The sequence below is a fragment of the Sulfuricurvum sp. RIFCSPLOWO2_12_FULL_43_24 genome, assembly GCF_001829605.1.
In the GTDB taxonomy this organism is placed as follows: domain Bacteria; phylum Campylobacterota; class Campylobacteria; order Campylobacterales; family Sulfurimonadaceae; genus Sulfuricurvum.
Window position 1 is genome coordinate 1 of the sequence record NZ_MIBT01000034.1, and the last position, 52,250, is coordinate 52,250.

Sequence of the window (52,250 nt, forward strand, 5' to 3'; positions counted from 1 at the left end):
TAAACCGAACAAAAAATATTATGACCCTCGTAAATGGCTTCGCGACGGGCAAAAAACATTGGTTAATCGTGTGAAAGCAGCGTTTGAAGATTTGAACGCAATAGACAGAAATTAATTCGGTTCCCATCTCGTCATCCCGTACTTGATACGGGATCCATCTTTTGTATTTAATCAGTGCAACCTAAAAAGTGAAGATTGAATACCTGACCCCCATTTACTCCTTTTTTTTACTCACTCTATTTCATCGCACACATTCCATATTCCACATCTACCACATACTCCTCCATCCCCCAGTCGTTATGGGTGACGATTTTGATCTCCTCATCTCCTTTTGATGCTTTGTGGATAAAAAGCGGCGGTGGCCAACCATTGCCTGAATATTCTGTGTAGATTTTCTCTACCTCATAACCTCTTTCTGTAAAGCTATCGACTAGCTTTTGGCAATCTTCATCATCGGTAAATTCATATCTTTTTGAGTGGTCAAATTTTTTATTGATAAAAAGGGTATTAAGATGGCTGACCAACTCATCGCCATAAGCAAAAAATCTCTCCTTATCCTCTTTATCCATCAAATTAAAATGTTCTCTAGTCAAAATCGTAAATCCACCACTCCAAAATCCTACACCACTAATAAAAAAACACTCCTCATTTTCTCTAAACGCTATGGGTTCATCTTTTTTTGCATGATAGACTTCTACCCAATTTGGGCTATGTAGCCTTGAAATCTCCCCATTTTCCCTTATTGTGTCAGTCTCTTTAGTCGTATAAATATATTTATCATCAAAACTTGAGCTTAGGACTAGATTTTCCTTATCAAGTGATTTGGAGATAAAGACTCCACTTAACTCATTAGAAGTGATACTTAAACCAACTCGCACTCCATCGCTATCAGGCTCAAAGCTTAATCTATAATTTTTGAGTTTGCCATCTTTAGTATGGGCTGATATGGTGATCTCTTGACACTGTGCATCTGGCTCGTAGTGATAGAGTAGATTATAACTTGTATCGTGGATATAGGCTATCTCATCTAGTAGTGCATGAGGCTCTTTTGTGTAGATAGTTTCAGTGCTATCATAAATCAAATCCTGTGCATCAAATATCGTTTGCGGAAGTTCCACATCTGCAAATCTAAAAGAACACTCCCTAATCGTCAAATCCGAGTTTGGATATGAACAAGTTGTGAGTGTGAGATATTGGGTAGTGCCATTTTTGAGATATTTTATCTCTGTATAACCAGCTAGAGTCGATATAATTAGCACTTTTGATGTTGTGAGGCGATTTAGTAATTCGCTATAAAGCCCTTTGCTTATTAGTTTATCCATGGCTTTTTAAAGCTCCATTATCGTTTTTTTCAGGCATTTTGAAATCAGGTAAAGCATTTAAATCTCTAATAATTTGTTCCCGCTCTCCTGAGAAGGAGCACTTCTTCTGTCACTCTATCCGTACGAGTACTTGTATGCGTTCCCACTCGGAGAGTGGGAACGAGGGATAATTATTTTGTATTTTTTAACATGATATAAGGATTATAGCAAGATGAGGTTTGATTTACAAATCTTTTGTTATCTGCCGTGATTAGTATTTTAGCAGTGGGTAAAAGGTGAATAGGAAGATGGATTCCGTGTCAAGCACGGAATGACGGGAAAATAGAAATATGAAGATTATTTTGTGTAGGTGATTTTCGCTTTTTCGCGAAGTGAAGACATTTTTTTCTCCATCGTCGCTTTAAACTTATCCATTTTCAAACGCTGCTCAATGAAGTTTTTCACATCATCAAACCCGAGTTTTTTCGCCGCTTTTTTATCTTCGACATAAATAACATGATAGCCAAACTGACTTTGTACCGGAGTAGAAGAGATTGTCCCCTCTTTCATCGCGAAAGCTGCATCGTTAAATGACGGTACCATTTGCCCGCGTGGGAAGTAACCGAGGTCACCCCCTTTTGCCGCACTCGGTCCGGTTGATTTGGATTTTGCTTGAGTGATGAACTCAGTTTTGAGTTTCTCCCCACTGAGGGCTTTCATACTTTTGATAATCGATTGTGCTTCCGCTTCGCTTTTCACCAAAATATGACGAGCACGGATTTTTTCTTTGTCCACAAATTCTTCCGGGTTTGCATCAAAATAGGCTTTTACCTCTTTGGCATCCACTTTAATTGCTTCAAACTGCTGTTGTTCCCATACTTTTGCTGCGAGCTGAATTTTTAGACGATCAACCAGTTTTTCCAATTCTTGTTTGTACTCTTTCGAATCCAATACTCCGGTTCGTTTTGCATCATCGTAGACAAGTTCTTGTGCAATCATTCCTTCGATAATTCGTTGGCGCAATTCATTTTGTTTATCGGCAGGCAAAGAATCAAAACGACCCTGAGTCCCCTCCATCAATACTTTATTCACTTCTTCAGAGGTAATTTCATCTCCGTTAACGGTTGCTAAAACAGCGGCTGATACACTCGTCGCGCTCAACAATAAACCCAAAATCCAAGCGGCATAATATCGCTTCATTGCTATCCTTGTGTTTTCCCTATTTTTCAAAGGGATTTGATTTCGGCATTATAATACATTTGCAAGTATAGTACGCAAAAAATAATCAATATTAAACGATGTTGCTTTGTCGTTTTTGTTGAGCAATTTTTAAATAACGGTCTATGGTCTGTAAAAGAAAATGTTTATCGATCGGTTTGGCTAAGTGGGCATCCAATCCTGCCGCAACAATCCGTTCACGATCACCGAACAATGCATGGGCGGTTAAGGCGATAACCGGCACAAACCCTCGGGAATCTCGTTTATCAATCTCTTTGATAAGACGGTTTGCCATCAACCCGTCCATAACCGGCATATCGATATCCATCAATACCAGATCAAAATGTTCTTTGAGATAACTATCAACCGCTTTCTGTCCATTATCTACCGCAACCACACGGAAATGTTCTTGAAGCAAAATAGTTTCAAGCAATTTAAGGTTGATAAGATTATCCTCTGCCACTAAGATTTTAATATTTTCGGCTTTCGGGACACTTTGCGCCTCAGGCGAGCGGGAAATATACTCTTTTGGCATCCGGTTCCAGATAACGGCTAACGTTTTATGCAACGAACTCGGAAGTATCGGTAAGGTGACGATGGAAGAGACCGAATCGATTAATGTATCCGCATGCTCTCCGTAATCAAGTTTCATGATCGGCACAACCCCTAACGTCGGATAGGTTGCATTGATCGCATCGATTTGCGATTTCGAAATATGCGAAACATCCATAAAGAGGACATCACTCTCATTCAAGGTTGTGGTAATAAGATCGTGGATCACTTTGGTCCGAACATCGAACAATTCAAGATATTTCAGTAACAATGCACCTTGCGTAGAGACTTGGAGGCCTTCAGTATAGATACACGCACGTGTTCCTGTCACAAAATCGAATGTCCCCTCTTCGTTGAGCTGATGGGTTACCCGAAATGAGAATCGTGAACCCTTGCCGCTTTGCGATGCGAGCATCAAATGCGAATCCATCATATCCACGTATTTATGACTCAAGCTCAAACCGATCCCAAGTCCGTCTTTACCGCGACGCTGATTATCCCAAGCCGAAGCAAACGGGCGAAGAAGCGTTTTCATTTTCTCTTGTTCAATACCGCACCCCGTATCACTTACCGCGTATTCAACTTCAACGAAATTCCCTTCCTCTTTAACAATGAGGATTTCAACAAGGACACGTCCCCCATCAGCGGTAAATTTAATACCGTTTTGGATGAGATTACGCATAATGGAGAGGATCTTATCCTGATCCCCGATCATTGTTTTTGGCAAATGGGGATCAATCAAGAACATCAATCCGATCTCTTTGGATAAGGCAAGATCGCAAAATTGTTGTGAAAAGCTCTCGTACACTTCAAGAGGGTTGAATAATGCCAGATTGGTATGAACGCTTCCACTCTCTACTTGCATCATCTCCAAAAGATTTTCAATATTGCGCATCATCGATTGAGCACTTCGGCTTGTCATGTCCACATACTCTTGCTGCCATGAGCTTAAGGGAGAGTTTTTCAAAAGATCGCTAAAGCCGATAATAGCATTCATCGGGGTACGAAATTCATGTGAGATATTGGTCAAAAATTTCTTTTTGAACTGTTCAAAATAACGCTCAGCCGCACGAGCCCGTTCAATAATCGATATATCTCGAAAAACCACTCCGACAATCGAAATATTTTCCAGTAAAAGCACCTCTGATTTTACCGAAACATCATAACTGATGTCACCGACACCAATTTTTCCTCGATAATCTCCCGATTTTGAGAGAAGATAGGAGAGGTCCACCCCCTGAGGATCAAACCATGTTGATATAGGGGCAATATCTTCCAATGCTTTGACATTAAGCAGTTCTATCAATAACTCATTGGAACCGAGCAGACTCCCAGAGAGATCGGTATAAACCATCGGATCAGAATGTAAATGGGAACATGACGTGAGCAACCCTATCAGATGGGCATTTTCTTGTTCAAAACCTTGGATATAGACCATAGTATCTGCTCCTTATACTTTAACGTGCAAATATTTGTGAAGAACATATTCGAGTTTTTCTCGGGTAAGAGGTTTAGAAAGATAATCATCCAATCCTCGTCCTAAAATATACTCTCGATCCCCTTCCATCGCCAATGCCGTCAACGCAATAATCGGCATACGTCCAACCCGTGCAGGGCCCTCTTCGGCTTTAATCTCTTGGGTTGCCAAGATACCGTCTTTAATCGGCATATCAATATCCATAAAGACAATATCGAATGTATGCTCGCGACATGTTTCAACCGCTTCATCTCCATTGGAAACGGCAATAACGTTAATACCGTACTCTTTGAGCAACAATTTTATCAAACGTTGATTAATCAGATTGTCTTCAACAACCAAAGCACTAACCCCTCGTTGAATCTGCGGAGCCATTACCGGTGCTTCTTTCGTAATACCAAAAACGTTAATCAAATGATCCAACAAAGAGGTAGGCAGAAGCGGTTTGGAGAGCGGGATATCGATAACATGGAGCATTTTTGCCTGAAACCGTTCATGCTCATCTAAAAGAAGAACGGTTTTACACTCCCGCTTCATTCTTGATAGACTCATTGTCCAATCACTTTTTTCCTGAGACGCAATCAAATAGACAACTTCCGCATTTTCAAAAATCGTTTCATCGATCATTTGCGTTTTCGTAACACTTACGCCGAAACTGCGTAAATAGTTCGTGAGATGGTTGGCGTCATCAAGCCGCTTTTCATCGATCAATGCAACCTTAACACTGTGGGCATTGATCATCTGCATTGCATGATCGGATGAGCCTTCCAACGTCAGAGCAAAGCTAAACGAAGAACCTTTCCCCTCATCACTGGTAATTTTAAGTTCTCCCCCCATCAAGGATATCAATCCATGGGAAAGACTTAACCCAACCCCTAAACGGTTGTCGGCATGATCCCCCGATACAAAGGGGCGAGTAATATTGTTCATCTCTGCTTTACTGATCCCCTTACCGGTGTCTTTGACACTAAATCCGATATTACAGGTCCCTGTCGTATTACGTTTGAGCAATTTTACCTCAACCGTAATACGTCCGCCGATTTGGGTGAATTTCAATGCATTATTAAAGAGATTATTGATAACTTGTTTGATTTTACGGATGTCACCGGTAACGTAGGTAGGTAGTTTAGGATCAATAAAACATAAAATTCCGACCCCTTTGTCGCCTCCCATTGAAACGGCTCCGCGAGCGAGTTCTTCCATCTCAGCCACAATGTTAAATTCAGATTTACTCACATTTAATCGGCCGTTTTGCATTTGGGCCAAATCGAGAAGATTTTCGATATTGGACATCAGATTACGCGCCGATCCTTGAACCGAATGGATGTATTCGAGCTGAGTATCGCTAGGAGACGTTTTTGAAAGGAGTTCGACAAAACCTAAAATACCGTTCATCGGGGTCCGAAATTCATGTCCGATATTGGCGAGAAATTTACTTTTAAGCTGTTCAACCTTAACCACTTCGGCTTTTAGGTCTACAAGATTGCTTTGATCTTCCAACCGAAGCAGATAGAGATCGGTTCCCCCCTCTTGTATCAAAGTCGAGGTTGCCGACATCGCATGCATTTTTCCTGCCGTATCGACAATCCCCAACCCGTATCCTTTCGGGAAATGGGTACGCAGATAATCCAACCAGCTTTTATCGTATTCGGTAAAAACTTCTTCATCTTCATGGTCGAAAAGCTCGCGGATACTCTCATGATTATGCCGCAATTCCTCGATATTATGAACCGGTACTAAATCAAAAAAAGCTTTATTTGCTCCGATCCACCCGCTCTCTTTCGTAAAAAAAAGCAATGGATCCGTATCCGTATCCAGTACTTTGTAAAAAAGCTCTTTGTTAATATTTTGCTCTGCGTCTTGGGCAAAGCGGTTCTCATCTTTACTAAAAAGTTTTTGAATCATACTGAACAATCCCAAAATCATCTCCTGCATTAATTTTGATTGAAATCGTTTATTGTAACACAAAAACTTCACACTCCTGTTTTTTTTTCACCTCATGTTACAATACGCTCAAAAAACGGACTGAACGGGATGAAGAAAGCGACCAAAAAAGAGATTGAAGCGATTAAAGAGGCTTTTTTAGAACGTTATTCTGATGCCGTCACGGAACTCAGTTACTCCAATGTGTATGAATTGGTCATTGCGGTTGCCCTCTCCGCTCAATGCACCGATAAACGGGTTAATCTCATTACTCCCGCTTTATTTGAAACCTACCCGACACCTGAGGCACTTGCTAATGCCGATGTTGAGAATGTAAAACGTATCATTCAAAGCTGCTCATTTTTTAACAACAAGGCAATCAATCTCATCGCAATGGCCAAAAGAGTCGTCGACGTGTACGGAGGGAAAATTCCACTGGATGAAAAAGAGCTGGTAACTCTCGCCGGTGTGGGACAAAAAACGGCGCACGTTGTCCTCATCGAGTATACACAAGCCAACCTTATGGCAGTCGATACCCATGTTTTTCGTGTCAGCCACCGGTTGGGATTAAGCGATGATCTAAGTGCCATCGCTACCGAAGAGACCTTGGTAAAAAAGTTTAAAACCAATCTCCATCAACTTCATCAAGGGCTGGTACTCTTTGGCCGTTACATCTGTACCGCCAAAAACCCCAAATGTGAAAGTGAGTGTTTTTTGTCAGAGTTTTGCAAAAGCAAGGATGGATTTAAACCCCGATGAGATACAATAACCCCATGAAAAAACACTATGTATTGCTTTTATTGCCGATGATGTTCGCAGGATGTTTTAATGATCGCGGTATCAGTCTGCGCTATTACAACGACTGCGAAGAGTATTATGATGCCCAAGGGTACTATCATAAACAATGCGATAAAAATCTCGTCGATTATAAAGAGGTCCAAGAGGCACTTCAACCGGCGCAAAAGCCAACCGGCGGTAGCGTAAGATAGAAGTTATTTAATCGCGATAAACGTTGCGAAATTTGCCCATCTGAAAAGAACTTCACAGGTTTTAAAACCGTTATTCTTCGCCATCTGAATATTTTCATTCATCGTATAAGGGATGAGAACGTTTTCGAGCGCTTCACGCTTTTGTACAATCTCATACTCACTGTATCCTTGCACTTTTTTAAAATCATAATAGCAATCGATCAGCTCTTTGTTTAATTTCGGATCTTCACTCACTACTTTTTCACTGAAAATAAAAACACCGCCCTCGTTCAATGTATCACTGATGGTACGCACCAATGAGTCTCGAACCATCGGCCGGATAAACTGCAATGTGTAATTGCTGATGATAACTTGGGCTTTTTCATAAGGAAATTGGAGAATATCGCCCTCATAAAGTTCGACTGACGAACCGTATACTTCGATTTTTTTACGGGCATGGGTAATCATCGCAGCAGAATTATCAATTCCGACAAGGCGAATATCTTCCCTTTTCCCGATAGAGCGTTCAATCTCCAGTAACAAGGATGCAGTGGAACACCCCAAATCATAGACAATCCCCCCTGAAGCAAGAGCATTCATGGCAAAATGACGGGTTAGTGCCTGTGACTCTTTATAAAAAGGGACAGATCGAAGAAGCATATCATCAAATACGGCTGCCACTTCAGCATCAAATTCAAACTGTTTTGAGATGGGTTTGGTAAATACGGTATCGGTTTTCATAAAGGGTATTGTAGCGTAAAGGGGGAGTGTTTTGAGGGGCAACTGGTGTGACGAAACAAACGCTTAGGCCCCTCATACGATAAAAAGCAATTTTTAGTCCATTATTTTCGTATGAACCTAAAAACTAAAACAAGGTAGAGATTCTACTCTCCTCACTTTTTTTGCTTTTGATCGGGTGCGACTTCGTCTCTCCGAAAAAAGTAATCTCATTTTCACGTAAAATTCGGATAATATTGGTTGTCCCCGGCGTTCCTATCGGATATCCTGCCGTAAAAATATAGGTTTGGCTTTTATCGATGATACTCCGGTTCAAACCGCTTTGAATAATATCGCTCAACATCTCTTCAATACGCCCTTTTTTGATGAGATACGCAGGCACGACACCCCATACAATCGTCAGTAAACGGGCAACTCTCTCTTCATGTGTTGCAGCATAAATCGTCATTCGAGGGCGGTAGCGGGAGAGTTTTTTCGCCGATGAACCCGATGTTGTCATCGCGATGATCCCCTCTGCGCTCAGCGAATCACCCAAGCGCACCGCCGATTCATTGACCACATCCATCGAATCATCATACCCAAAGTCAAATTTTCCGAACGGATAAATCTCCTCAATCGCTTGAATCGTATTGACCATCGTTTCGACGACCAAAACCGGATTATGTCCGATTGCACTCTCCTCAGAGAGCATCACGGCATCCGTTCCATCGAGCACCGCATTGGCGACATCACTGATCTCTGCCCGCGTCGCTATATCTTTTTCGGTCATCGATAACAACATCTGTGTTGCGGTAATAACCGGTTTAGAGTGTTCATTCGCTTTATCGATCAGCATTTTTTGAATGGTAGGGACACGGTAATAGGGAACCTCAATCCCCAAATCTCCCCGCGCGACCATTATTCCATCCGCCTGACGCAAAATTTCATCGATATTTTCAACCGCATCGAATTTTTCGATTTTTGCAAAAAGCTGAACCTCTCCGCCGCAAGAGCGGACAACTTCACGCGCCTTGATCATATCTTCGGCATTTTGAACAAACGAAATGGCCATAAAATCGACGTTATTAGCCACCCCCCATGCTATATCCGCTTTGTCTTTTTCAGTCAAAATTTCGATACCGAGTCGTGTATTGGGAAAATTAAGCCCTTTGTTGGAAGAAAGTTTCCCTTTGTTTTCGATTTTAGTCTGAACGCATTCGCCGTTTATCCCGACGATACGGGCACGAATGTTCCCATCGTGCAAATATACGGCATCATCCACATTGAGCATACGGAGAATATCGCTCTTGTTAATGGAAAGGCGGTAATGATGTGCTCCAACTTTCATCCCCGTACAAGGTTCATACTGAAAATCGAGCCGATCGCCGCTCTCAAAATAAAAATCTTCATTGAGCATACCGACACGGATCTTCGGCCCGCTGATATCTTGCAGCACCCCGACAAGCAAACCGGTTTCACGCATTGCGGTGCGAATATTGCTGAGTACTTTTGAATGATATTCATGGGTTCCATGCGAAAAATTGAGACGAAAAACGTTCACACCCGCTTTAATTAAAGCGGTGAGAGTTTCAACACTATCCGAAGCCGGTCCGACTGTTGCTAAAATTTTGGTCCGTTTTTGCATGAAAATCGCCTCATTTTATTTTCGGCAATCTTAACACATTTTCAAACCATTCTAACAACTCAAAGGGTGATGTTTTGAGCAATCTTTAGGAAATTTAGACTACAATGAGATTATCTAAGCACGATGGATTAACTATGAATAAAAGAGCGATCGATACCGATATTGTCCTTATCGATATTATTGATTTCTCTCGCCTCTCGATGGATGAGCAGCTCGAAATCATCTCCTATCTCTCTCTTACCTATAAAAAGATGATTGAAAAAATGGTCAAAATCTCCGGTATCCCTATGGAGAAGATGCTGCAAGGGATCATCCCCACCGGAGACGGTTTTTACTGCATTCTACACCCGAGGCTCAAAGGATTCGGTCCGATTTTAGGACTCTCTTTTATCCATTTTTCCGATTTTATCGCGAAAGAGTACCCGTATTTCAAAGGGATTCGTGTGGCGGTTCACACCGGTAAAGTACACCGTTTTGAAGACATTTTAGGGCATGAAAATTTTGTGGGGGATGGGTTGAATGAGTGTTCCCGCTACATTGAAATTAAAAATCTGATCATCAGTACCGTCATCATCTCCGATCGCGCTTATGAAATATTGCAAGAGTTTTTGCATCTTCATAATGATTTTCGCAAACTTTTGGAAACATGCGAATTTCGCCACAGTTCGCTCCATACCTTTCAAGACAAACACAATATTACCCGCAACGGCTATCTGATTTGGATGCGTAAAGGGGCAATCATACCGCCGCCTCAAATCAACTTGGCTCCTCCTGCGAAAAAACGGTAATCCTCTGCAATGATTTTTTTGGTAAGATAATACAATCAATAAAGGACTAATCTCCCGCATCGCGAACGATGCGGGTAGCTTTAGGGGGTTGTAGGGAGATTTGTCCCTGCCACTTTATGGGCTATGCCCAGAAAGTGCTTAACATCAAAAAAGGAATATGTGTGCGTTTTACGATTGATGAATATGCCAAGACATTCAAAATGTCCAAAGAGATGATCCAAAATAAACTCCGAACCAAACGGCTCAACTATATCATTGAGGGAGGAGTGACCTACATCATCGTCCCCCGAAGTTCACTGGATGAGGAGAAGCGTCAAGAAATCGCCCAAAGTACAAAGCCATCACCGGCACCGGCTCCCCAAAAAACAACGGTGGGGATGATTATCGCCCTCTATCAAAAAGAGAATCAACAGCTCAAACTCAAAATTAAAGAGCTTGAAGCCAAAGTTGATCGCTTAGTGAATGATAAAGAGCAAATGCTGATCGCTGAGCGCGAACGGATTGAAGAGATCTATACGGCAAAAGATGAACAACTGAAAAACCTTTTGGAAGTGATCAACACCAAACTGCTCCTTTCCCACAGCAATGCCGTCCATGATGTTGATATCAGTACCCCCTCACCTGCATCCCCGACACTTCCTAACGGGCTAATCGAACTCAAACGCTACCTCAAATTTATCGGTATGGGCTCGGAAGAGCGCAAAGCAGTCAAACGCCGATTTGAACTTGCTTTCGGCTCAGACATACGCATTATTCAAAAAGAGGGAGAATTTTACGTCGATCTCTCCAAATACGATTACACCGATTTCCTTTAATCCTGATGTTATACGCTTTCTGGGCATAGCCCATAAAGTGGCAGGGACAAATCTCCCTAAAACCCCCTAAAGCCACCCACATCTTCCGGATGTGGGAGAATTCAATACCTTCCATGCACTTTTTCTCCCGATCAACCTTTTTTTAAATACTAGCTCATTCTCGTATCCCATTTGTTCACATCCATTTTTCATGATTTTCGATCGATATTTTATACGGTTTTTCGTATATATAATACATTTTTATAGATTTTAAAACTGGAATACTAAATGCTATGTAAGCTTATATGTTACTTATATACATATTAACTAATCTTTAGTAATTTTTAACGAATACTATATACGGTTTAATGTTTATTTTAAGAAAAGAATACTACAATGGAGTGATGGAAATGAGCGACCTCTTTAATCTTCTGCACAATGCCATTGAGGCGCAACACAACGGTAAGAAGATTTCCCAAAAAGAGATGGCTTCAACGCTCGGTATTTCCATGCGGACCTATCAGGACTGGAGATTGGGTAATGCCAAACCCCAAGCGGCCAAAGCCGTCTTGAACATGCTGGGAATGCTCGAGGATGATGAGATCATCCGAGTAGTTCGAAAAATAAATAAGTTAGGGGATAAATCATGAGCAGTTTGAGTGAACAAGAACGTATCGGGTTGGAAGATGTCTTTTTATCCATCTCTTCTTCCCAAAATATTATGCAAAGATGGTCCATTTGGGGCAAAAATCTCTCGATCCAATTCGATGCAAAAAAGCTTGCTTCCCCTCTGCTCTTTACCCAGAATCCGAAAACTTGGATAAAAAACGGCCTAAAAAACCACAAAATCACTAAACTATTCAACAAAATACAAAAAAGAAGAAAAATTTAAGCTAAGAGATATTAAAGTATTCGCGGCTAAAACACTTATCCCACACATACCTCGTGTGTATGGGAGGTTTGAGTGTTATTCGCATATCTAAATCAAGGGCAATAAATGAATAAAGCGCAATTCGTAGAGTTGGTTCAAAAAAGCGGTGGTTACAAAACAAAAGTTGAAGCTGAAACAGCTATTAAAGCTTTCACAGAAGCGGTAACTGCAGCTCTTGTTGCGAAAGACGAAGTTTCATTGGTAGGATTCGGAAGTTTCGCATCTTCTCTTCAAAAAGGGAAAAGCGGTAAAGTTCCAGGAACTAGCAAAACGTACAGCACTGCTGATAAAATGGTTCCTAAATTCAAACCAGGCAAAAGTCTTAAAGACAGCGTAGCAGCAGGAAAATAATTCCCTCTCTCGTTTTCGAGGGATTTTTCCCTCACACTTCTCTTCCCCCTCCTCTATCTCATTTACATTGTATCATTGAAAATTCGTTATAATCGTTAGGATAAAAAAACTCTAATAACGATCTTCAGATTATACGAAAAGGTATCCTAAGTGTTCTTCTCTTTTTTAACACGCATTTTTTCGTCAAAACCTAAAGAGCCTATTCTCAATGATCCTGAAGATAATATTCCCCTAAAAATTTTTGTTATTAAAGAAGGGGGGAAATTCTTTCATGACTTTCAACTTTTTCATCAAAACAGCATCACCTCAATCGATACTCTTATTTTTCTCCCCCATTATGGTATCTTTTTTGGCAAAACACTTGAATGGAAGGCCTCTGAACTTGAAAATGCAACCGTAGAGCGCTCTTCAAAGCAGAGCAAACGCACTACCGCAACAAATTTAGAAGGGGTAGAGGCGAAAATACGCTCAAAGCTCGAAGATGTCCTCTCGTTTAATTTTACCCCGGTAGAGCGTTTCATTTGGATGAAACATCTTTCTGAAATAGAATTTGATGCACTGGACCCCTCTTTTCATGAATTGTTACCCAAAGAGCGCATTTTCTTCACGAATGAAACAGTCGAGTCGATTAGAACCAAACTCGATTCCATAGGTGAATATCATTCATCCCCCCTCTCAAGTGTTCAAATTATCGGTGCTTTAGCAACCCATACCTTTATTTTGCCAACCCCTGATTACCCTGCCGGTTCCATTCTATCTCCTCAGCAAAACCATTTTTTGATTTTGCCGCTTCAGGGGACGACAACATTGTACGGAGATTATGGAAGCGGAAAAAGCCTCCTCCTTATCCGTAAAGCGATCCTCATGCTCTTAACCAATCCCGAAGAGAAAATTGTCCTTCTGGCCCCGACGCTTTTGGCATCTGAATTATTGCGTGATGGATTCGTATCTTTGATGTACTACGGTGCGTTAAATATCGATTTGAATCGGATTATTTTTTCTCATCTCCCTGAAGAGTTTGATAACCTAAAAATGTACCAAGATGCCACTGCCATTTTTTGTGATGACAGCTATTTGATGGATGGCCGATTTATCAATGCTCTGAAACAAAAAATGGTTAATAAGATACTCCTCTTTTCATCCATAGCCGAAAATCCAGATTCCCAAACCAATATTCACTTGACCTATGGCTATCGCAACAAACCTTCTCACACAACCCTTACTTGTACCGAGAAAGGGGTTCTTCCGGCCCTCTTATCTGAACTGCGCAAATATAGGGCGAATAAAGGAAAAGGGGTTATTCTCATACTTTCCGATGCTGCCTTTATCCCGCTTTACAAAGAACCGATTGATGAATATTTAGGGATTAATTCTCGTAGTTTAACCGTAAACTTTAGTCTTCAGTACCAAGATATGGAGGGTCTCATCATTACAACGGCCGACTGTCTGAGCGGGGTATCCGGTTCACATGTACTCCTTCTAACTTCGGAAGTTTCTGAAGATTACACCTATCCGCTAAGCCGTGCATCAGAAACAGCGACTATAATCACTTATTCAAATTCCTAACGGAGAATTTTCGATGTCAAAGATTATTAAAAGTGACGAAGAGTGGCGTGCCCTCCTCTCAAACGAAGCCTATCAGGTTGCACGGCAGCATGGAACAGAACGAGCTTTTAGCGGAGAGTATGCTGCGTTCAAAGGGGATGGTATCTATACCTGTGTGTGCTGCGGCACACCTTTATTTGATTCTACCGCTAAATTTGACTCAGGTACAGGATGGCCGAGTTATGACCGTCCTATTACCCCTAATGCCCTCGAAGAAAAACGTGACTCCAGCCATGGTATGGTCCGTGTCGAAGTGCTATGCGCAACATGCGATGCTCATTTGGGGCACGTTTTCCCTGACGGTCCGAGCACTACGGGCTTACGCTATTGTATCAATTCCGTTTGTCTCAACTTTATCCCACGTTCACAGGAGTCTTAATGCGATTACTACTTACCTTATTGTTGGCAGCAACTCTCTCTTTTGCCGCTTCCCACCCGAAAGTTTTACTTCAAACCACACAAGGTGATCTCACCTTGGAACTTTATGAAGACGTAGCCCCAATGGCGGTTGAGAACTTTACAACGCACGTTAAAAACGGCTATTACAACGGTCTCATCTTCCACCGTATCATCAAAAATTTTATGGTTCAAGGGGGCGATCCGACCGGTACCGGTATGGGTGGCGAGTCTGTTTGGAAAAAACCCTTTAAAGACGAATTTAAATCGGGTGTCGTATTTGATAACGCCGGTATTTTAGCGATGGCAAATTCCGGTCCACGCACCAATGGAAGTCAGTTTTTTATCACGACTGCTCCGACACCATGGCTCAACGGATACCACACCATCTTCGGACGTGTCGTATCCGGAATGGATACGCTAGGAAAACTCAATAACGTTCAGACCAACGGTCAACGCAGCGGTGACAAACCGCTCCAACCTCAAAAAATCATTAAAGCTACTTTGCTTCCGTAAAAAACACGCTTCTCACTCAATCTTCAACTTGGCCTCTTTTGAGGCAAAGTCAACCTTCTTAGCAATACATAAAGTGTTCTCAAAGAGACCGGCAGGCATAATGCTGTAATCATTTCGTAATCTTTTGGTAACGGTTTTGTAATAAATTCCTCCCTTGGTTTACAATTTTAATGAATGGAGTATTCATGTTCTCTCGTGACAACCTCTTTTTCGGCGGTGTTTTTGTCCTTATGACCGCTGTTTTTATGGTTTGGGGATTTAATTATCTCGAAAACAACCATACCCTTTTCATCCTTGCTACCCTTTTTGGGATTTTTATGGCATTTAACATTGGCGGAAATGACGTTGCCAACTCGTTTGGTACCAGCGTCGGAGCTAAAACGCTCACCGTCAAACAAGCGTTGATGATTGCAGCCATCTTCGAACTCGGCGGAGCAATGCTCGCCGGTGCCGAAGTTACCAATACGATCCGAAAAGGAATCGTGGATATCTCAGCAATGGATTTCGATCCGATGCTACTCGTTTTTGTCATGATGGGTTCACTCCTCTCAGCGGGAACATGGCTTCTTTACGCAACGTTTAAAGGCTATCCGGTCTCTACAACTCATGCAATTATCGGAGGGATTCTAGGGGGTTCTATCGCTCTTGGATACGCGACTATGGAAGTGGGAGAATCGGTTTTCGGTCTCGTTCACTGGGATCAAGTCACCAAAATTGCTATCAGCTGGGTCGTTTCTCCGATTCTTGGAGGGATAGCTTCGTACGGGATCTATTGGTATCTGAAAAAAAATATCCTTGATTACAATGATAATGTTCAAGCTCATATCGACGATATTAAAGGACAAATTAGCGCATTGAATGCCTCTCACAATGAAGCAACTGCTACTCCGGAAGAGAAAGCGCGTTATGAAGAACAGGTGCATGAGCTGAATCGTCTTAAGAAAAAACAAAACGCATTTTATGCCCTTCGTACCCATGCTCCGATTGTTGCCGCATTCGGTACGGCGATGATTGCGGGAATGCTTCTCTTTAAAGGACTCAAAAATGCCAATTTGGGTCTCAATGATGCCCAAATCTATATGTTATTGGCAGTTCTTTCAACGCTCATGTACGGTGTTGTTTATGCTATCATCAAAGTAATGCACAAAGACACACCGCACAAAGCGACCATGCGTGTTTTCAGCATGCTCCAAGTTCTCACCGCATCCTCGTTTGCCTTCAGTCACGGGGCAAATGATATCGCAAATGCAATCGGGCCGTTTGCCGCAATCATCGATATATTAGCCACAGGTCAAATTAATGCCGAATCACCGGTCCCTTTTATTGCCATGGCAACCTTCGGTGTTGCATTAGTAGCAGGACTCTGGTTTATCGGTAAAGAGGTTATCGACACCGTCGGAAGCCGCATTACCGAAATCTTCCCGGTCACCGGCTTTGCCGCAGAGCTCGGAGCAACGTTGGTTATCTTATTTGCAACCGTTTTAGGAATTCCAGTCTCTTCAACCCATATTCTTGTTGGAGCGGTCATCGGTATCGGTATGCTCAATCGTGATGCTAACTGGAAATTGATGAAACCGATCGCAATGGCGTGGGTTATTACACTCCCTGTTGCCGGTATTTTAGCTGCAATCTTTTTCTTTATCCTCAAAGTGGTATTTGGCTACTAAGCCAAATACTTCTCAATTAACTCTTCTCTACTTCGTCTCTTACTTTACATACATTCCACTGATGTTGAACGACAAGTGCAAAGTAAATCAAGAGACTTTTCCATCATTCAACGGCTGATTCATTCTTTACAAACCATAATGTTGCACACGGTTCAGCATCGTAAATTGTATCTTAGATCCCGTATCAAGTACGGGATGACGGAGAAAGAAATCTAGAATAAATTATTTTTGAAGTTTGCTCAGCGCATCGAGGATATTATTTTGTTTCGTTTTATCAAGCGGTGTTTCATTGGAAACAAACATGTAAAACTCTACTCGTCTGTTTTTCGCACGATTTTTTTCATTAGTATTCTCAGCAAGAGGTTTGGCTGAGCCAAAACCTGCTGTCGAGAGGCGTTCAGCACTTACACCGTTACGGATCAGTTCACGCATCACCGTCTCAGCTCTCTTGCTGGAGAGTTCAATATTGTCCCGATAAGGAGAACCTTGCGGGAGAGGCTGATTATCAGTATACCCTCGCACCGAAATATCAACACTTTCTGGAAGGGTATCGATGATTAATGCAACCCGTCGAATAAACAAATGCATCTCTTCATCATCGATTGTGGCATTGGCTCCGCTAAAAGGGATAGAAGCAGGAAGCTTTAACAACACACCGTCCATCATCTGATCAAGTGGCCCTTCTCCACCGCCCATTGATATATTCTTCAACTCTTGCTGGATTTTGCTGACAGAATCCAAAACCTCTTCTTGTTTGCTCTCCTCTCCCATCAAGACAGCCCCGCCCTGCTCCGTCAGTGCCTTACCGCTTGGGTTTCCACTCGCATCAGGATCAGGGTTTTTACTATCAGGAACCATCTCTTGGACAGGATTGATACGCTCAGCGACCGGTGCATAATCGTAAATTTTAACGAACTCTTCTTTGACCGCTTTGAGTTTCTCTTTATTAACCGACGCGATAGCGTACAAGGCGATGAAAAGTGCGAGGAGAAGACTGAAAAAGTCGGCGGTGGGAACTGCCCACTTTTCACATGCTTCACACGTTGGACACTTTTTAGCTTTCTTTTTTGACATTTAAGCGTCCATCAGTTAAATTGGCTGTGCTTTTCTTCAGCAGGAGAAAGGTAGTTTAGTAATTTAGCTTCAAGAGTACGAGGGTTATCACCGTGAATGATTCCGACAATTCCTTCTAACATCAATTTTTGCTCTTTTACTATATGGTGCGATTTCGCGATCATTTTTCTCCCCCATGGTCCTAACATTACATAGGAAGAGAAAATACCCGTAACCGTTGCCGTAAATGCCCCAGCGATACCTTTTGCCATTTCTGCGGGGTTATCGAGTTTTTGAAGCGCAAGAATAAGTCCTAAAACCGCCCCGATAAGTCCCATAACGGGAGATGTTTCCCCTGCAAGAATCCAATAATGTCCGCAACTGTGATAGTAATGTTCTGTCTCTTCGATCACCAATTCTAACGTTTCTACGATGGTATCGACCTCATTACCGTCAACCGCCATACTAAGACCCTGCTTCAGAAACTCATTGTCGATCTGAGCTACTTTTTGCTCCAAAGATAAAAGACCGTCTCGACGTGCAAGTGTTGATAATTCGATAATCTCTTTTATTCTCGCGTGTAAATCAACCGAACTATTTTTGAATACGATAGGACCAAGATTTTTAAAAGCCCCTTTAACATGTTCAACATCCGTAGAAACTGCTGCCGCTGCCATTGCCGTAGGGAAAATAACGATCAATGAAGCTAAGTGGATAATATGAAGCGGATTTCCTCCATCAATAATATCCCCCGTCGAAATCGACGCAACAGCTATAAACATACCTAAAACAACCGTTAAATCCACGTGACTCCTTCTCGTTTAGGGTAATTATCATGCATCCTTGCAATTACCGTAATTGTTATCATCGATTGTACCTTGTTTTCACTAAAATTCAATCTTGAAAGCTCTATTTTTTGTTAAATAAAGTATACAATATTTTAATCAGTAGCATCAAGAATATTCCGCTTCCCATACTCGCTACGATAAACGCATAATATTCATCATGCGTAATCGCATTAGCCTGATACCCTAATGTTGCAATGGCAACCGTAAATGTTAACGGCATCGAATCGCTCAATGAGAACAAAATAGTATTTTTCAATCCCAAATATCCACCATAGGCAATCAATGAACTGATGAGACGAATACCGATGATCGCACTGGCGATAAAAAGTGCCAATTCTAAAATTTGGACATCCGTGAATGCATCCAATGCGAGCGTTGAGCCGACGTGGATAAAGAATATTGGAACCAAAAATCCAAATCCGAACGAGGAAAGTTTTTCGGGCAGTTCGGTTTTGTGTTTGAAATAGGTAGCGATAAGCATCCCCGCCAAAAATGCTCCCAAGACAACATCAATTTTAAGATACAGCATCACTGCCACCATGATAAACATGAGCGCCATAGAGAAACGGATATCCTGATCTTTTCCGTCTTCATGAGGCATTATGAGCGTTTTTAAACTCGGATACCACCAAAATAAGATTCGAACCCCCCGAAAAAAGAGGACAAATCCGATCAAGAATAAAAAGAGACCTCCGAGGGTAAAGGCGAATTCGCGGTTATACCCATGCTCTAACCCGCCGCTGAGAATCGTCAAAGCCATGATACTGACCAATTCACCGATAATCCCGATATTCAAGGCCAAGGCAAGCCATGGCTGATTTTTGCCGTACTCTTTTACCAAAGCCATCAGCATTCCGAGTGAAAAAATAGGAAATGCCACAAGATAAACGGCACTCAAATCAAGATATAAGAAGAGTCCGAGCGAGCACCCGTACAGCAGGGTAAAATAGATAATAGTACGGCGCAGGAGTGAGGATTTTGCAAAACCGAACTCTTTGAGATTAACCTCCATACCCGCAAGAAACATCAGGTATAAAAACCCTACTTTTGCAATGATTTTAAAGAGCTCGTTTTCAACCAAAAATCCAAAATATCCGGCAAGACTTCCCAACATAATTTCGACAACTACCACCGGTATTTTCGTAACACGGGATAAGAAAGGAGAAAGCATTACCAGTAAAGACAAGGTAATAATAACGACCGTATTGCTCATATTTATCCTCGCATCGCTTTCCAGATTTTAATCGCTTGTACATGCTCTTTTACATCATGCACCCGTACAATCGAAGCACCCTCTTCGATCGCTTTGAGATGGATGGCGATACTTCCCGCCAAACGCTCATCACTCTCTGAGGGGGAGATTGCATCGATCATCGATTTACGGCTGGCACCAACCAGCAGTTGTTTGCCCAAACGCAAAAAATGGCGTTGATGGGTGATTAGGGCAAGATTATCTTCCAAACGTTTTCCAAAACCGATTCCGCAGTCTAGTATAATCTCTTTAATTCCAAAGGACTCCGCTTTCTCAATCCGTTCACGGAAAAAGAGTTCAACTTCAGCAATTACCGACAAATAGGCCGGGTTCTCTTGCATACTCTTCGGATTACCCTGCATGTGCATAATCACAGCCGTTGCCCCGTAGCTTCCGCACAATCGTGCTACCTCATCGTTGGCTAGACCCGTAATGTCATTGATAATATGAAATCCCCTCTCCAGTGCGTAGTGGACGACCATGGGCTCATAACTGTCCAGACTCAGACGGGTCTTCTCATAAAAACGCTGCTCATACAGTGCGTCAATGATCGGACGGACACGAGAAAGCTCTTCTTCCGCACTCACCGCTACAGACCCCGGACGGCTCGATACACCGCCTAGATCAATAATATCGGCACCTTCACTAATCATCGTCTCAATACGTTCAAGCGCGTAAGATCCTTGAAAACGACTCGCATGATAAAAGCTGTCATCATTCGCGTTGAGAATTCCCATAATAGCAATATTTTTCTCACGTTTCAAATGACAAAAACTCTCCAATTCTGATGAGAGTTGTTTTAATCCAAACGGTTGAGCTTTCTCTTTTTTTACCAGCTGCTGCAACTGCCGCTCGGTAGCGATCAAAAGTACATCTACCTGAGGAATCGATGCCGTTACCGTACCACGAGGAACCGCTACATCGGCACCGATACTGAGCGCATCTTGCTTGAGGATATTGGCGGCACCCACATGCAGATCACGAATACGAATCAGATGCAGTTCCCCTTTATCCTCTAAAATCGATACCCCGCCGCCATCTACACCGAGATGTTTAAGCTCACGCTGCAGGTCAATGGCATTGGAGAGTTTTTCAACGACCACGTTTAATCTCGCGGGTAAAATTCATCAATACCATTACCAATACACTTTGAAAACGGCTGTTCAACTCGATCAAACGGAGCGCTTTTTCAAATCCTTCGAGTTGCGCCGTGGTAAGGGAAAGTTTTTCACCATGAATTGCCTGATGCATTAACTGCTCAATCAACGCCTTGGCTTCATGTTTTTTAAGGCGATCATGCGCTTTAACAAAGGTAAACAACCCTGCAAGATCGAGATTTTTCAACACAATCGGAAGGATTTCGTAAGTACGTTCAGCATGCTCTTGCGTAAGACTCAAACGAGAACGAACCGTTGGCAAAAACGTACTTTTATTGGGGGCGAGGAGAATAAAAACAATATTTCGAGGGGGCTCTTCGAGAATTTTCAAAAGGGCATTTTGGGCAGGAACGGTAAAACTCTTGGCTCCGAGGATAAGGGTTTTGGTATCCTCTTCGCTTCGATACGCTTCGGCTATAACCTCTTTGGCATCTTCGATTTTAAAATCATCACGCATAAAGGTGATGCAGCGCAGAGGGTATCGAGATGCTTCGATCTGGCGTGCTCGCTCTTCCATTTCTGCAGTGATGAGGATGCCGCCCCTCTCATTCGCGAACATTAATCTCCCCAAACAGTACTGCACCGAGCGTTTTATCAAAAAGACGGTAAAGCTGCAAAAGTTTGATATCGATAAGTTCATCGTGAGAGCGTAAAACTAAAGCATTTTGAAACCGCTCATCCATAATCCATAACAGAGAGTTGGCATTACGTTTGGCAATATCGGCACGACGATCATCCCCGCGACCGATATACCAAAAGAAATACTCCCCCTTAAAAGTAATATCCAGCATATCACTCAGCATATCGATCGACTCTCCGCCGCTGATATGATCATAATGCGGATAAAGGGCATCGATACAAACGATAGGGATCATCGGACGCTCTTGAGAGCGTTTATTTAAAGAAGAGGTGATGTAATGGGAAAACCATTTACGATCATGATCGGTAATGAGGACGATACTTTTCCCCCCCATCATTTGATCCATGGCATTAGCGATAGGAGGAGTCCATTCGAAGCGCTGTTCTTCGAACCAGCTCATCGATGCCCCTACGGAGCGGATCGATTCTAATGTCCACTGATCAAATTTGCGCACTACTTGTCCAACGCGTAAGCACTGTGTAGTGATCTAACCGCTAATTCTGCGTATTTTTCATCAATTACCATCGATACTTTGATCTCTGACGTAGAGATCATCATGATGTTGATGTTCTCACGTGCCATTGTTTGAAATGCTTTAGCCGCAACTCCCGTATGCGATTTCATCCCGACACCGACAATGGAGACTTTACAAATATTTTCATCGTACGAAGCTTCACTGATCTCATCTTCGGCAATAAACGTTTCAACCACTTTTTTCGCATCCAAAAGTTCAGTTTTAGGGACAGTAAAATCGAGATTCGTTTTACCGTCATGTCCCGAAGTTTGGATAATCATGTCAATATTCACACTGTTGTCGGCCAAACGGGTAAAGATATCCGAAGCAATTCCGGGGCGGTCAATTACGCCGCTCAAAGATACGCGTGCCTGATTTTTATCGAGTGCGATACCGCTGACAAGTGGTTTTTCCATAATATTCTCTTCCTTTGTGATAAGTGTCCCTTCCGCATCGCTAAAGCTGGAACGGGTTACGAGGTTAACGTTTAATTTTTTAGCGAGTTCAACGGAACGGTTTTGAAGCACTTTTGCTCCGAGTGATGCGAGTTCCAACATCTCGTCATAACTGATTTTATCCATTTTACGCGCTTTAGGCTCGATACGCGGATCGGTAGTATAAATGCCGTCAACATCGGTATAAATTTCGCATAAATCCGCTTGAAGTGCCCCTGCGAGAGCAACGGCAGAGAGATCCGATCCTCCGCGTCCGAGCGTTGTCACTTGACCACGCTCGCTCACCCCTTGGAATCCGGCGACAACAATGACTTTGCCCTGTGCGAGTTCAGCGTGCATTGCGGACGGATCAATACTTTCAATCCGTGCTTTGGTATGGACAGCGTCGGTAACAATACCGGCACGACGACCGCTCATAGAAGTGGCACTGTGTCCCATAGCATTGAGTGCAATGGAGAGTAACGCAGCCGTTACCCGCTCGCCTGAGCTCAGAAGCATATCAACTTCGCTTCGTTCAGGGGTAGCGGTATAATGTTCCGCATACGCAATAAGTTTGTTGGTTTCACCGCTCATAGCCGATACAACGACTACAACCTGATGTCCCTCTTTAAGTGTTCGCGAGACACGGTTGGCAACGTTTTGGATTCGTTCCAAATCGCCGACACTGGTTCCGCCAAATTTTTGCACAATTAGCATTACAGATACCCCTTGGTTCTAAAATGAGAAATAACACGTTCATAGACCGGTTTTTTAAAATGGGCAATATTACTCAACAGCTCATCAATCTTGACAAATCGGTACGCCTTGAATTCAGGATGCTTAGTATTCAAATCGATTTTAGCCCCTTGTTTCAGGCGTACTAAAAAATAGCGCTGTTTTTGTCCCGCATACGGAGCCATTTTGGCAGCTACATGAGTAGGAAAATCGTAGGCAATCCACTCAGGATATTCGGCAATGATCTCTACTTTTTTGGTACCGATCTCTTCCTCAAGCTCCCGAAAAAGTGCTTCTTCAGCCGATTCGCCTTCATCAATTCCCCCTTGAGGGAATTGCCATACCCCTTCCAAATCACTCCGCTCGGCGATAAAGATATCTTGGACTTCAGGATACTCGTGAGAGACAATAATCGCCGCCACATTCGGTCGGTAGAACTTATTTTCGGTCATTCGCCATCTTTTAATTTAATGTTGTCCTAAAGCTTTTCGCACATCTACGAAAGAATTCTTTATTTTGGAGGGGTATTGTAAACTATTCGCCATTAAAAATACTATAATCCGCGTATGCTTTTATATATTCATATCCCTTTTTGCGATAGCAAATGTTCTTACTGTGCGTTTAACTCTTATGTCGATAAATTTTCATTGCGTGAAGCGTACATGAATTCCCTTCTCCACCAGCTCAAAACTGAGCTACACCGTTTTAACGTCAGTGCTTCAAACCCTATCGAAAGTGTATTTATCGGCGGAGGAACTCCCTCTACGGTAGAGCCCTCACTTTATCATCCTTTATTCGAAATGATTGATCCTTATTTGGTAAAAAATTGCGAAATCACCTCCGAAGCCAACCCAAACAGCGCGACTCGAACATGGCTAGAGGGGATGTTTGAGCTGGGAGTCAACCGCATTAGCTTCGGTGTACAGAGTTTTAATAATGAAAAACTCAAAATACTCGGACGTGCGCATAACACTCTCCATGCCCTGCAAGCAATCCGTACCGCCTCCGCCATCGGATTTAAACATCTCAGTATCGATCTGATCTATGGTGTTCGAGGCGATACCAAAGAGCTTTTGAAATCCGATATTTCCCAAGCATTTGTTCTCCCCATCGATCATATCAGCCTCTATGCCCTAACAATCGAAGAGGAGACCGCGTTTGAAAAAACACCGGAAATTGCTCAAGAAGAGTTGGAGCTTACCCAATGGCTCTTTCGTGAAATCACCGCAAAAGGGTTTGAACAATACGAAATCTCGAATTTTGGGAAATACCGCTCACATCATAATATCGGATATTGGGAGCACAAACCTTATATCGGTCTAGGCTCCGGGGCCGTCGGATTTTTAGACCATCGACGCTATTATCCCGGCACCAATGTCGAGCACTATATTCAAAACCCTTGTGAGCATACCACCGAAGAGATTACCAAAGAAGCACTGATCAGCGAAAAACTGTTTTTAGGTTTTCGCAGTTGTGTCGGAGTAGATGCTGCCATTCTCAACGACAAACAAAAAGTTCAAGCGGATATCCTCGTCGAAGAAGGGATGCTCTTTCACCGTCATGGTCGCTATTTTAACGGTGATTTTTTACTTGCTGATGAAATTGCATTGAGGGTAGAAGGGTTTTAAACTTTCTTTGGGTAAAATCCCAGATTATACAAAATACACACATTAGGCAGTTATTATGTTTGGAATGGGTATCGGCGAAATATTGCTCATCATTATTATCGCTATTTTATTTTTAGGGCCGGACAAACTCCCCTCAACAATGGTGGATATTGCCAAATTTTTTCGACAAGTAAAAGGGACCGTCAGCAGTGCCAAAGCTACGCTGGAAGAAGAGATGAAGTTCTCAGAGATGAAAGAGAGTGCCCTTAATTATAAGAAAGAGCTAACCGATGCAAGTGCAGAACTGGAACGTCTTACCAATGTCACTGAAATCGGAAGCGAACTGAGCAGTATCACAAATGAGATCAATCTTGATATTCCCCCTCCCGCTCCATCCGCACCCAAAGAACCTGAAGTAATCACCTTCACACCTAAACCAAAAGAAACTAAACCCGCAGAAGAGAACGCCTGATGTTTGAAGATTTAAAACCCCATTTAGCCGAATTACGAAAACGTCTCGGTATCAGTGTCGCCACAGTCATTATTATGTTTTTTGTGATGTTCAACTTTCATGAAGCTCTTTTAGCCTGGGTAACCGCGCCTTTAGCCGAAGCAATCGCTGCTGTGGCCAAAGTCTCTACAAAAGCAGCTGAGGGGATGATCACTACCACTCAACTGGGAGGGACCTTTTTCGTTGCGATGAAAGTCTCTTTTTTCGCAGGCTTACTCGCCGCACTCCCCGTCATTCTGACTCAATTTTGGCTTTTTATCGCTCCGGGGCTTTATGCCAATGAGAAAAAAATGCTGATCCCGTTTGTCGTCGGTGGAACGGTTATGTTCGCGATGGGTGCTTCATTCGCTTATTATGTCGTCACCCCGTTTGGATTTAGTTATCTTATTGCATTCGGAAGTGCCTCTTTTGTTCCGATGATTAACATCGAAGACTATGTCGAATTTTTTACGAAAATCATGTTTGGATTCGGCCTCTCGTTTGAGCTTCCGGTTATCTGTTATTTTTTAGCTCTATTGGGGCTTATTGATGACAAAGCAATGATCGGGTTTTTCCGCTACGCCATTGTTTTAATCTTTATTATTGCCGCTGTTTTAACACCGCCGGACGTTATTACCCAGATATTGATGGCAATGCCGTTGATTCTCCTTTACGGGATCTCTATTCTGATAGTCCGTGCTGTCAATCCGGCACCGAAAGAAGAGCCATATATCGCCGAAGATGAAGAAGAGACGATTGACTAACCTCGATCCTCTTCTTACGTCAAGTTATCACTATGAGCTCCCCGAAGAGCTGATAGCGACCCATCCGATACACCCCAGAGATCATGCCCGACTCCTTGTCTACAACCGAGCCGATCAATCGATTACCCACGCTCGCTTTGATGCACTGGACAATTTTCTCCCTCGTGAATGCGGTATTATCTTTAATGACACCAAAGTTATCAAAGCACGATTGTACGGTCACAAAGAGAGCGGAGGAGCGATTGAGCTGCTCATCAACCGTCCTCACGATGCCTACGCTATTAACGTCTATATCAAAGGACGGGTGAGAAGTGATACCCGTTTAATTTTTGACGGTGATTTGAGTGCTCGTGTTATAAAATTGTACGAAGACGGCTCACGTGATGTCAATTTTTATCTCCGTAAAACTCTTATCCGATTTGAAGAACTTCTCCCTATTTTGGAGCAAGTAGGTCACATCCCCCTCCCCCCGTATCTGGGACGTGAGGACAACTCCGAAGATGAACGCGAATACCAAAGCGTTTTCGCCCACTACGAGGGGGCAGTTGCCGCTCCGACTGCGTCGCTTCATTTTACTGATGAGCTTTTTGAAGCCGTATGCTCACACCACCCTCACGCTTTTGTCACGCTCCATGTAGGCTCGGGGACGTTTAAACCGGTCGAAGCCGAAGTGATTACCGATCATCCGATGCATTCGGAGTATTTTGATATCAGTGCCTCTGCACTAGAGCTTATCCACAGCAACATCCCCCTCCTCAGCATCGGAACTACCTCTACCCGTACGGTTGAGTATCATGCCCGTACTGCGGAGCATCATGGAGAAGCCAATCTCTTTCTACACCCCCACAATCCCCCAAAACGGATTAACCATCTCCTTACCAATTTTCATCTTCCCCAATCAACGTTGCTTATGCTCGTCGCCTCATTTGTCGGGCTGGAAGAGACCCATCGCATTTATAACGAAGCAATTGATCAAAAATACCGCTTTTTCTCGTACGGCGATGCGATGCTTATTCTTTAAATTATTCCAGATTATGATAAAATAGTGATATTATAATCTAAGGTACAGCGCATGAGACATCTTAACCGCAGACATTTTTTAGGTGCCGGCTTACTTCTGGGGGCTTCAACCCTGCTAGGTAAAGAGACACCTGCCAAGCCAATCGCTATCCCGCAAACATACACTCCACCTGTTATTGCATTTCCTGAAAAAAAGCCGATGGTGACCATCTCCGATCGCCCCCCTTTGCTCAAATCTGCAAAAGGGCGTGAAATTTTCACCCAAGCAATCACCCCGAATGATGAATTTTTCGTCCGTTGGCATCTTCCGGATATCCCGACTCATATCGATTTGAATGAATTTCGTCTGGAAATCAAAGGTTCCGTCAATACCCCTCTCTCCTTGAGTGTCGATGATTTAAAATCAAAATTCGAGCCCGCAGAGATTACCGCTGTCCTGCAATGCGGCGGTAACAGCCGTAAATATTACGCGGTTACCGGACAGGCAACGCATGGCGTCCAATGGGATCACGGTGCGATGGGCTGTGCTGTATGGAAAGGGGTCCGTCTCAAAGATATCCTCAATCGTGCCGGTGTGAAAGAGAGCGCTACATGGGTTGGCCTTAACGGTTTAGAAAAACCGGCAATGGACGAAACACCTGATTTCTTCCGTGAAATGGAGATTCATGAAGCGCTTGAGGATCAAATCATTGTTGCCTACGCAATGAACGGTGAAGACCTCCCTTATCTCAACGGTTTTCCGATCCGTCTCGTCATTCCGGGACACTTCTCAGATAGCTGGGTTAAAATGCTCAGTGAGATCATGGTTATGGATACCTACCGAAAAAGTTTCTTTATGGATGTAGCCTACACTGTCCCTGATAATGATTGTGAATGTGTTGTCTCAGGCAGTGACTTCGAGTACAAACGCAAACCGATCGCGAGCATGAAAGTCAAATCCGTTATCGGGTACCCATCCTCTGACACCGTGATCAAAAAAGGCTCCAAAGTCAAAATTTCAGGCGTTGCTTTCGATCAGGGCAAAGGGATCAAAGAGGTGATGATTTCTCTCGATGGAGGCAAAAGCTGGAGTGCGGCAAAACTGGGTCAAGACTACGGCAAATTTGCCTTTAGACCATGGAGTTTTGAATGGGATACAAAAGCCAAAGGTAATTTCACCATTATGGCACGCGCTATCAACCGTATCGGCAATATTCAGCCCCTAGCCGATGAGATTGGCTGGAATGCCGGCGGATACCAATACAACGCTGTTGACAGCGTTAATGTGAAAATTGTATAAGGTTCAAAAATGACAAAATTACTACTACTCAGCGTATTTTTAGCCGCTACCGTATTTGCTCAGGTTGATAAACCGATTGAAATGCCTTACGTCGATTATCCGATGGTAAAAGGGGATCACGATGAAGTAGCGCAACAATACTGCCTTATCTGCCACTCATGGGGATATATCCTCAATCAAGGGGAAAAAAGCCGTCCGTATTGGACAGGAACCGTCCAAAAAATGGTCAATGAGTTCAAAGCTCCTATCGGTAAAGAGGATCAACAAACGATTATCAACTACCTTGTAAAACACTATGGGTATGAAGTGAAATCAGGGCAATCAGGACATTAAGTCCTGCTTACTCTAGATAGACCCTCCCGTTACGCACTTCCACAATTCCGTTTAACTCTGCTTCAAAAATATCTTTGGGAAATTTTGCCAAAACCTCTTCATAGGTCGGTGCATTTCGGCAAAATGCAAAAAATGGGCTATCGTCCATGGCATTTCGCCCTTTTTGACTGACCAGGGCAACAAAGATATCGATATCATCAATCGCTTCAGCCTTCCCATCACGTAAAAGTTGACGCGTAGCCGCGCTCTCACGGAGTCGATGGGGAAGAACATAGATCGGTTTTTTCATCGCAAGCGCATATTCTACACTGCGCATACTTCCGCTGTCGATATCTGCCTCAGTGACAATCAAAACATCCCCCAATGCAACCACTATCTCATTACGGACGACAAAACTCCACTCGCGAGCATCAAAGCCTCTCTCAAACGGGCTGATCGTAAGCCCTCGTTTTTCAATCGCTTCAATCAATTCAGCGTTTGCCGCAGGATAATGCACATCAATACCGCTGGGGAGAACCGCTATCGTATTTTCTGCACCCGCTCCCTGATGGGCTATTGCGTCAACTCCGAGTGCCGCGCCGCTGACAATAACCATACCCGACAAAGAGAGTTTTTTGGAAAGTTCCAGTGTAATAGAGCGCGTATAAGGATTGGGCCGACGTGTCCCGACAATAGAGATTTTAGGACGGTGAAGAAGATCCAAAGAACCTCGATAAGAGAGTTTCTCGGGATAACGTTTCATCGAGAAGAGTTCAGGAATATCAAAATGGATCGTATTGCTCATGCTGACTCATTACTATTTTAGATGAGTAACAATAGCGAATAAAGGTTAAAACGAGCGATTTTTTGTCACTGTGTCAAATATTTTCTATCCCGACTATCTGAATGCCGCGTAATAGTTCTTTGGACTCTTTGAGCGCTTGAATCGTATCCGCTCTTGGATGACCGATGGCGATAGCAGTTCCATGGCGTCTAGCTTTCTCTACCGCCTCTTTAATCTGCTTTTTAACATTGGCTACACCGTCTTGATGATCCAAAAATACATCGCGTCCGATATAACGGGTACCTAATTTTCTCGATATCTCTGGAACCTTCGTTTTTCCGGTTGTTCGGCTATCGACAAAAACAATCCCTTCCCGTTTCAAAACGCGGATCAGCTTTTCCATTGCTTCCGCATCTGCGGTAAACTTGGAGCCTGTATGGTTATTCATATAGCGAACCGCAGGATAAAGCTGCTTGAGTGTCGAAATGCGTTTAGCCATCTGATCTTCAGAATCGGTGATATGGAGAGTGACTGCCTCTTCATCGTTAAAATCCATCGCTTCCATCGGCAAATGAACCATATAACGAGATTGCTGTTGTGCTAATTTAGCCGATTCCGGATGCCTGGAACTTGGGGGAAGAAACGACATTACCAAAGGCAATCCCGTCGATTGAATTGCCTTAACATCATGAGCATACGAAACATCATCAATGATAATGACGAGTTTTGCACCTTTGGAATCAAGAACTACCGGACGTTTTGGAGCGGGAGGGGGTAACGCCTGCTTATCTTTAGGGGCATATTCATGCTGAGGCTTAATCGGCTCAGGTTTATGCACTTGTGCAGGTGAACGCTGAGATTCTTTCTCTAAAAGAGATTGCAGCTCTTTTTTCAGTCGACGGATTTCAAGATCTTGCCCGTTTTCTTTGGGCTTTGGGGTAGGTATGTAACTCTCATCTATCGCGGCAATTTCTTTGATTTGATTTACGAGCATCTGTGTTTGAACACGTTCGGCGGCAAGCTCTTCTTCTGCTTGTGAAAATCCGATTACATACCCGATTAGAAGTGCAATCAGAAAAAGGAGAAATCCGACGATTCCCCATCCAAGGCGTTGCAATGAAAAAATGTGATTAGGTCGAGGTCGTTTGCTCATAAAATGATAAAACCTCTTATGATGGAGTATATTCAGAGCGTCATGCTCTGAAAGGGGATATTAGTTTGTGCTTTGGTTAACGATTTTGTTTTTAGAAATCCACGGCATCATCGCACGAAGGCTTACACCTGTACGTTCGATCAACGATGCTTTTGCGTTTGTACGCTCAGCGTTCATACGTGGGTAACCCGCTTGACCTTCAAGGATAAAGTCTTTTGCGAAACGTCCGTCTTGGATCTCTTTGAGGATCTCTTTCATCGCCGCTTTTGATTGCTCATTGATAACACGTTTACCACTTACATAGTCACCGTATTCCGCTGTGTTGGAGATCGAATAACGCATATCAGCGATTCCGCCCTCGAACATCAAGTCAACGATGAGTTTAAGCTCGTGAAGACACTCGAAGTAAGCAAGCTCAGGTGCGTAACCCGCTTCTGTCAATGTTTCAAATCCCGCTTGAACGAGAGAAACTGCACCACCGCAAAGAACCGCTTGTTCTCCGAAAAGGTCTGTTTCCGTTTCGTCTTTGAACGTCGTTTCGATGATCGCTGTACGTCCGCCACCGATAGCCGATGCGTATGAAAGCGCCAATTCTTTTGTTGTACCGCTTGGATTTTGTCCTACTGCGATCAAATCGGGAATCCCGCCGCCGCGAACAAACTCAGAACGCACGGTATGACCCGGTGCTTTAGGCGCGATCATCGTTACATTGATATCAGCGGCTGGTTTAATACGTCCGTAGTGGATGCTGAAACCGTGACCGAATGCGATAGTTGCACCTGATTTTAGGTTTGGAGCGATTTCGTTTTTATAGATTTCTGCTTGGTTCTCATCCGGAAGAAGGATCATAACAACGTCAGCGTATGCAGAAGCTTCTGCTACTGTCATAACTTTGAACCCTTTAGCTTCCGCTTTTGCCCATGAGCCGCCCTCTTTGCGAAGACCGATAACAACTTCGACACCGCTGTCGCGAAGGTTTTCCGCGTGTGCATGACCTTGTGATCCAAAACCGATCATTGCCACTTTTTTGCTTTTGATTAATTCGATATTACAATCTTTATCGTAGTAGACGTTCAATGCCATACAGGTATCCTTAGAGTAAGCTCATAGGCTTAAAATTTGGCGAATTATACCCCACTTTTGCATAAAAATATATTAGCGTACCCTTATATCATTCTGCTAAATACTTCACTAAGGATGATGCAACGATCCCATGCTACAATTCACCCAAAAAAAGAGACATTTTAATGAAAAAATTCAACCTTTTTAAAGAGATCATAGTTGTCGCCAAAGAGGATTTTTTGCGTGCCGCCAGCTCGGCAAAATCGTTTGCGATCACCTATAGCGGTGAAATCCGATACGCTCCTTTCGCAGATGATACCATCTCGATTTTCGAGGGACAAATTCCACCGCTCTCTCCTCTAAGTACCACACTTTCTCGCCCTATCTCAAGTATGCTCGGAGACAATTATCGAATCGTCGAAGATGATGATCGAATACTGATCAAAGCTTCCGGTGCATGGCAAAGTATTATCGGGTTTAACCAAAAACGGGCTTTGTACGATGATACTACGGGAGATGGAATTGCCGAATTTTCCGATAAAAAACTCGAAGATATCGGTTGGAATGCTACCGAATTCAACATCTCTTACCGTGAAATCGTCGAACAATTTGAAGAAAAGTGTGAAGGGATTTTACTCTGTATCGAACAAGAAGAGCCGTATCAATTCAGCGGAATGGGATTTGTATTTAACATTGAAAATGCGAGAGAAATCGGATTTGATTATTGTGTCTCGACCATCAAAGATAAGCTGGAAAACGATGAGGATTTTGCCACCCTCACCGATGATGAAGCAGAAGCCAAAGATTATTTCTTAAGCTGATCGAGATACCGCTCTAAAATAATCTTCGCCGAGAGCGAATCTATCCGACCGTCACGCTTGTAGCGGATTTCACCCTTCATCAACGCTTCGGCTTCTTGGGAGCTGTGGGATTCGTCTTGGTAGGCGATCTCACCTGCAAATTCGACGAGATTCATAAAGTGTGCAACGCGACGGCGCATCTCATCCTCTGTCGTACTTCCCATCGGAATACCGACTACCACCGTCGTCGCCTCGTATTCGTTCAACACTTTTTTAACGTCATTAGCGGCTTGATTACGGTTTTTCCGCTCGATCGCCGGAAGCGGGGTCACGATCCCGGCAGCCGCACTCAGCGCTAATCCGATCCGCTTTAGTCCTAAATCAATTGCGATATAAACTGCCATCATTTCCCCAGACAAAACTGACCGAACATTTTGTCGAACATCTCATCGAGTTCATACGGACGGCTGATGGAGGCGACTGCGCGGATCGCGGCATTGATATGAAAGGAGAAGAACTCCAACTCCCCATCATGTAACGGTTCGTACGCGTCGTCGATAGAGCGAACGGCATTCTCAGTGGCACTGATCTGACGGGCGGAAATCAACATCATCTCCTCACCGTCATTCTCATAATCCATCAAAGAACTGAGGGTATCGATGAGACTGCGCATCTCCTGTTTACAGCTCAGACGAATCGGAGTGTATCTCTCGATTGACTCTGTGTCAAAGCTCTCCGGTAAATCCGATTTGTTCAGGATACAGATAAAAGGTTTCTCTTCGCGGTAACGTTCGATTAACTCGATAATGGCACGATCTTCGTCATCGATCATGCGGCTCGAATCAAATAATGTAATGACAACATCGGCATTTTCAATCGCTGCGATGGAGCGTTCGATCCCAATCCGCTCAATCTCATCGTGAGCGTTACGTATCCCTGCTGTATCGACCAGACGGATCAAATGGGTACCGATACGCACTTGCTCTTCTATCGTGTCACGAGTCGTCCCTGCAATGTCACTGACGATGGCACGCTCGTAATCAAGCAATGCGTTTAGAAGTGAACTCTTACCGACATTGGGCTTACCGATGATCGCAACCCGAAATCCCTGCATTAAACCTGAGCGTCTGCGGCTCGATTCGAGTGTACGGGAGAGGGTATGTTTGATACGCTCCAGCTTCACTTCGATCTGCTCTACGACGTCTTGAGGCAAATCCTCTTCGGCATAATCAATCACCACTTCGGAGTACGCCAAGATTTCGAGCAGCGAATCACGAATCCCCTCGATGTATCCGCGCAATTCCCCCTTCATCTGACGGGCTAAAATACGTGCGGCATCATCGCTTTTGGCTTCGATCAGTGCTGCGGTCGCTTCGGCTTGGGTCAGATCAAGACGTCCGTTTAAAAAAGCCCGTTTGCTGAACTCACCGGGTTCGGCCAAACGTGCCCCCTCCGATAATACAGCCCGAAGCAACGACTCGGCGACCACGTAGCCGCCGTGACATTGAAACTCAACGACCTCTTCACCCGTAAAACTGCGCGGCGCTTGGAAATAAATCACAATCGCTTCATCAATCAATGTCCCGTCGTTATGATGCAAAGAGCTGAGGGTTGCATAGCGGGGTTGAAGCTGCGATTTTTGGGTAAGTTTTAATGCGATCTCAAGAGAGCGACCTCCGCTGAGGCGGAGAATCGAGATAGATCCGACACCGTTCGCGGTGGCGATAGCGGCTATGGTGTCGTTCATCAATATTCGTGGTAGCTGTTGATGATGATAAATTTACCACCATCACGGGTAGAGCGGATCGCGACATAGCGATCAGGGTAACGATCACGAAGTTGTTTGAGTGCGATTTGAACCAATACTCCATCGAGTACCTTGGTTTGAGCACGTCCCTCTTGATCGATGATCTCACAAACATTAATCAAATAACGGGAAATCGACTCTTCTTGATTTTTCAAAAACTCGGCGATTTCAAGACGCAGCTGCATCCCGTACACTGCATTAATCCAGTTAAAAAGCATATAAGAGAGCGCTTTATAACGATATCCCTCTTTACCGATCATGAGCGCCGCATCGGCACCCGTAAATTCAACAAGCAGTGTATTTTCATCATACACACTCACTTCTACATTGTTTATGTCGAAGCAAATGTCTTTAAAAAGGATATTGATCTGCTCTTTGACTTCATCCGCACACTCTTGAGCTGAGATTTCATAATAATCCCCCTCCATCTCTGAGGGTTCTTCAAAATCATCCGCTTGCTCGTAAAACTCATCCCCTAAAACCAGTTCTTCGGGTTCAGTAAATGAAGGTTCATGAGTGATCTCATCATTTTGTCTATCAAAAATCTCTTCTTCTTCTACTGCTTCTTCCACGGAAGCGGTATAAGGGAGATTGGCAACAATGATGGCAGATTTTTTAAAAAAGCCCAATACCCCGCTAGAGGGGAACTGAACAATCTCAACTTGCAGTGCGGTAACGGAACATCCAAATGCAGCGGCCGCTTCAGCATACGCTTGTTCTAGTGTAGGTGCTTCAATCTTTTTCATGATGCTTTTCCGCAAGATGAGCTTCGTGACGTACTGCGCGTGCTGCTTCGAATTGTTTGTTGACCAAATATTGCTGCGCAATCGAGAAAAGGTTGTTTACGAACCAGTACAACACGAGGCCCGCCGGGAACGTGATAAAAAAGAACATAAAGATAAGCGGTAAAAATTTAAAGATTTTTTCCTGCAACGGATCGGTAAAATTGCTCGGAGTAATCTTTTGTTGATAATACATCGTCGCACCCATCAGAATAGGGAGGATGTAATACGGATCCATTCGTGACAGGTCGGTTACCCATAGTATCCATGGAGCTCCTTGGAGTTCAACGGCATTGAGCAATACGCGGTAAATTGCAAAGAAAACCGGAATTTGCAAAATCAACGGAAGACATCCGCCGAGTGGATTAGCACCGTGCTTTTTGTACATCTCCATCACTGCCGCATTCATACGGGCAGGATCACCTTTGTATTTCTCTTGAACTTCTTTGATACGTGGAGCGATATCTTTGATCTTTTGCATCGATACCATCCCTTTGTGGGTCAAAGGGTACAAGAAAATACGGATAAGGACAGTAAGGCCGATAATCGCCCAACCCCAGTTGCCGAGCAAACCGTGCAACCACATCAATACTTTAAAAATTGGAGCCGCAACAAACGTGAAAAATCCAAATTCGATTGCATTAACCAAAACCGGATCAATGGATTCAAGTGTTTTATACTCTTTTGGCCCGATGTATCCGTTAAACGTAAAGTTATTGGTCCCTTCCAAATACGTGACAGGATTATTGTTCATATCACGTTCAACCGTTACCTGAGTTGCTTTATCAAAACCGTAAAAAATTGTCGCGTAGTATTGATCAAATGCCGAAACAAGGTGAACATCACTAAAGAGTGAACGTCCTTCAACATCGCCATCTTCAAAAATTGTGGTTAGGTTGTCTCCTGAATAAATCATCCCCCCCACAACCGTCATCATCTGTTCAATGATCTCAGGGTGTTGTCCTAAGTAAAGTGAATAACGCTTTTCAGTGGAGAGAGCAATCTTAGCATCGTAGTGTCCGTCTGCGTAAAAGGTCAATGTTTTAGTCACGGTCAATTCAGGAAGATTTTGACTCAGCACGAGTGTAGTTTTACCGTTTTCACCCAAGGCGATATTGGTAGCATCGGTTGTATACGGAGTTTTTGCCGCTGCATCATTGAGTGCTGCATCGGCAAAACGAATTTGAAGCGGTTTAGCACCGCTGCTAGCGATCAGTTCAGAGAGTTTCCCGTCTTTACCGTTGTGTTTTGCATTACTCAAGACAACGGAAGATACTCGTCCGAGAGTATCGATTTTGAGCGTGAACTCTTTAGCCGTGATGGTTGTCAAGGTATCGGTCGTTACCGTTTTAATGTCTGAAACCGTTGAGCTGTTAGTCTCTTGAGTTGCAGTAGCCGTTGGTTTAAGCGAAACTTCTTTCGCTGCGCTTACTTCGGTGGTGTTACTTTCACTGTTAGGTGCTTGAGGAGGAAATAGAGTGGTATATCCTATAAAAAAGACAAAAGATAAAGCGACAGCAACGATGAGTCGCTGATTGGGAGTAAACTTTTCTAGCACTGTGACCCTTTAAACTTAAAATTTTTAATCAGAAAATAATTCTGCTGATATGGAACAAACCAGTATTTTATCGTATTTATGGAGAGTTCGGAGGGTTTTAATACCGGTTTGTTGATAATCGGATAATCGATACCGCCGGAAAAAAGCTGATTGCACCGTAAAATTCGTAAAAACGTGGAGTAAAATGCATGAGGAAGAGTGTTACGCTCAAACTGCCATAGGGCATATTCGGAGCAAGAAGGATAGTGGCGGCATGCGCCGCGTGTCACTAAAGAAAAAGAGTGCCGATAGAGCCAGAGGAGCTTAAGAAAGAAGCTTCTTATCATCACCTGCTCCACCCATGGCACCCGTCCGTTTTAAAACATATTTGCAGTCGCGTCGCACTGTATCGAAAGAGTTGTCAAATAACCCTTTCTTGGCAACAAAAACGTACCATCCGTCTTGTGCATTGGGCGAAAACTCATCGAAAAGAGCTCTTAAGCGTCTTTTACATCGATTTCTCACTACTGCATTTCCAACTTTTTTACTGGCCGTATATCCAACTTTTTTTTCTCCCGCTAACGGGAGATAAAACAACGCGATCGAAGTGCTGTGTGCATTTTTCCCGCGTTGATAAACACGCTGAAACTCACTATGGAGCTTTAGCATCGAGAAGCTATTTAGACAGCCAATCGTTTTCTACCCTTAGCACGACGAGCGTTCAATACTCGACGGCCGTTTTTTGTCGCCATACGTGCACGGAAACCGTGAGTACGTTTACGTGGCGTATTATGCGGTTGGTATGTTCTTTTCATAAGCCATTCCCTTTAGAAATTTTTAGCACGCAATAATAGACAATTCTTACTTAAAGAAGGGTTAAGTTTCGTAAAAGCTTATTAAAATTATTGTAAAAAAGTCCGACATATTCACTAAGATTAACCCGAAAGGTGCTGCCATGACCACTGCAACCTCTTATGATGCTTACCGCTCCCATGAACTTAATATTCAAATGAAAACAAGTAGTGGGGATACCCTCTCACTCAACTTTACCAATGAGCAATCCCTTTCACTCAATGAAAAAACCACTGATGAAAGCAAAGAACAATCATTCTCATTTGCTTCGATGCAGGCATTTAGTTTTAATCTCGATAGCAATGGGATTAGCGAACAAGATCAAAAAGAGATCAATGCTTTTATGAAAAAAGCACAGCCTTACATCAATAAATTCATGAAAGAACTCGAAAAAGAAAATCAAACATCACCGATCAATAAAGTCGCTTCCGATGTGACAAAACTCATCGGAAACCTGAAAAACAGCGATGAAAATGTCAAAAATCATGCCAAAAAAGGGGTGGTAGATATGTTTGATAATACGGTAAAAGAGACCAAAACAACCGAAAAAATGATCGAAGAGGCTCAAAAACTGATGCAAAAGATCATTGACGGATTCGACAAAATATTCGAGCCGGTTTACGCTTAGTTAAAATACCGCATCGCTTGATGCAATATCCGAACAATGGAAACTTTTGTATCCGTTACTCGATAAATCACGATATAAGGGAATCGGCGCATGACATATTCATGTGTCCCTAATTTTTTACCTTCTCGATAGTTTAGAGGATTTTTGAGGATTCTGTTTGCGGCGTTTCTGATAGATAGGAGTGCTTGTTCAGCGATAAAAGGGGATGCTTCGGAAGCGTAAAATTCAGCTATTTTTTGTCGGTCGGCTTGAGAGCGCCGCGACCATTCAAGCTGCCGTTGTTCCATGCTTTTTGTGCAGTTGTTCCATAAATATTTTCATCTCTGCTTCGGCTTGTTCGTCGCTGAGGACATTACCGTTCTCGACATCTGCCAAACCTTTTTCTACTTCGGCGATGTACCACGCATCGTAAGCGGCTTGCTGATCTATTGGTTCATTTTTTTCACTCATTGCGCTCTCCTCTTCGAAGATTAATGATGATATTTTAACATGAATTTAATAAAACGCTTAAGGCTTTAAAAAATCCCGCAACGTCGGCATAACCGACTGTCCTTTTGGGGTATTGTTCAAATCAAGATTTGTTTTTAGCTTCATGTGACAATCTCTGCATTCGCGAATCACGGCATGCTCTGTCACCCGTGCGCTCTCAATCTTTGCTATCGGATGACACGCAAAACAATCACTTCCGCAATCGGCCATTTTAGAAGGATTGGCACTGTGGCATTGTATGCACGTCGTCATCGGTTTATGACGGTGATCGTTATCGATATTTTTAAGGAGTGCGGGATGACAGGTCATACAATCCCCCGTACATCCCAAAAGCTGTAACAATACGACTAAAAGCAATGCAATTATTTTCATGAATGCGATTATGCCACAGTTACGTTAATCTCGTCTCCAACAGCATCAAAAGCTACCGAGGAACCCTCTTCCACCTCTCCGCCGAGAATCAGATCGGCTAAACGGTCTTCGACGATCTCATAGAGCGCCCGTTTAAGAGGACGTGCTCCGTAGACCGGATCAAATCCTGCACTCGCAATGTAGCGTTTAGCACTCTCGGTGAGGGTGATAGTGATGTCCCTCTCTTCAACTTTTGCCGCGATGTCTCTAAAGAAAAGATCAACGATACTGAGAATTTGTGCTTCACCCAGCGGATTGAAGACCACTACATCATCAAGACGGTTCAAAAACTCCGGTTTGAAATGGCGTTTAAGTTCATCGAGGACCATATCTTCCAACCCCGCATCACCGTGATGCGACATAATTTTGTCACTCGCGATGTTGGAAGTCAAAATGATGATTGTATTGGTAAAGTCGACCAAGACCCCTTTGTTATCGGTTAGACGTCCGTCATCCAATACTTGCAAAAGAACATTAAAGACATCGGGATGGGCTTTTTCCACCTCATCAAACAATATAACGCTGTAAGGCTTACGGCGTACCGCTTCGGTAAGCTGTCCCCCCTCATCAAACCCGACGTACCCCGGAGGTGCTCCGACGAGACGTGATACCGCATGTTTCTCCATGTACTCCGACATATCGATACGGATCATCGATTCGCTGCTGTCAAAAAGAAATTTCGCCAACGTTTTCGCCGTCTGAGTTTTTCCGACGCCGGTAGGTCCAAGAAACAAGAACGATCCGATCGGACGGCTTTTATCCGATAATCCCGCTTTATTGCGCTTAATCGCACGGGCTACCGCATGGGTAGCCTTCTCCTGCCCCACCACATCACGGTTAAGTTCGTCCTCGATGTGAAGAATTTTCTCTTTTTCGCTCTGGAGCATTTTGTTCACCGGAATTTTTGTCCAACGGCTCACAATTCCGGCGATAGAAGCTTCATCAACGCTGTTTTTAAGCAGTGTCCCTGCCACCATCATATTTTTCCACTTTTCCTGAAGGACTTTTTCTTCTTCAAAAAGTTTGGGGATTTGTCCGTATTCGATCTCGGCTGCTTTGTTGAAATCAGCATTTTGTTTGGCTATCTCTGCCTCACGGCGTTTAGCCTCAATTTCACCTTTGAGCTTTGCCATGTAATTGAAAACCTCTTTTTCATGGGCAAATTGTGCATCAAGACTTCGGCGTTCTTCACTCACATCGGCAAGCTCTTTTTCAATCTCTTCGAGCCGTTTCGTATTGGCAACCGATGCTTCCATCTTCAGTGCCTCTTTTTCAACCTGAAGATTGGTTTGACGACGTTTGACACCGGCAAGAGCATTGGGTTCCGATTCGATCTGCATTTTAAGCTCTGCCGCTGCCTCATCAATCAAATCGATCGCTTTGTCCGGCAGAAAACGGTCGTTGATGTAGCGATCGGAGAGTTTTGCCGCCGCTACCAATGCCGAATCGATAATCGTCACGTTATGGTGTGCTTCCAAACGCTCTTTGAGTCCACGAAGAATTTGCAATGATTGGTTCACGCTCGGTTCATCCACATTAACCGGCTGAAAACGGCGCTGCAATGCGGCATCTTTTTCGAAATATTTACGGTATTCTTTGAGCGTTGTCGCTCCGATCGTATGAAGTTCCCCCCGTGCTAATGCCGGTTTGAGGATATTCGCGGCATCCATTGATCCCTCGGATGCACCGGCACCGACGATCGTATGAATTTCATCAATAAACAAAATGACATTGGCCGATTTTTTGACCTCATCGATCACCGCTTTGAGACGATCTTCGAATTCACCGCGATATTTTGCTCCCGCAATCAAGGCACTCATATCAAGCGTTACGACCCTCTTATTTTGAAGACTCAGAGGAACCTCTTTATTTACTATCCTCTGTGCCAATCCTTCGACTAGAGCTGTTTTACCGACTCCGGGCTCACCGAGTAAAATCGGATTGTTTTTGGTTTTACGGATCAGAATCTGCATCATACGAGAGATCTCTTCGTCCCGTCCGATCACCGGAGAGAGTTTCCCCTCTACCGCTTCTCGCGTTAAATCAATTCCGTATTTTGAAAGCGATTCGAGATTCTCATCCGAGGTTTGAGACTCGATTTTTTGTCCTGCACGCATCGCTTCGAACGTTTTACGCAATTCAAATACATTAATGTATTTTTCCAAAATTTCTTTAAAAGGGGAGTGATTTAAATTACCCATTAAAAATGCGTCAATAGCAATGTATTCATCGCCGTTTACTGCCATTTCAGCAGAAGCTCGTTCAAGAGCATGAACAAAATCACGCGACAAACGAATGCTCTCTTTTGTTACACTGGAGGAACTGGACAATTTTTTGGCTGCGCTTTTAACATCGAGTTCTATCGCGGTTTTATCCACCGCCATTTTTACCAACGCTTGATTCAATGATGAGTTACTGTTCGCTAACAGTGCCCATAAAAAATGGATCGGTTCAACTTCGCTGTTTTTATTATGCAGTGCCAAAGAGATCGACGACTCGATCATTTCGGTCATTTGATGGGTTAGTTTTTCAAAAATATTGTTTGACATAAAATTCTCCTAAATTGAGTTTCAATAATTATAATACTTTGAGTCTATTATTGTCAAGTCTTTTAAGTGGAATCTTTTAGATGATAAAAACAGATAGCAATCCGATGATTCCTCCAAACACACCACCCCACACTACAAGCCATCCCAAATGCTCTTTCATGAGATTATGAAGCATCTCTTTCACCATCATTGGAGTAAGTTCCTCAAGACGGGATTCGACAATTGATTCTATCGTCTCGGTTAGATGGGAGCTCCCTTGATGCAGATGGGTATTGAGGGCATTCATGAACGATTCGCTCTGACTAATCTCGATTGTCGATGCCTTGATCTTTTCTAAAAACGGCTCTTTGAGTTTTCCGATAATCGCTTCACCCCCAAACATCCCGAGCATCCCCCCTAAAGATGAATCCATAACACTGCGAACCAACGCATTATACGCAGGGGTAAAATCGGTTTGTTCGATAATCGGTGAGAGATCAATCGTCCGCTCTTGGGACTGCACAAAACTCTCAATTTTTTCAGGGGTAAAAAACTGCTCCATAATGAGTTTTTTCAGCGCTTCACGAATCGATTCAAACCGATCAAGGATTATCCCCGAACCGTATAAAAAAGGGACTTTTTCAAAAAGCATATGGATTGCGAGCTGATTGGTTATTGCTCCCGAGAGGGCAAATAAACCTGCACTGCGTAACGCGGAACCGGCTATCCCCTCAACTGTATATGAAATTCCGACCAATGCTAGTGAAACAAAATTTGTCATCCATCCTTTATCAAACATACAATCTCCTTCTATTAATACCTGTATTATACAAAAAAGGTTAAAGTTACACCCAAAAAAGGAGTGGCAAATGGTTCTGCACACAATGGATACATTGCTCAAATCGGGTAAATCGTCTGCTATTTTAGGCGCCGTCTCAACCGCATTAGATCGAAGTGACGAAGCTCCCTTTTGGCGACAAAAGAGTCTGCCGTTTTGCGAAGCGATTTTAAGCGTTCTGATCCCCTTACGAGAACAAAATCTCCTTTTTGACCCTGAGGGAAATCCACAGACCGAATTATCCCCTGCTCTCTTTATCCGCTGGTGTGATCTCCTCAGTCTCAAAACGCTCGCTTTTACCTTGGCACACAGTAATAAAGAGGGAAAATTGGTACGTACCAAACTCTCACCCGATCTCTGTACAACCTATCAGCCAATCGACTTGGAAATTCTCGGAACATACCTCAGCAGTTATACGGTCAATTTGAACGATGAATGGGTTGATTTTCCGATCACCAATTACAATCTCCACATCGGTATGGCCTCACTGATCACCAAAATTCTCGAAGGAAAAGACTAATGCAAGAGATGCAAGCGCTCAAAGTCAACAGTTACCTCTCAGCGGGAGAGATCGCCAATCTCCTCAACAATGTCGAATATATCTTGATGGCATCACCCTCTATGATGGCGGATGAGCTTCCAATCCATTTTACCATCATCCTCAACACTGCCGATCTCATCCCAGAAGAGGTAAAGCCGCTTATCTTGGAAAAATTCTGCCGAGAATTGGGTATCACCGCTACAAGCCATGTTTTGAGCAATCGTGAACGAATCGCGTTTGCTCTGACAACCCAAGAGACCCCGATGCCCAAACATATCGTCGATGATGCCGAAGCCAATACTATCCCGTGGACTTTGCTGCACATTATCGATTTTTTAGGGGATTCAGAAGAGTTTAAAGAGGCGAAAGACGGTCTCAGCGGATGGAGTTATAGTTATAATTAAAATTTGACTACGCACAATGCGACAAAACAAGCTCATGCTTTAGTTTGTAGTCAATAATCCCTTCCAATGATATATCCTCATCAATATCATCAAAATGGATACCTCTTCCACCTCCGATGAGATGGTGGTTTAAGAGTTGTGACATACTGCTTTGCTCGATACGCTTAGTGTAGGAATACGGCAGAGTTAAAACATCACCGCTATTGAGATAGACTAAAATTTTAGTATCCAGTTCAATCTTACTGATTAAAGTATTCATCCCACGCCTCCAAAAAATCTTGTTTATGTTTTTCAACAATCTCGGTAACTTCGCGCATCTCTTTTGATGTCATTTTATAATTGTCAGTGACTTTTAACGACTCAAGCTCAATTCTCATATACTTATCCGCTTTTTCGATATGTACATGTTTGGGGATATGCTCATCACTGAAAAAGAAAAATCGGTAACCACCCTCTCTCAATAATGTCGGCATGGCTTACTCCGTTATTTCATTGCTTATATTATAGCGCATTACGAAAAACTACTTTTTTTGACTTCAGCCCACATCTTTCCTTCATATGCTTTAGCTGTATCATTTTGACAACATAAAGGAATTACATGACCATGAGTAGAGTTTGATAATAATTCAGGGATGCAACCCGTAATTTCAGAAATTTTATTGAGCAGTAAATCACTTTTTTCTTGACCAATATCTTTTTCTTTATATTTGCAAATCAAACGAAAATTATCATTTGAAATATCATAAAAAGACCGTTCTAAAAGTCCATCCGTTCCTATACTCACCTTTAAACCAATATTATATGATTCAACAGAATTTTTGACAATATTATTTTTCTTAGTTAACATAAAGTTCTCACTAATTTCAACGCTATCGATCTTTAGAAATTGCCCGATTTTTTCTTCTAAAATAATGAACACCGTTAAACCAAATATAAGAACGAAAATATAATCAAGTACTGTACCTTTCCATTGTGAAAAGACGGCAAACAACACGATGAAAGTTAAAATGACAAGAAAAATAATACTTTGAACGTAACTTTCTCTATCATTTGGAATTTTGATAATCAATGATTCGTTCATCGACTTAATTCTCACTCATCTTTTTCTCTATATCTTCCACACTCTTAGCAATCATCGCCGATAGGTTTTCATAGCCGCTTTCAGTGACGAGGATATTATCCTCGATACGGATACCGATACCCCTATAGCGTTCAGGTACACTATCATCATCGGCGCGGAAATAGAGCCCCGGTTCGATGGTCATCACCATCCCCGCCTCAAAAGCTAACGATTCACCGCTTTCATCGACATACGGACACGGATCGTGTACATCCAACCCCATCCAGTGCCCTATCCCGTGCGGAGCGTATTTTTTGTGCTCTTTTGCTTCCATGAGCGTATGGCGTTCACCGTTCAAAATCCCAAGTTCGATCAGAGCGTCGCATAATAACTCTTCGCTATAGGTTTGGAGCCAGTCGCGTTTTACCCCCACGCAGATCGCGTCAATCACACGGAGCTGAACATCGAGCACTTTTTCGTACACTTCACGCTGAGCCTCGCTGAATTTTCCGTTGATCGGAAAGGTGCGGGTAATATCGCTGGCATAGAGCTCCCATTCACACGCCGCATCGATAAGAACTAAATCGCCGTCTCGCAACGTATCGCGATTATCAACATAGTGGAGCGTATTGGCATTGTTCCCCCCTGCGACGATGGCACCGTAGGCTTCGCTCTCGGCACCGTTATTTAAAAAGATATAGCTCATCTGCGCTTGGAGTTGATATTCTCTCATCCCCGCACGACATTCTCGCATTGCGACATGATGTGCCTCGGCGGTAATCGTTAGTGCCTGTTTGATCATCTCGATCTCTTCGTCTGATTTTATGAGGCGCAGGGTACCGATCAGATAGGTGACATCTCGGATGGAGCGGATGTGGCGTTTGACGCCACGTGTAGAGTGGAGCGATTGTGCGGCAGTTTTCGCTTCGACAAGTCGTGCTGAATCGCTGTAAAGATCGATATAGAGGTTGATATGTTCACGCAATAGCTCTTTGATTCTCTCGCTGTATTCAGCAACATCATTCACTTCATCGACACTGAACCGCTCGCTCGCACCCTCTATACCTAAACGCGCCCCGTTCCAAAGCGCTGACTCGGCATTGTACGCTTCGACAAAAAGGATTGTTTTCGATGATTCGGGAGTTTTAACCAAAACCAATACAGAGTTATCTTCGTTCAATCCGCAAAGATAATAAAAATCGCTGTTTTGTCGGTAAGAATATTCCGTATCATTGGAACGCGTTTGGGTAGGGGCGGAGGTGATAATCGCAACCCCCTCTTCCATGAGAGCGAGGAGTTTAGTGCGGCGGTTTAAAAAGTGTGTTTCATTCATGGCGTTATTGTGCCATATTTTCTTCGTCATTGCGGACTCGATCCGCAATCTCAGATCCTGAATCGAGTTCAGGATGACGAAAGGCTAAAAATTACGTTCGAGTAATTTATGTACTTTAAGGATGGTAATGATTCGATCCGATTGTTTACCGACACCGTCAATCATACTTTCAGCTTCTGCAATCGTATCCGGCGCAGGTCCTACATCCCGTTTTGGCAGGCGAATCGCTTCGGTAAGACGATCAATAACGAATCCCGCGACATCATCCCCGTTTTTCATTACGATAAAACGGGTCTCTTCGGTATGTTTGATCATCTCCAATCCAAAACGTGAGCGTAGATCGATCAATGGAATCACCGAACCGCGCAGATTGAAAACCCCTAAAATATAAGCAGGCGTTTGCGGTACACGTGTCCAAGAGATCGGTTTGATAATCTCTTGGATACTCAAAATGGGCACCGAAAATTCTTCATCCCCCACGATGAAACCGACCAGCTGAATCACTTCATCGATTTTAATATCATCTCCTGAGAGGGACTTTTGCTGTTTGTTAATAATTTGTTGGAGTTTTTCGCTCATGTTATAGCCCCTCGTTAAATTTGATGTTTCGTTTGACGACATTCATCAGATATTCCGGTGAATACGGTTTCGTAATGTATTCGATCATTCCCGATTCGACACCGCGCATACGATCCGCTTTTCCGGTACGGGATGTCACCGCGATCAATGGGAGATTTTTATACTTATTGTATTTTTTGATCTCAGCGGCCAAGGTATAGCCATCCATTCGCGGCATCTCAATGTCTACAAGCATTGCATCAAACATATACTCGCCCTGCTTCAAGACATTGAGTGCTTCAACTCCATCAATCGCTTCGACAAGGGTGATTCCCATCGGCTCTAATGCTTTACGCATAATGGTACGATCGGTTTTCGAGTCATCAACGATCATCACCGTATAATCGCTCGCTTTATTTTTCACCCCTAAACGCCCTTTGGATTCTGCACTCTCTTGACCGACGGTCGATTTAACCGATTTTGCCATTTGCATCAATGCCGCAACATCAACGATCAATGTCACGCCGCCATCACCGCGAATGGTTGCCCCTGCGATCCCTTCGATCCCTTTGAGATATTCGCCGAGAGATTTGATAACAATCTCTTCTTGCCCAACCAATGAATCGACAATAAGACCGATTTTGCTCTCTGCAAGACCGAGGACAACAACATACGCATGTTCGCTGTTATCAAAGACACGTTCGACTTCGAAAATATCACCGATATGGACGAGGGAGAGAACTTCATCACGTAGACGCATAACGGAGCGGCTCTCAACGGTATAAATCTCATCTTTGCTAATACGCACCGTCTCAAGAACGGATGCAAGAGGGATGGCATAATACTCTTCTTGAACCCCGACAAGCAACGCTTGGATAATCGCCAAGGTGAGCGGGATTTTGAGTTTCATCGACGTACCCTTGCCCACTTCGGAGTCGATATCGATCATACCGTTTAGTTTTTCGATGTTGGTCTTCACCACATCCATGCCGACCCCACGTCCTGAAACGCTGGTGACTTGCGCTGCGGTTGAAAAGCCCGGTCGGAAAATGAGGCCAAATGCCTCTTTTTCAGTCATCCCATCCGCTTCTTTTTCAGTAATGATACCTTTCTCAATCGATTTGGATTTAAGCATATCGGCATCAAGCCCTTTACCGTCATCGATGATTTGAATAACGATATGGTTCCCCTCATGGTATGCTTTAAGATGGATGGTTCCGCCCTCTTCTTTACCGGAGACCAAACGAACATCCGGTGTTTCAATCCCATGGTCACATGAGTTACGGATAATATGGACGAGCGGATCACCGATCTCCTCGACGATCGATTTATCGAGTTCTGTCTCTTCACCCGTAATCTCTAGCTCAATTTTTTTGTTCAGCTCACGCGATAAGTCACGTATCATACGAGGGAATTTGTTAAATACTTTCCCAATCGGAAGCATACGGGTTTTCATAACGGCGATTTGCAAATCGGTGGTAACCAATGAAACGATTGAAACCACTTGATTCAACTCTTCGAGGAAGGCTTCTCCTTCGTAACGTTCTTCAACATCATCATTGATCTTAATCAGACGGTTTTTACCAAGAACGAGTTCACCGATCAAATTCATCAAATGATCCAACCGTTTTACATCGACACGAATCGTTTGCTCGACCGCCGCGCCGCCGCGAGATTCTCCATCCTCTTTCGGCTCCACTTTTCGAGGTGTCGGTGCCACTTTCGGTGCAACTACTTCTACTTTTGGTGCTGCGACCGGAGTAACTGCCACAGGTGCCGGTGGCGCTTTCGGCGCTTCAGGTTCTACACTTTTTTGCGCACGTTTTGCCGCATCTTCGGCTTGACGAACAGCGATAAGACGCTCAATTTCTGCTTCCACTTCCTCTTCACTCATTCCTGAATAATCGGGTTCCTCTTCTTCTGCCATCGGAGTAGCCGGTGGAGCTTTGTGCGCTCGTTTAGCTGCATCTTCGGCTTGACGAACAGCGATAAGCCGCTCAATCTCTGCTTCTACTTCCGCTTCGCTCATTCCAGAGTAATCGGCTTCTTCATCCTCTTGTACCGCTGATGCAGCAACTTCCGGTTCTGGAGCGGGAGCCGGTGCTTCGGCCACAGCACTGAGCGGGGTACCGTTAGCGACCGCATCCAAACGCTCGACACAATGAGTGACTTCCAATCCGCTATCCACACCTCTATCACGGATTCGTACCAACAATACTTTCATCAAATCGATCGATTCGAGGATGACATCCATAACATCCGCATCGATAGTTAAATCTCCATGACGTGCCATATTGAGGAGATTTTCCATATGGTGAGTCAAATGGGTCAATACATCAAAGTTTAAAAAGGAACTCGCCCCTTTAATCGTATGCGCTACCCGAAAGATACGATTTAGTAAATCCAAATCATCGGGTCGTGATTCCAGTTCGACAAGGTCTTGGTCAAGCTGTTCGATCAGTTCAAACGACTCAATCAGAAAATCTTGTAATATCTCTTCAAATTCATCCATTGTCTAACCCCTATTGAATATGAGCACGAACGACACGCGCTACTTCATCGTAAAATAAATTCGAATCAAATTTGACCAAATACGCTTCTCCGCCGGCTTCACGTCCACGCATTTCGCTGAAATGATCGCTAATGGAAGAGTTAAAGACAATCGGTATCATCTTGAAACGCTCATCGGATTTGACATTCGCCGCAAAATGGAATCCATCCATCAACGGCATTTCGATATCCGATGCGATAAGACGGAGTTTGGAGGAAATATTATCACCGTATGCATGGTACAAATCTTCCAAAATTTTAAGCCCTTGCTGCCCGTCCGTTGCTTCGATAACATCAAAGCCCATCTGTTCCAGCGCCTCTTTAATAATACGTCGTGCGGTTGCACTGTCATCAAGAAGTAAAACATGACCGCTAAAGCGATCTTTCCCCTCTTCTAGCTTTCCACGGGAAGGTTGATAGAGACCGAGCTCTTGAACAACCCCTTCCAAATCTAAAATCAAAAGGACACCATCATCTTCAATACGGGTGACACCCGTAATTTTAGAACCGTCCAGCCCTCCGGAGGAGGATATGAAAGAGGCCGGTTCAATATCTTTCCAATTGATTCGGCGGATACGTTTAGCTTCGTGGACCACAAAGCCGATCAGAATATTATTGAATTCGGTAATAATCACACGTGACTCATGGGCCATCTCTTCAGGAGCTTCCACTCCCATCCATGTAGCCAGATTGACGACCGGAATAACCACACCGCGCAAATCGAAAATTCCCTCGATAAACGGAGGGGTTCCCGGTAGTTCGGTTAATTTCGGAAATCGGATAATTTCACGTACTTTAGAGACGTTAACACCGTATATCCCTTCGTATATTTCATCGCCTTCACGCTTAAAAATACGAAAATCGACCAATTCCATCTCATTTGTGCCGACTTTTAAAATATCACCTTGTCCCTTCATCGGGGCTCCTTACGAAAAACTGCTTCGTGTAATAACGGCTGATTTTGGCTTGATTGTACAGTAAAGTATCTTTCATTGCAAGCAAAAGCACCGACGTTAATATAATCTAAATGATTAACTTTGAATATCCGATTTTGGTGGAAATGTCCCTCAATCAAAAGATCGACAGAATCTAGCTTCAGTGATAATAATCGATTTTGGATTAAGTCTTCAAAATGGACAATCTTGCGGCAATGATTTTTTCGTTTCATCTGCTTTTCTAACCATGCAACGATAAAACCGTTCCCAAGTGTATCGATAGCTCTCAACCCCGCAAGAATCAGTGGATTACGGATAAGTACCGTATACACTTCATATCCAAACCCCATATGGCTATCACCATGAGAAAGTGCGATTTTTTTACCTTCATGTACCATCATCAAGGGCTGATTTTCACGACGAATCACTTCTGTTTTCGGGAATAAATCACCGATTAAAAAATCGTGATTTCCCTCTAAGTAAATGATTTCAATCACAGTTGAGAGACGGTTGAGTAAATCGATTACCTCTGTATTGTACTCATAAGTTCGAGGTATCGGACCATAAAGCATGTCTAAGATATCTCCCATCAAAATCAGTTGCGGTGTCGTAATCTCACCTGATTCAAGAGCATATAAAAAATCGATAAAAGGGGTGCGCCACGGGGCGCAATGGGCATCTGCGATGAGAATCGCCCCATTTTTGAGAGGTTTAAGGGACATAAGAGATAGTGGGAATTCCGAGAGTTTCGTCCAATCCCATCATGAGGTTTGCATTGACCAGAGCTTGTGAGCTCGCACCGCGCATCAAATTATCGATTGCACACATCGCGACGAGTGCATTACCATGGCGGGTGGCATACACATCTGCGAAATTCGTTCCGGAGGTCATTTTCGTATGCGGTGGTGCACTACGAAGACGGACAAAGGGTTTATTCTTATAAAATGATTCCATAAGCGCCAAAGGATCGCAATCGGTTTTCAACGTAGCATAAACACACGCAAGCATCCCTCGCGTCATCGGAACCAAGGAAGGGACAAAAGTCACTTTCACTTCATTGGCACATAAAGCCGATGCATGCTGTTCGATCTCGGTAGCATGGCGATGCTTGATGATGTTGTAGCAGTTAATGTTGTCATTGACACTGACGTAATGAACGGCACTGCTCGGAGATTTCCCCGCACCCGAAACACCGGTTTTGGAATCAATAAAAATCGGATTAGTAAGATCAATATGATCCAGAAATGGAGCCAGTGCCATCAAAGAAGCGGTAACATGGCATCCCGGATTAGCAACAAGACGAGATCCGGCGGCAATATTACCGTGGAGTTCAGGGATAGAATAGATCGCATGTGAGAGATTGTCAATATCTTCGTGTTCACAGTAAAATGCTTCGTAATTCTCCTGATTCAGACGATAATCGGCAGAGAGATCGACCACTTTTATCCCACGTTCTAACAACCCTTTTGCACTCTGCATTGCGGTTTTATGCGGCAGGGCTAGGAATATCAGTTCACAAATCTCAGCAGCACGGTCAATATCGACTTTTTCAACACTCAAATCGCATACACCCATCAATGCGGGGTGAAGCTCGGAAACCGTTGTAGCACCTTCGGTATTGGCACAATAGACAAGATTGAAAATCGGATGAGAAATGAGCATTTTAACAAGCTCTATACCTGTATAGCCGCTGACTCCGATAATACCGACGTTAATGGGATTCAAACACAATCTCCTGATATTTCACTTCAAGCACTTCAAAGTTTTTGGTTCCGCCGGGGAGTTTTGCATTCAGTTCATCCCCCTCCTCGCGACCTAAAAGCTGTTTAGCAAGCGGAGAGTTAAATGAAATAAGACCCCGTGCAGGATTGCTCTCACATCCGCCGACGATGGTATACGTGACCTCTTGGTCATTGTCTAAATCGGAGAGTACAACGGTAGAACCAAAGCTGATACGAGCGTGTTCAAGTTCGCTCGGGTCCACGATCTGAGCACGTGAGATTACCTCACCGAGTTCCGCGATCCGTGTTCCGATAAAAGCCTGTTTTTCACGTGCCGCATGGTATTCGGAGTTTTCTTTTAGATCACCGTACTCTTTGGCACGATCGATTTCAACATTAACTGCCGGTAAATCGATATTTTTAAGGGTGTTCAGCTCGTCTGATAATCGCTGAAACCCGTATTTTGTCATGGGTTCTTTTTGTTCCACTGTTTACTCCGCAAAAATAAGTGGGGATATTATAC

At 43.5% G+C, this 52,250-nt stretch carries 60 protein-coding genes and 1 pseudogene; 22 read left to right on the forward strand and 39 right to left on the reverse strand.

The window, feature by feature from the left end; genetic code table 11:
• A pseudogene (locus A3G19_RS03210) lies at window positions 1-115 on the forward strand (class II fructose-bisphosphate aldolase); the annotation flags it as partial.
• A 121-nt stretch (window positions 116-236) separates the two neighbouring features.
• Here the strand turns inward: A3G19_RS03210 and A3G19_RS03215 are convergent.
• From A3G19_RS03215 to A3G19_RS03230, 4 genes are all read right to left on the reverse strand, one after another.
• Window positions 237-1,322 (reverse strand): hypothetical protein, encoded by a 1,086-nt coding sequence (locus tag A3G19_RS03215; RefSeq protein ID WP_015653064.1) that lies wholly within the window; start codon window positions 1,320-1,322, stop codon window positions 237-239.
• Window positions 1,323-1,658: 336 nt separating this feature from the next.
• Window positions 1,659-2,501: a peptidylprolyl isomerase gene (locus A3G19_RS03220; RefSeq protein WP_015653063.1), complete on the reverse strand. Its 843-nt coding sequence runs from the start codon at window positions 2,499-2,501 to the stop codon at window positions 1,659-1,661.
• Between the two features lie 91 nt (window positions 2,502-2,592).
• Window positions 2,593-4,509, reverse strand: coding sequence for a response regulator (locus A3G19_RS03225; RefSeq protein WP_015653062.1), 1,917 nt, complete (start codon window positions 4,507-4,509; stop codon window positions 2,593-2,595).
• Window positions 4,510-4,521: 12 nt separating this feature from the next.
• Window positions 4,522-6,483 (reverse strand): response regulator, encoded by a 1,962-nt coding sequence (locus A3G19_RS03230; RefSeq protein WP_291750927.1) that lies wholly within the window; start codon window positions 6,481-6,483, stop codon window positions 4,522-4,524.
• 99 nt (window positions 6,484-6,582) lie between these two features.
• Here A3G19_RS03230 and nth point away from each other — a divergent pair, with 99 nt between their 5' ends.
• Window positions 6,583-7,230 (forward strand): endonuclease III, encoded by a 648-nt coding sequence (gene nth, locus A3G19_RS03235; RefSeq protein ID WP_294870529.1) that lies wholly within the window; start codon window positions 6,583-6,585, stop codon window positions 7,228-7,230.
• 14 nt (window positions 7,231-7,244) lie between these two features.
• Entirely contained in the window at window positions 7,245-7,460 is a 216-nt protein-coding gene (locus tag A3G19_RS03240; RefSeq protein ID WP_041192387.1) for a hypothetical protein, read from the forward strand.
• A gap of 3 nt (window positions 7,461-7,463) precedes the next feature.
• On the opposite strand, the gene cmoA is transcribed toward A3G19_RS03240, so the two are convergent.
• Window positions 7,464-8,180 carry a carboxy-S-adenosyl-L-methionine synthase CmoA gene (cmoA, locus tag A3G19_RS03245; RefSeq protein WP_015653058.1) on the reverse strand — a complete coding sequence of 239 codons (717 nt, stop codon included), beginning with the start codon at window positions 8,178-8,180 and terminating at the stop codon, window positions 7,464-7,466.
• A 124-nt stretch (window positions 8,181-8,304) separates the two neighbouring features.
• Window positions 8,305-9,801, reverse strand: a complete 1,497-nt coding sequence (pyk, locus tag A3G19_RS03250; RefSeq protein ID WP_015653057.1) for a pyruvate kinase — start codon at window positions 9,799-9,801, stop codon at window positions 8,305-8,307.
• A 134-nt stretch (window positions 9,802-9,935) separates the two neighbouring features.
• Between pyk and A3G19_RS03255 the strand changes: the two genes are divergently transcribed.
• From A3G19_RS03255 to A3G19_RS03295, 9 genes are all read left to right on the forward strand, one after another.
• Complete coding sequence (locus A3G19_RS03255; RefSeq protein ID WP_015653056.1) at window positions 9,936-10,589, forward strand: hypothetical protein; 654 nt, start codon at window positions 9,936-9,938, stop codon at window positions 10,587-10,589.
• A gap of 161 nt (window positions 10,590-10,750) precedes the next feature.
• A complete protein-coding gene (locus A3G19_RS03260; RefSeq protein WP_015653055.1) occupies window positions 10,751-11,404 on the forward strand; it encodes a hypothetical protein in 654 nt (217 codons plus the stop codon).
• A gap of 383 nt (window positions 11,405-11,787) precedes the next feature.
• Window positions 11,788-12,033 (forward strand): DNA-binding protein, encoded by a 246-nt coding sequence (locus A3G19_RS03265; RefSeq protein WP_041192386.1) that lies wholly within the window; start codon window positions 11,788-11,790, stop codon window positions 12,031-12,033.
• A complete protein-coding gene (locus A3G19_RS03270) occupies window positions 12,030-12,275 on the forward strand; it encodes a hypothetical protein (protein ID WP_015653053.1) in 246 nt (81 codons plus the stop codon). The genes A3G19_RS03265 and A3G19_RS03270 overlap by 4 nt, the downstream gene beginning before the upstream one ends.
• A 105-nt stretch (window positions 12,276-12,380) precedes the next feature.
• Window positions 12,381-12,665, forward strand: a complete 285-nt coding sequence (locus A3G19_RS03275) for an HU family DNA-binding protein (protein ID WP_015653052.1) — start codon at window positions 12,381-12,383, stop codon at window positions 12,663-12,665.
• A gap of 150 nt (window positions 12,666-12,815) precedes the next feature.
• Complete coding sequence (locus A3G19_RS03280; protein WP_294870531.1) at window positions 12,816-14,231, forward strand: hypothetical protein; 1,416 nt, start codon at window positions 12,816-12,818, stop codon at window positions 14,229-14,231.
• A 13-nt stretch (window positions 14,232-14,244) separates the two neighbouring features.
• Entirely contained in the window at window positions 14,245-14,649 is a 405-nt protein-coding gene (msrB, locus tag A3G19_RS03285; RefSeq protein WP_294870533.1) for a peptide-methionine (R)-S-oxide reductase MsrB, read from the forward strand.
• Window positions 14,649-15,182, forward strand: coding sequence for a peptidylprolyl isomerase (locus tag A3G19_RS03290; RefSeq protein WP_015653049.1), 534 nt, complete (start codon window positions 14,649-14,651; stop codon window positions 15,180-15,182). The genes msrB and A3G19_RS03290 overlap by 1 nt, the downstream gene beginning before the upstream one ends.
• Window positions 15,183-15,367: 185 nt before the next feature.
• Window positions 15,368-16,849, forward strand: a complete 1,482-nt coding sequence (locus A3G19_RS03295) for an inorganic phosphate transporter (RefSeq protein ID WP_294870535.1) — start codon at window positions 15,368-15,370, stop codon at window positions 16,847-16,849.
• A 222-nt stretch (window positions 16,850-17,071) separates the two neighbouring features.
• Here A3G19_RS03295 and motB read toward each other — a convergent pair whose 3' ends face one another.
• From motB to A3G19_RS03335, 8 genes are all read right to left on the reverse strand, one after another.
• Complete coding sequence (motB, locus tag A3G19_RS03300; RefSeq protein ID WP_015653047.1) at window positions 17,072-17,923, reverse strand: flagellar motor protein MotB; 852 nt, start codon at window positions 17,921-17,923, stop codon at window positions 17,072-17,074.
• A gap of 11 nt (window positions 17,924-17,934) precedes the next feature.
• Window positions 17,935-18,708 (reverse strand): flagellar motor stator protein MotA, encoded by a 774-nt coding sequence (gene motA, locus A3G19_RS03305; RefSeq protein WP_015653046.1) that lies wholly within the window; start codon window positions 18,706-18,708, stop codon window positions 17,935-17,937.
• Window positions 18,709-18,811: 103 nt separating this feature from the next.
• Complete coding sequence (locus A3G19_RS03310; RefSeq protein ID WP_015653045.1) at window positions 18,812-19,963, reverse strand: cation:proton antiporter; 1,152 nt, start codon at window positions 19,961-19,963, stop codon at window positions 18,812-18,814.
• 2 nt (window positions 19,964-19,965) lie between these two features.
• Window positions 19,966-21,105 carry a dihydropteroate synthase gene (gene folP, locus A3G19_RS03315; protein WP_294870537.1) on the reverse strand — a complete coding sequence of 380 codons (1,140 nt, stop codon included), beginning with the start codon at window positions 21,103-21,105 and terminating at the stop codon, window positions 19,966-19,968.
• Entirely contained in the window at window positions 21,095-21,718 is a 624-nt protein-coding gene (locus tag A3G19_RS03320) for a DNA polymerase III subunit delta' (RefSeq protein WP_015653043.1), read from the reverse strand. The genes folP and A3G19_RS03320 overlap by 11 nt, the downstream gene beginning before the upstream one ends.
• Window positions 21,705-22,253 (reverse strand): HobA family DNA replication regulator, encoded by a 549-nt coding sequence (locus tag A3G19_RS03325; RefSeq protein WP_015653042.1) that lies wholly within the window; start codon window positions 22,251-22,253, stop codon window positions 21,705-21,707. Before A3G19_RS03325 ends, A3G19_RS03320 begins: the two co-directional genes overlap by 14 nt.
• Window positions 22,253-23,464 carry an aspartate kinase gene (locus A3G19_RS03330; protein WP_294870539.1) on the reverse strand — a complete coding sequence of 404 codons (1,212 nt, stop codon included), beginning with the start codon at window positions 23,462-23,464 and terminating at the stop codon, window positions 22,253-22,255. The genes A3G19_RS03325 and A3G19_RS03330 overlap by 1 nt, the downstream gene beginning before the upstream one ends.
• A complete protein-coding gene (locus tag A3G19_RS03335) occupies window positions 23,464-23,934 on the reverse strand; it encodes an RNA pyrophosphohydrolase (RefSeq protein WP_015653040.1) in 471 nt (156 codons plus the stop codon). Before A3G19_RS03335 ends, A3G19_RS03330 begins: the two co-directional genes overlap by 1 nt.
• Before the next feature lie 114 nt (window positions 23,935-24,048).
• Here A3G19_RS03335 and hemW point away from each other — a divergent pair, with 114 nt between their 5' ends.
• Genes hemW through A3G19_RS03365 form a run of 6 tightly spaced genes read left to right on the forward strand, consistent with a single transcriptional unit; the run spans window position 24,049 to window position 28,975 of the window.
• Window positions 24,049-25,110, forward strand: coding sequence for a radical SAM family heme chaperone HemW (gene hemW, locus A3G19_RS03340; RefSeq protein ID WP_015653031.1), 1,062 nt, complete (start codon window positions 24,049-24,051; stop codon window positions 25,108-25,110).
• A 55-nt stretch (window positions 25,111-25,165) separates the two neighbouring features.
• Entirely contained in the window at window positions 25,166-25,561 is a 396-nt protein-coding gene (gene tatB / locus A3G19_RS03345; protein WP_015653030.1) for a Sec-independent protein translocase protein TatB, read from the forward strand.
• Window positions 25,561-26,343 (forward strand): twin-arginine translocase subunit TatC, encoded by a 783-nt coding sequence (tatC, locus tag A3G19_RS03350; protein ID WP_015653029.1) that lies wholly within the window; start codon window positions 25,561-25,563, stop codon window positions 26,341-26,343. Before tatB ends, tatC begins: the two co-directional genes overlap by 1 nt.
• On the forward strand, window positions 26,321-27,364 hold the full coding sequence (queA, locus tag A3G19_RS03355; protein WP_294870541.1) for a tRNA preQ1(34) S-adenosylmethionine ribosyltransferase-isomerase QueA: 1,044 nt from the start codon (window positions 26,321-26,323) through the stop codon (window positions 27,362-27,364). The genes tatC and queA overlap by 23 nt, the downstream gene beginning before the upstream one ends.
• A 51-nt stretch (window positions 27,365-27,415) precedes the next feature.
• Window positions 27,416-28,642 carry a molybdopterin-dependent oxidoreductase gene (locus A3G19_RS03360; protein ID WP_294870543.1) on the forward strand — a complete coding sequence of 409 codons (1,227 nt, stop codon included), beginning with the start codon at window positions 27,416-27,418 and terminating at the stop codon, window positions 28,640-28,642.
• 9 nt (window positions 28,643-28,651) lie between these two features.
• Window positions 28,652-28,975, forward strand: a complete 324-nt coding sequence (locus A3G19_RS03365; RefSeq protein WP_294870545.1) for a sulfite:cytochrome C oxidoreductase subunit B — start codon at window positions 28,652-28,654, stop codon at window positions 28,973-28,975.
• Between the two features lie 7 nt (window positions 28,976-28,982).
• On the opposite strand, the gene A3G19_RS03370 is transcribed toward A3G19_RS03365, so the two are convergent.
• From A3G19_RS03370 to ilvC, 3 genes are all read right to left on the reverse strand, one after another.
• Window positions 28,983-29,759, reverse strand: coding sequence for a DNA-processing protein DprA (locus A3G19_RS03370; RefSeq protein WP_294870547.1), 777 nt, complete (start codon window positions 29,757-29,759; stop codon window positions 28,983-28,985).
• Between the two features lie 73 nt (window positions 29,760-29,832).
• Window positions 29,833-30,891, reverse strand: a complete 1,059-nt coding sequence (locus tag A3G19_RS03375; protein WP_294870549.1) for a divergent polysaccharide deacetylase family protein — start codon at window positions 30,889-30,891, stop codon at window positions 29,833-29,835.
• A gap of 60 nt (window positions 30,892-30,951) precedes the next feature.
• A complete protein-coding gene (ilvC, locus tag A3G19_RS03380) occupies window positions 30,952-31,974 on the reverse strand; it encodes a ketol-acid reductoisomerase (RefSeq protein WP_041192383.1) in 1,023 nt (340 codons plus the stop codon).
• 164 nt (window positions 31,975-32,138) lie between these two features.
• On the opposite strand from ilvC, the gene A3G19_RS03385 reads away from it, so the two are divergent.
• Window positions 32,139-32,774, forward strand: a complete 636-nt coding sequence (locus A3G19_RS03385; RefSeq protein WP_294870551.1) for a hypothetical protein — start codon at window positions 32,139-32,141, stop codon at window positions 32,772-32,774.
• Here the strand turns inward: A3G19_RS03385 and ruvX are convergent.
• The 7 genes from ruvX to rpmH are packed head-to-tail and all read right to left on the reverse strand — an operon-like array spanning window position 32,759 to window position 37,694.
• The gene (ruvX, locus tag A3G19_RS03390; RefSeq protein ID WP_294870553.1) at window positions 32,759-33,157 is read right to left on the reverse strand and encodes a Holliday junction resolvase RuvX; all 399 of its coding nucleotides are present in this window, start codon (window positions 33,155-33,157) and stop codon (window positions 32,759-32,761) included. The two genes, A3G19_RS03385 and ruvX, sit on opposite strands and share 16 nt — an antisense overlap.
• Window positions 33,157-34,506 carry a tRNA uridine-5-carboxymethylaminomethyl(34) synthesis GTPase MnmE gene (mnmE, locus tag A3G19_RS03395; protein ID WP_294870614.1) on the reverse strand — a complete coding sequence of 450 codons (1,350 nt, stop codon included), beginning with the start codon at window positions 34,504-34,506 and terminating at the stop codon, window positions 33,157-33,159. The genes ruvX and mnmE overlap by 1 nt, the downstream gene beginning before the upstream one ends.
• Window positions 34,500-35,306 carry a Jag N-terminal domain-containing protein gene (locus tag A3G19_RS03400; protein ID WP_294870554.1) on the reverse strand — a complete coding sequence of 269 codons (807 nt, stop codon included), beginning with the start codon at window positions 35,304-35,306 and terminating at the stop codon, window positions 34,500-34,502. The genes mnmE and A3G19_RS03400 overlap by 7 nt, the downstream gene beginning before the upstream one ends.
• Window positions 35,293-36,900, reverse strand: a complete 1,608-nt coding sequence (gene yidC / locus A3G19_RS03405) for a membrane protein insertase YidC (protein WP_294870556.1) — start codon at window positions 36,898-36,900, stop codon at window positions 35,293-35,295. Before yidC ends, A3G19_RS03400 begins: the two co-directional genes overlap by 14 nt.
• Window positions 36,894-37,226 carry a membrane protein insertion efficiency factor YidD gene (gene yidD, locus A3G19_RS03410; protein WP_294870558.1) on the reverse strand — a complete coding sequence of 111 codons (333 nt, stop codon included), beginning with the start codon at window positions 37,224-37,226 and terminating at the stop codon, window positions 36,894-36,896. Before yidD ends, yidC begins: the two co-directional genes overlap by 7 nt.
• Window positions 37,204-37,548, reverse strand: coding sequence for a ribonuclease P protein component (gene rnpA, locus A3G19_RS03415; RefSeq protein WP_015653013.1), 345 nt, complete (start codon window positions 37,546-37,548; stop codon window positions 37,204-37,206). The genes yidD and rnpA overlap by 23 nt, the downstream gene beginning before the upstream one ends.
• Before the next feature lie 11 nt (window positions 37,549-37,559).
• Entirely contained in the window at window positions 37,560-37,694 is a 135-nt protein-coding gene (gene rpmH / locus A3G19_RS03420) for a 50S ribosomal protein L34 (protein ID WP_013459438.1), read from the reverse strand.
• Between the two features lie 140 nt (window positions 37,695-37,834).
• On the opposite strand from rpmH, the gene A3G19_RS03425 reads away from it, so the two are divergent.
• Window positions 37,835-38,359, forward strand: a complete 525-nt coding sequence (locus A3G19_RS03425; RefSeq protein WP_294870560.1) for a hypothetical protein — start codon at window positions 37,835-37,837, stop codon at window positions 38,357-38,359.
• On the opposite strand, the gene A3G19_RS03430 is transcribed toward A3G19_RS03425, so the two are convergent.
• From A3G19_RS03430 to A3G19_RS03450, 5 genes are all read right to left on the reverse strand, one after another.
• Window positions 38,356-38,646 (reverse strand): type II toxin-antitoxin system RelE/ParE family toxin, encoded by a 291-nt coding sequence (locus tag A3G19_RS03430; RefSeq protein WP_294870561.1) that lies wholly within the window; start codon window positions 38,644-38,646, stop codon window positions 38,356-38,358. The genes A3G19_RS03425 and A3G19_RS03430 overlap by 4 nt on opposite strands.
• The gene (locus A3G19_RS03435; protein ID WP_294870563.1) at window positions 38,627-38,809 is read right to left on the reverse strand and encodes a hypothetical protein; all 183 of its coding nucleotides are present in this window, start codon (window positions 38,807-38,809) and stop codon (window positions 38,627-38,629) included. Before A3G19_RS03435 ends, A3G19_RS03430 begins: the two co-directional genes overlap by 20 nt.
• Before the next feature lie 57 nt (window positions 38,810-38,866).
• Window positions 38,867-39,220 (reverse strand): hypothetical protein, encoded by a 354-nt coding sequence (locus A3G19_RS03440; protein ID WP_041192381.1) that lies wholly within the window; start codon window positions 39,218-39,220, stop codon window positions 38,867-38,869.
• Window positions 39,221-39,228: 8 nt separating this feature from the next.
• Window positions 39,229-41,808 (reverse strand): AAA family ATPase, encoded by a 2,580-nt coding sequence (locus A3G19_RS03445; protein ID WP_015653010.1) that lies wholly within the window; start codon window positions 41,806-41,808, stop codon window positions 39,229-39,231.
• 76 nt (window positions 41,809-41,884) lie between these two features.
• Window positions 41,885-42,586, reverse strand: a complete 702-nt coding sequence (locus tag A3G19_RS03450; protein ID WP_294870565.1) for a DUF445 domain-containing protein — start codon at window positions 42,584-42,586, stop codon at window positions 41,885-41,887.
• Window positions 42,587-42,656: 70 nt separating this feature from the next.
• On the opposite strand from A3G19_RS03450, the gene A3G19_RS03455 reads away from it, so the two are divergent.
• Window positions 42,657-43,145: a hypothetical protein gene (locus tag A3G19_RS03455; RefSeq protein WP_294870567.1), complete on the forward strand. Its 489-nt coding sequence runs from the start codon at window positions 42,657-42,659 to the stop codon at window positions 43,143-43,145.
• Window positions 43,145-43,570 carry a hypothetical protein gene (locus A3G19_RS03460; protein WP_294870569.1) on the forward strand — a complete coding sequence of 142 codons (426 nt, stop codon included), beginning with the start codon at window positions 43,145-43,147 and terminating at the stop codon, window positions 43,568-43,570. The genes A3G19_RS03455 and A3G19_RS03460 overlap by 1 nt, the downstream gene beginning before the upstream one ends.
• Window positions 43,571-43,577: 7 nt before the next feature.
• Here the strand turns inward: A3G19_RS03460 and A3G19_RS03465 are convergent, their stop codons facing one another.
• From A3G19_RS03465 to greA, 10 genes are all read right to left on the reverse strand, one after another.
• Complete coding sequence (locus tag A3G19_RS03465) at window positions 43,578-43,829, reverse strand: DUF2442 domain-containing protein (RefSeq protein ID WP_294870571.1); 252 nt, start codon at window positions 43,827-43,829, stop codon at window positions 43,578-43,580.
• Window positions 43,810-44,043 (reverse strand): DUF4160 domain-containing protein, encoded by a 234-nt coding sequence (locus tag A3G19_RS03470; protein WP_294870573.1) that lies wholly within the window; start codon window positions 44,041-44,043, stop codon window positions 43,810-43,812. Before A3G19_RS03470 ends, A3G19_RS03465 begins: the two co-directional genes overlap by 20 nt.
• 38 nt (window positions 44,044-44,081) lie before the next feature.
• Window positions 44,082-44,651, reverse strand: a complete 570-nt coding sequence (locus A3G19_RS03475) for a hypothetical protein (protein WP_294870575.1) — start codon at window positions 44,649-44,651, stop codon at window positions 44,082-44,084.
• Window positions 44,652-44,655: 4 nt separating this feature from the next.
• Window positions 44,656-45,963, reverse strand: a complete 1,308-nt coding sequence (locus A3G19_RS03480; RefSeq protein WP_294870577.1) for an aminopeptidase P N-terminal domain-containing protein — start codon at window positions 45,961-45,963, stop codon at window positions 44,656-44,658.
• Window positions 45,964-46,047: 84 nt separating this feature from the next.
• Window positions 46,048-46,542, reverse strand: coding sequence for a chemotaxis protein CheW (locus tag A3G19_RS03485; protein ID WP_015653005.1), 495 nt, complete (start codon window positions 46,540-46,542; stop codon window positions 46,048-46,050).
• A 1-nt stretch (window position 46,543) separates the two neighbouring features.
• Window positions 46,544-49,033 carry a chemotaxis protein CheW gene (locus tag A3G19_RS03490; protein WP_294870579.1) on the reverse strand — a complete coding sequence of 830 codons (2,490 nt, stop codon included), beginning with the start codon at window positions 49,031-49,033 and terminating at the stop codon, window positions 46,544-46,546.
• 10 nt (window positions 49,034-49,043) lie between these two features.
• A complete protein-coding gene (locus tag A3G19_RS03495; RefSeq protein ID WP_294870581.1) occupies window positions 49,044-49,988 on the reverse strand; it encodes a chemotaxis protein in 945 nt (314 codons plus the stop codon).
• The gene (locus A3G19_RS03500) at window positions 49,985-50,728 is read right to left on the reverse strand and encodes a metallophosphoesterase (RefSeq protein ID WP_294870583.1); all 744 of its coding nucleotides are present in this window, start codon (window positions 50,726-50,728) and stop codon (window positions 49,985-49,987) included. Before A3G19_RS03500 ends, A3G19_RS03495 begins: the two co-directional genes overlap by 4 nt.
• Window positions 50,718-51,731 (reverse strand): N-acetyl-gamma-glutamyl-phosphate reductase, encoded by a 1,014-nt coding sequence (gene argC, locus A3G19_RS03505; protein WP_015653001.1) that lies wholly within the window; start codon window positions 51,729-51,731, stop codon window positions 50,718-50,720. Before argC ends, A3G19_RS03500 begins: the two co-directional genes overlap by 11 nt.
• Complete coding sequence (gene greA / locus A3G19_RS03510; RefSeq protein ID WP_015653000.1) at window positions 51,718-52,215, reverse strand: transcription elongation factor GreA; 498 nt, start codon at window positions 52,213-52,215, stop codon at window positions 51,718-51,720. Before greA ends, argC begins: the two co-directional genes overlap by 14 nt.
• Window positions 52,216-52,250: the final 35 nt, after the last annotated feature.

Excerpts from the sequence above, each read along its gene's own strand:
- A3G19_RS03215 (WP_015653064.1), bottom strand. The coding sequence starts at position 1,322 with ATGGATAAACTAATAAGCAAAGGGCTTTATAGCGAATTACTAAATCGC.
- A3G19_RS03220 (WP_015653063.1), bottom strand. The coding sequence starts at position 2,501 with ATGAAGCGATATTATGCCGCTTGGATTTTGGGTTTATTGTTGAGCGCG.
- A3G19_RS03225 (WP_015653062.1), bottom strand. The coding sequence starts at position 4,509 with ATGGTCTATATCCAAGGTTTTGAACAAGAAAATGCCCATCTGATAGGG.
- A3G19_RS03230 (WP_291750927.1), bottom strand. The coding sequence starts at position 6,483 with ATGCAGGAGATGATTTTGGGATTGTTCAGTATGATTCAAAAACTTTTT.
- nth (WP_294870529.1), top strand. The coding sequence starts at position 6,583 with ATGAAGAAAGCGACCAAAAAAGAGATTGAAGCGATTAAAGAGGCTTTT.
- A3G19_RS03240 (WP_041192387.1), top strand. The coding sequence starts at position 7,245 with ATGAAAAAACACTATGTATTGCTTTTATTGCCGATGATGTTCGCAGGA.
- cmoA (WP_015653058.1), bottom strand. The coding sequence starts at position 8,180 with ATGAAAACCGATACCGTATTTACCAAACCCATCTCAAAACAGTTTGAA.
- pyk (WP_015653057.1), bottom strand. The coding sequence starts at position 9,801 with ATGCAAAAACGGACCAAAATTTTAGCAACAGTCGGACCGGCTTCGGAT.
- A3G19_RS03255 (WP_015653056.1), top strand. The coding sequence starts at position 9,936 with ATGAATAAAAGAGCGATCGATACCGATATTGTCCTTATCGATATTATT.
- A3G19_RS03265 (WP_041192386.1), top strand. The coding sequence starts at position 11,788 with ATGGAAATGAGCGACCTCTTTAATCTTCTGCACAATGCCATTGAGGCG.
- A3G19_RS03270 (WP_015653053.1), top strand. The coding sequence starts at position 12,030 with ATGAGCAGTTTGAGTGAACAAGAACGTATCGGGTTGGAAGATGTCTTT.
- A3G19_RS03275 (WP_015653052.1), top strand. The coding sequence starts at position 12,381 with ATGAATAAAGCGCAATTCGTAGAGTTGGTTCAAAAAAGCGGTGGTTAC.
- msrB (WP_294870533.1), top strand. The coding sequence starts at position 14,245 with ATGTCAAAGATTATTAAAAGTGACGAAGAGTGGCGTGCCCTCCTCTCA.
- A3G19_RS03290 (WP_015653049.1), top strand. The coding sequence starts at position 14,649 with ATGCGATTACTACTTACCTTATTGTTGGCAGCAACTCTCTCTTTTGCC.
- A3G19_RS03295 (WP_294870535.1), top strand. The coding sequence starts at position 15,368 with ATGTTCTCTCGTGACAACCTCTTTTTCGGCGGTGTTTTTGTCCTTATG.
- motB (WP_015653047.1), bottom strand. The coding sequence starts at position 17,923 with ATGTCAAAAAAGAAAGCTAAAAAGTGTCCAACGTGTGAAGCATGTGAA.
- A3G19_RS03310 (WP_015653045.1), bottom strand. The coding sequence starts at position 19,963 with ATGAGCAATACGGTCGTTATTATTACCTTGTCTTTACTGGTAATGCTT.
- A3G19_RS03320 (WP_015653043.1), bottom strand. The coding sequence starts at position 21,718 with ATGTTCGCGAATGAGAGGGGCGGCATCCTCATCACTGCAGAAATGGAA.
- A3G19_RS03330 (WP_294870539.1), bottom strand. The coding sequence starts at position 23,464 with ATGCTAATTGTGCAAAAATTTGGCGGAACCAGTGTCGGCGATTTGGAA.
- A3G19_RS03335 (WP_015653040.1), bottom strand. The coding sequence starts at position 23,934 with ATGACCGAAAATAAGTTCTACCGACCGAATGTGGCGGCGATTATTGTC.
- hemW (WP_015653031.1), top strand. The coding sequence starts at position 24,049 with ATGCTTTTATATATTCATATCCCTTTTTGCGATAGCAAATGTTCTTAC.
- tatB (WP_015653030.1), top strand. The coding sequence starts at position 25,166 with ATGTTTGGAATGGGTATCGGCGAAATATTGCTCATCATTATTATCGCT.
- tatC (WP_015653029.1), top strand. The coding sequence starts at position 25,561 with ATGTTTGAAGATTTAAAACCCCATTTAGCCGAATTACGAAAACGTCTC.
- queA (WP_294870541.1), top strand. The coding sequence starts at position 26,321 with ATGAAGAAGAGACGATTGACTAACCTCGATCCTCTTCTTACGTCAAGT.
- A3G19_RS03360 (WP_294870543.1), top strand. The coding sequence starts at position 27,416 with ATGAGACATCTTAACCGCAGACATTTTTTAGGTGCCGGCTTACTTCTG.
- A3G19_RS03365 (WP_294870545.1), top strand. The coding sequence starts at position 28,652 with ATGACAAAATTACTACTACTCAGCGTATTTTTAGCCGCTACCGTATTT.
- A3G19_RS03370 (WP_294870547.1), bottom strand. The coding sequence starts at position 29,759 with ATGAGCAATACGATCCATTTTGATATTCCTGAACTCTTCTCGATGAAA.
- A3G19_RS03375 (WP_294870549.1), bottom strand. The coding sequence starts at position 30,891 with ATGAGCAAACGACCTCGACCTAATCACATTTTTTCATTGCAACGCCTT.
- ilvC (WP_041192383.1), bottom strand. The coding sequence starts at position 31,974 with ATGGCATTGAACGTCTACTACGATAAAGATTGTAATATCGAATTAATC.
- A3G19_RS03385 (WP_294870551.1), top strand. The coding sequence starts at position 32,139 with ATGAAAAAATTCAACCTTTTTAAAGAGATCATAGTTGTCGCCAAAGAG.
- ruvX (WP_294870553.1), bottom strand. The coding sequence starts at position 33,157 with ATGGCAGTTTATATCGCAATTGATTTAGGACTAAAGCGGATCGGATTA.
- A3G19_RS03400 (WP_294870554.1), bottom strand. The coding sequence starts at position 35,306 with ATGAAAAAGATTGAAGCACCTACACTAGAACAAGCGTATGCTGAAGCG.
- yidD (WP_294870558.1), bottom strand. The coding sequence starts at position 37,226 with ATGATAAGAAGCTTCTTTCTTAAGCTCCTCTGGCTCTATCGGCACTCT.
- rnpA (WP_015653013.1), bottom strand. The coding sequence starts at position 37,548 with ATGCTAAAGCTCCATAGTGAGTTTCAGCGTGTTTATCAACGCGGGAAA.
- rpmH (WP_013459438.1), bottom strand. The coding sequence starts at position 37,694 with ATGAAAAGAACATACCAACCGCATAATACGCCACGTAAACGTACTCAC.
- A3G19_RS03425 (WP_294870560.1), top strand. The coding sequence starts at position 37,835 with ATGACCACTGCAACCTCTTATGATGCTTACCGCTCCCATGAACTTAAT.
- A3G19_RS03430 (WP_294870561.1), bottom strand. The coding sequence starts at position 38,646 with ATGGAACAACGGCAGCTTGAATGGTCGCGGCGCTCTCAAGCCGACCGA.
- A3G19_RS03435 (WP_294870563.1), bottom strand. The coding sequence starts at position 38,809 with ATGAGTGAAAAAAATGAACCAATAGATCAGCAAGCCGCTTACGATGCG.
- A3G19_RS03440 (WP_041192381.1), bottom strand. The coding sequence starts at position 39,220 with ATGAAAATAATTGCATTGCTTTTAGTCGTATTGTTACAGCTTTTGGGA.
- A3G19_RS03445 (WP_015653010.1), bottom strand. The coding sequence starts at position 41,808 with ATGTCAAACAATATTTTTGAAAAACTAACCCATCAAATGACCGAAATG.
- A3G19_RS03450 (WP_294870565.1), bottom strand. The coding sequence starts at position 42,586 with ATGTTTGATAAAGGATGGATGACAAATTTTGTTTCACTAGCATTGGTC.
- A3G19_RS03455 (WP_294870567.1), top strand. The coding sequence starts at position 42,657 with ATGGTTCTGCACACAATGGATACATTGCTCAAATCGGGTAAATCGTCT.
- A3G19_RS03460 (WP_294870569.1), top strand. The coding sequence starts at position 43,145 with ATGCAAGAGATGCAAGCGCTCAAAGTCAACAGTTACCTCTCAGCGGGA.
- A3G19_RS03465 (WP_294870571.1), bottom strand. The coding sequence starts at position 43,829 with ATGAATACTTTAATCAGTAAGATTGAACTGGATACTAAAATTTTAGTC.
- A3G19_RS03470 (WP_294870573.1), bottom strand. The coding sequence starts at position 44,043 with ATGCCGACATTATTGAGAGAGGGTGGTTACCGATTTTTCTTTTTCAGT.
- A3G19_RS03475 (WP_294870575.1), bottom strand. The coding sequence starts at position 44,651 with ATGAACGAATCATTGATTATCAAAATTCCAAATGATAGAGAAAGTTAC.
- A3G19_RS03480 (WP_294870577.1), bottom strand. The coding sequence starts at position 45,963 with ATGAATGAAACACACTTTTTAAACCGCCGCACTAAACTCCTCGCTCTC.
- A3G19_RS03485 (WP_015653005.1), bottom strand. The coding sequence starts at position 46,542 with ATGAGCGAAAAACTCCAACAAATTATTAACAAACAGCAAAAGTCCCTC.
- A3G19_RS03490 (WP_294870579.1), bottom strand. The coding sequence starts at position 49,033 with ATGGATGAATTTGAAGAGATATTACAAGATTTTCTGATTGAGTCGTTT.
- A3G19_RS03495 (WP_294870581.1), bottom strand. The coding sequence starts at position 49,988 with ATGAAGGGACAAGGTGATATTTTAAAAGTCGGCACAAATGAGATGGAA.
- A3G19_RS03500 (WP_294870583.1), bottom strand. The coding sequence starts at position 50,728 with ATGTCCCTTAAACCTCTCAAAAATGGGGCGATTCTCATCGCAGATGCC.